The organism is Streptomyces sp. NBC_00250, assembly GCF_036192275.1.
Lineage (GTDB): Bacteria > Actinomycetota > Actinomycetes > Streptomycetales > Streptomycetaceae > Streptomyces.
This window is the reverse complement of the sequence record NZ_CP108088.1, coordinates 7,830,408-7,886,962: the sequence shown is the minus strand read 5'-3', so window position 1 is coordinate 7,886,962 and position 56,555 is coordinate 7,830,408. Positions and strand designations below refer to the sequence as shown.

General features: G+C 72.5%; 51 protein-coding genes and 4 pseudogenes (2 of these 55 cut by a window edge). 31 read left to right on the top strand and 24 right to left on the bottom strand.

Features of this window, described 5'->3' with window-relative positions:
• A protein-coding gene (locus OG259_RS35820; RefSeq protein WP_443052075.1) for a Trm112 family protein crosses the window boundary here: on the top strand, positions 1-42 show its final stretch. It extends 165 nt beyond the left edge of the window; only the last 42 of its 207 coding nucleotides appear in the window; the start codon falls outside the window, past its left edge; the stop codon is at positions 40-42.
• Between the two features lie 45 nt (positions 43-87).
• Here the strand turns inward: OG259_RS35820 and OG259_RS41850 are convergent.
• Positions 88-297, bottom strand: a pseudogene (locus OG259_RS41850) (SdrD B-like domain-containing protein); the annotation flags it as partial.
• Positions 298-1,573: 1,276 nt separating this feature from the next.
• On the opposite strand from OG259_RS41850, the pseudogene OG259_RS35815 reads away from it, so the two are divergent.
• The 5 genes and pseudogenes from OG259_RS35815 to OG259_RS35795 all read left to right on the top strand — a co-directional run.
• A pseudogene (locus tag OG259_RS35815) lies at positions 1,574-2,371 on the top strand (DNA cytosine methyltransferase); the annotation flags it as partial.
• Positions 2,371-3,003 carry a DnaB-like helicase N-terminal domain-containing protein gene (locus OG259_RS35810; RefSeq protein WP_328946018.1) on the top strand — a complete coding sequence of 211 codons (633 nt, stop codon included), beginning with the start codon at positions 2,371-2,373 and terminating at the stop codon, positions 3,001-3,003. The pseudogene OG259_RS35815 and the gene OG259_RS35810, both read left to right, overlap by 1 nt.
• A 5-nt stretch (positions 3,004-3,008) precedes the next feature.
• Positions 3,009-3,137, top strand: a pseudogene (locus OG259_RS35805) (DnaB-like helicase N-terminal domain-containing protein); the annotation flags it as partial.
• A 359-nt stretch (positions 3,138-3,496) separates the two neighbouring features.
• Positions 3,497-4,636 carry a DUF317 domain-containing protein gene (locus OG259_RS35800; RefSeq protein WP_328946017.1) on the top strand — a complete coding sequence of 380 codons (1,140 nt, stop codon included), beginning with the start codon at positions 3,497-3,499 and terminating at the stop codon, positions 4,634-4,636.
• Positions 4,637-4,817: 181 nt separating this feature from the next.
• Complete coding sequence (locus tag OG259_RS35795) at positions 4,818-5,363, top strand: GNAT family N-acetyltransferase (protein ID WP_328946016.1); 546 nt, start codon at positions 4,818-4,820, stop codon at positions 5,361-5,363.
• A gap of 39 nt (positions 5,364-5,402) precedes the next feature.
• On the opposite strand, the pseudogene OG259_RS35790 reads toward OG259_RS35795, so the two are convergent.
• The 4 genes and pseudogenes from OG259_RS35790 to OG259_RS35775 all read right to left on the bottom strand — a co-directional run.
• A pseudogene (locus OG259_RS35790) lies at positions 5,403-5,546 on the bottom strand (IS5-like element IS4811 family transposase); the annotation flags it as partial.
• Positions 5,547-5,633: 87 nt separating this feature from the next.
• A complete protein-coding gene (locus OG259_RS35785) occupies positions 5,634-6,095 on the bottom strand; it encodes an SUKH-4 family immunity protein (RefSeq protein WP_328946015.1) in 462 nt (153 codons plus the stop codon).
• Positions 6,096-6,107: 12 nt separating this feature from the next.
• Complete coding sequence (locus OG259_RS35780) at positions 6,108-7,385, bottom strand: TetR/AcrR family transcriptional regulator (protein ID WP_328946014.1); 1,278 nt, start codon at positions 7,383-7,385, stop codon at positions 6,108-6,110.
• Between the two features lie 48 nt (positions 7,386-7,433).
• Positions 7,434-8,528 carry an XdhC family protein gene (locus tag OG259_RS35775; protein WP_328946013.1) on the bottom strand — a complete coding sequence of 365 codons (1,095 nt, stop codon included), beginning with the start codon at positions 8,526-8,528 and terminating at the stop codon, positions 7,434-7,436.
• 141 nt (positions 8,529-8,669) lie between these two features.
• Between OG259_RS35775 and OG259_RS35770 the strand changes: the two genes are divergently transcribed.
• The 6 genes from OG259_RS35770 to OG259_RS35745 all read left to right on the top strand — a co-directional run bounded on the left by OG259_RS35770 (position 8,670) and on the right by OG259_RS35745 (position 16,123).
• Positions 8,670-9,539, top strand: a complete 870-nt coding sequence (locus OG259_RS35770; protein WP_328946012.1) for an FAD binding domain-containing protein — start codon at positions 8,670-8,672, stop codon at positions 9,537-9,539.
• Positions 9,539-10,075, top strand: coding sequence for a (2Fe-2S)-binding protein (locus OG259_RS35765; RefSeq protein WP_328946011.1), 537 nt, complete (start codon positions 9,539-9,541; stop codon positions 10,073-10,075). The genes OG259_RS35770 and OG259_RS35765 overlap by 1 nt, the downstream gene beginning before the upstream one ends.
• Positions 10,076-10,080: 5 nt before the next feature.
• A complete protein-coding gene (locus OG259_RS35760; RefSeq protein ID WP_328946010.1) occupies positions 10,081-12,468 on the top strand; it encodes a xanthine dehydrogenase family protein molybdopterin-binding subunit in 2,388 nt (795 codons plus the stop codon).
• A gap of 71 nt (positions 12,469-12,539) precedes the next feature.
• Positions 12,540-13,175, top strand: coding sequence for an SRPBCC family protein (locus OG259_RS35755; protein WP_328946009.1), 636 nt, complete (start codon positions 12,540-12,542; stop codon positions 13,173-13,175).
• Positions 13,176-13,256: 81 nt separating this feature from the next.
• Positions 13,257-14,057, top strand: a complete 801-nt coding sequence (locus tag OG259_RS35750) for a TrmB family transcriptional regulator (protein ID WP_328946008.1) — start codon at positions 13,257-13,259, stop codon at positions 14,055-14,057.
• Positions 14,058-14,755: 698 nt separating this feature from the next.
• Positions 14,756-16,123: an MFS transporter gene (locus OG259_RS35745; RefSeq protein WP_328946007.1), complete on the top strand. Its 1,368-nt coding sequence runs from the start codon at positions 14,756-14,758 to the stop codon at positions 16,121-16,123.
• A gap of 83 nt (positions 16,124-16,206) precedes the next feature.
• On the opposite strand, the gene OG259_RS35740 is transcribed toward OG259_RS35745, so the two are convergent.
• From OG259_RS35740 to OG259_RS35715, 6 genes are all read right to left on the bottom strand, one after another.
• Positions 16,207-18,105 (bottom strand): helix-turn-helix domain-containing protein, encoded by a 1,899-nt coding sequence (locus tag OG259_RS35740; RefSeq protein ID WP_328946006.1) that lies wholly within the window; start codon positions 18,103-18,105, stop codon positions 16,207-16,209.
• A gap of 77 nt (positions 18,106-18,182) precedes the next feature.
• Positions 18,183-19,058, bottom strand: a complete 876-nt coding sequence (locus OG259_RS35735; protein WP_328946005.1) for a 3-hydroxybutyrate dehydrogenase — start codon at positions 19,056-19,058, stop codon at positions 18,183-18,185.
• A 55-nt stretch (positions 19,059-19,113) separates the two neighbouring features.
• Positions 19,114-19,596, bottom strand: a complete 483-nt coding sequence (locus OG259_RS35730) for an NUDIX hydrolase (protein WP_266902379.1) — start codon at positions 19,594-19,596, stop codon at positions 19,114-19,116.
• A 135-nt stretch (positions 19,597-19,731) separates the two neighbouring features.
• Positions 19,732-21,465 (bottom strand): apolipoprotein N-acyltransferase, encoded by a 1,734-nt coding sequence (gene lnt, locus OG259_RS35725; protein ID WP_328946004.1) that lies wholly within the window; start codon positions 21,463-21,465, stop codon positions 19,732-19,734.
• Between the two features lie 113 nt (positions 21,466-21,578).
• Complete coding sequence (locus OG259_RS35720) at positions 21,579-22,151, bottom strand: hypothetical protein (RefSeq protein ID WP_328946003.1); 573 nt, start codon at positions 22,149-22,151, stop codon at positions 21,579-21,581.
• A 147-nt stretch (positions 22,152-22,298) separates the two neighbouring features.
• Complete coding sequence (locus tag OG259_RS35715; protein ID WP_328946002.1) at positions 22,299-23,093, bottom strand: glutamate racemase; 795 nt, start codon at positions 23,091-23,093, stop codon at positions 22,299-22,301.
• Between the two features lie 58 nt (positions 23,094-23,151).
• On the opposite strand from OG259_RS35715, the gene OG259_RS35710 reads away from it, so the two are divergent.
• The 5 genes from OG259_RS35710 to OG259_RS35690 all read left to right on the top strand — a co-directional run bounded on the left by OG259_RS35710 (position 23,152) and on the right by OG259_RS35690 (position 29,556).
• Positions 23,152-24,411 carry a glycosyltransferase gene (locus OG259_RS35710; RefSeq protein WP_328946001.1) on the top strand — a complete coding sequence of 420 codons (1,260 nt, stop codon included), beginning with the start codon at positions 23,152-23,154 and terminating at the stop codon, positions 24,409-24,411.
• 385 nt (positions 24,412-24,796) lie between these two features.
• A complete protein-coding gene (locus OG259_RS35705; protein WP_328946000.1) occupies positions 24,797-25,300 on the top strand; it encodes a DUF6643 family protein in 504 nt (167 codons plus the stop codon).
• Between the two features lie 55 nt (positions 25,301-25,355).
• Positions 25,356-26,180, top strand: a complete 825-nt coding sequence (locus OG259_RS35700) for an MOSC domain-containing protein (RefSeq protein WP_328945999.1) — start codon at positions 25,356-25,358, stop codon at positions 26,178-26,180.
• Between the two features lie 88 nt (positions 26,181-26,268).
• A complete protein-coding gene (locus tag OG259_RS35695) occupies positions 26,269-26,877 on the top strand; it encodes an Rv1733c family protein (RefSeq protein WP_328945998.1) in 609 nt (202 codons plus the stop codon).
• A 273-nt stretch (positions 26,878-27,150) separates the two neighbouring features.
• Positions 27,151-29,556, top strand: coding sequence for a right-handed parallel beta-helix repeat-containing protein (locus OG259_RS35690; RefSeq protein ID WP_266902395.1), 2,406 nt, complete (start codon positions 27,151-27,153; stop codon positions 29,554-29,556).
• Here the strand turns inward: OG259_RS35690 and OG259_RS35685 are convergent.
• Positions 29,526-31,976 carry a hypothetical protein gene (locus OG259_RS35685; protein ID WP_328945997.1) on the bottom strand — a complete coding sequence of 817 codons (2,451 nt, stop codon included), beginning with the start codon at positions 31,974-31,976 and terminating at the stop codon, positions 29,526-29,528. The genes OG259_RS35690 and OG259_RS35685 overlap by 31 nt on opposite strands.
• A gap of 134 nt (positions 31,977-32,110) precedes the next feature.
• Here OG259_RS35685 and OG259_RS35680 point away from each other — a divergent pair, with 134 nt between their 5' ends.
• The 3 genes from OG259_RS35680 (at position 32,111) to OG259_RS35670 (ending at position 34,020) form a co-directional block, all read left to right on the top strand.
• A complete protein-coding gene (locus tag OG259_RS35680; protein WP_328945996.1) occupies positions 32,111-32,938 on the top strand; it encodes a DeoR/GlpR family DNA-binding transcription regulator in 828 nt (275 codons plus the stop codon).
• On the top strand, positions 32,935-33,417 hold the full coding sequence (locus OG259_RS35675; protein WP_328945995.1) for an SRPBCC family protein: 483 nt from the start codon (positions 32,935-32,937) through the stop codon (positions 33,415-33,417). The genes OG259_RS35680 and OG259_RS35675 overlap by 4 nt, the downstream gene beginning before the upstream one ends.
• Before the next feature lie 102 nt (positions 33,418-33,519).
• On the top strand, positions 33,520-34,020 hold the full coding sequence (locus OG259_RS35670; protein WP_328945994.1) for an SRPBCC family protein: 501 nt from the start codon (positions 33,520-33,522) through the stop codon (positions 34,018-34,020).
• On the opposite strand, the gene OG259_RS35665 is transcribed toward OG259_RS35670, so the two are convergent.
• Positions 33,980-35,125, bottom strand: a complete 1,146-nt coding sequence (locus tag OG259_RS35665; RefSeq protein WP_328945993.1) for a PLP-dependent cysteine synthase family protein — start codon at positions 35,123-35,125, stop codon at positions 33,980-33,982. The genes OG259_RS35670 and OG259_RS35665 overlap by 41 nt on opposite strands.
• Positions 35,126-35,301: 176 nt before the next feature.
• Between OG259_RS35665 and OG259_RS35660 the strand changes: the two genes are divergently transcribed.
• Positions 35,302-35,628 (top strand): hypothetical protein, encoded by a 327-nt coding sequence (locus OG259_RS35660; RefSeq protein WP_328945992.1) that lies wholly within the window; start codon positions 35,302-35,304, stop codon positions 35,626-35,628.
• A 228-nt stretch (positions 35,629-35,856) separates the two neighbouring features.
• Entirely contained in the window at positions 35,857-36,471 is a 615-nt protein-coding gene (locus OG259_RS35655) for an ATP-binding protein (RefSeq protein ID WP_328945991.1), read from the top strand.
• Between the two features lie 28 nt (positions 36,472-36,499).
• On the opposite strand, the gene OG259_RS35650 is transcribed toward OG259_RS35655, so the two are convergent.
• From OG259_RS35650 to OG259_RS35640, 3 genes are read right to left on the bottom strand one after another with little or no spacing between them, the layout of a single operon-like run.
• Positions 36,500-39,076, bottom strand: coding sequence for an ABC transporter permease (locus OG259_RS35650; RefSeq protein ID WP_328945990.1), 2,577 nt, complete (start codon positions 39,074-39,076; stop codon positions 36,500-36,502).
• Positions 39,073-39,906 carry an ABC transporter ATP-binding protein gene (locus tag OG259_RS35645; RefSeq protein ID WP_328945989.1) on the bottom strand — a complete coding sequence of 278 codons (834 nt, stop codon included), beginning with the start codon at positions 39,904-39,906 and terminating at the stop codon, positions 39,073-39,075. Before OG259_RS35645 ends, OG259_RS35650 begins: the two co-directional genes overlap by 4 nt.
• Entirely contained in the window at positions 39,903-40,208 is a 306-nt protein-coding gene (locus OG259_RS35640; protein WP_328945988.1) for an SHOCT domain-containing protein, read from the bottom strand. Before OG259_RS35640 ends, OG259_RS35645 begins: the two co-directional genes overlap by 4 nt.
• Positions 40,209-40,351: 143 nt before the next feature.
• Here OG259_RS35640 and OG259_RS35635 point away from each other — a divergent pair, with 143 nt between their 5' ends.
• Positions 40,352-40,936: a TetR/AcrR family transcriptional regulator gene (locus OG259_RS35635; RefSeq protein ID WP_328945987.1), complete on the top strand. Its 585-nt coding sequence runs from the start codon at positions 40,352-40,354 to the stop codon at positions 40,934-40,936.
• A 34-nt stretch (positions 40,937-40,970) separates the two neighbouring features.
• On the top strand, positions 40,971-41,555 hold the full coding sequence (locus tag OG259_RS35630; protein WP_328945986.1) for a DUF4865 family protein: 585 nt from the start codon (positions 40,971-40,973) through the stop codon (positions 41,553-41,555).
• A gap of 63 nt (positions 41,556-41,618) precedes the next feature.
• Here OG259_RS35630 and OG259_RS35625 read toward each other — a convergent pair whose 3' ends face one another.
• Positions 41,619-42,389, bottom strand: coding sequence for a class I SAM-dependent methyltransferase (locus tag OG259_RS35625; protein WP_328945985.1), 771 nt, complete (start codon positions 42,387-42,389; stop codon positions 41,619-41,621).
• A gap of 246 nt (positions 42,390-42,635) precedes the next feature.
• Between OG259_RS35625 and OG259_RS35620 the strand changes: the two genes are divergently transcribed.
• Both OG259_RS35620 and OG259_RS35615 read left to right on the top strand, forming a co-directional pair.
• The gene (locus OG259_RS35620) at positions 42,636-43,289 is read left to right on the top strand and encodes a DUF4232 domain-containing protein (RefSeq protein ID WP_328945984.1); all 654 of its coding nucleotides are present in this window, start codon (positions 42,636-42,638) and stop codon (positions 43,287-43,289) included.
• A 10-nt stretch (positions 43,290-43,299) separates the two neighbouring features.
• Positions 43,300-43,767: an SRPBCC family protein gene (locus OG259_RS35615; RefSeq protein WP_328945983.1), complete on the top strand. Its 468-nt coding sequence runs from the start codon at positions 43,300-43,302 to the stop codon at positions 43,765-43,767.
• A 35-nt stretch (positions 43,768-43,802) separates the two neighbouring features.
• On the opposite strand, the gene OG259_RS35610 is transcribed toward OG259_RS35615, so the two are convergent.
• Complete coding sequence (locus OG259_RS35610; RefSeq protein WP_328945982.1) at positions 43,803-45,029, bottom strand: ROK family protein; 1,227 nt, start codon at positions 45,027-45,029, stop codon at positions 43,803-43,805.
• A gap of 181 nt (positions 45,030-45,210) precedes the next feature.
• Positions 45,211-45,444 carry a hypothetical protein gene (locus OG259_RS35605; protein ID WP_328945981.1) on the bottom strand — a complete coding sequence of 78 codons (234 nt, stop codon included), beginning with the start codon at positions 45,442-45,444 and terminating at the stop codon, positions 45,211-45,213.
• Positions 45,445-45,736: 292 nt separating this feature from the next.
• Here OG259_RS35605 and OG259_RS35600 point away from each other — a divergent pair, with 292 nt between their 5' ends.
• Positions 45,737-46,966 (top strand): MFS transporter, encoded by a 1,230-nt coding sequence (locus tag OG259_RS35600; RefSeq protein WP_328945980.1) that lies wholly within the window; start codon positions 45,737-45,739, stop codon positions 46,964-46,966.
• A 59-nt stretch (positions 46,967-47,025) separates the two neighbouring features.
• Positions 47,026-47,772 (top strand): maleylpyruvate isomerase family mycothiol-dependent enzyme, encoded by a 747-nt coding sequence (locus tag OG259_RS35595; protein WP_328947276.1) that lies wholly within the window; start codon positions 47,026-47,028, stop codon positions 47,770-47,772.
• An 18-nt stretch (positions 47,773-47,790) separates the two neighbouring features.
• Here the strand turns inward: OG259_RS35595 and OG259_RS35590 are convergent, their stop codons facing one another.
• Positions 47,791-48,189 carry a MarR family winged helix-turn-helix transcriptional regulator gene (locus tag OG259_RS35590; protein ID WP_328945979.1) on the bottom strand — a complete coding sequence of 133 codons (399 nt, stop codon included), beginning with the start codon at positions 48,187-48,189 and terminating at the stop codon, positions 47,791-47,793.
• Between the two features lie 87 nt (positions 48,190-48,276).
• On the opposite strand from OG259_RS35590, the gene OG259_RS35585 reads away from it, so the two are divergent.
• Positions 48,277-49,830 carry an MFS transporter gene (locus OG259_RS35585; RefSeq protein ID WP_328945978.1) on the top strand — a complete coding sequence of 518 codons (1,554 nt, stop codon included), beginning with the start codon at positions 48,277-48,279 and terminating at the stop codon, positions 49,828-49,830.
• A 159-nt stretch (positions 49,831-49,989) separates the two neighbouring features.
• Here OG259_RS35585 and OG259_RS35580 read toward each other — a convergent pair whose 3' ends face one another.
• From OG259_RS35580 to OG259_RS35565, 3 genes are all read right to left on the bottom strand, one after another.
• The gene (locus tag OG259_RS35580; RefSeq protein ID WP_328945977.1) at positions 49,990-50,655 is read right to left on the bottom strand and encodes a response regulator transcription factor; all 666 of its coding nucleotides are present in this window, start codon (positions 50,653-50,655) and stop codon (positions 49,990-49,992) included.
• Positions 50,652-51,869, bottom strand: coding sequence for a sensor histidine kinase (locus tag OG259_RS35575; protein ID WP_328945976.1), 1,218 nt, complete (start codon positions 51,867-51,869; stop codon positions 50,652-50,654). Before OG259_RS35575 ends, OG259_RS35580 begins: the two co-directional genes overlap by 4 nt.
• 329 nt (positions 51,870-52,198) lie before the next feature.
• On the bottom strand, positions 52,199-52,894 hold the full coding sequence (locus tag OG259_RS35565; protein ID WP_328945975.1) for a TetR/AcrR family transcriptional regulator: 696 nt from the start codon (positions 52,892-52,894) through the stop codon (positions 52,199-52,201).
• 198 nt (positions 52,895-53,092) lie between these two features.
• Here OG259_RS35565 and OG259_RS35560 point away from each other — a divergent pair, with 198 nt between their 5' ends.
• A complete protein-coding gene (locus tag OG259_RS35560) occupies positions 53,093-53,614 on the top strand; it encodes a nitroreductase family deazaflavin-dependent oxidoreductase (protein WP_443052074.1) in 522 nt (173 codons plus the stop codon).
• An 87-nt stretch (positions 53,615-53,701) separates the two neighbouring features.
• On the opposite strand, the gene OG259_RS35555 is transcribed toward OG259_RS35560, so the two are convergent.
• Entirely contained in the window at positions 53,702-55,285 is a 1,584-nt protein-coding gene (locus OG259_RS35555; protein WP_443052073.1) for a geranylgeranyl reductase family protein, read from the bottom strand.
• A gap of 164 nt (positions 55,286-55,449) precedes the next feature.
• On the opposite strand from OG259_RS35555, the gene OG259_RS35550 reads away from it, so the two are divergent.
• Positions 55,450-56,555 carry the 5' portion of a dipeptidase gene (locus OG259_RS35550; protein WP_328945974.1) on the top strand. The gene runs 259 nt beyond the window's last position, so only the first 1,106 of its 1,365 coding nucleotides appear in the window; its start codon is at positions 55,450-55,452; its stop codon lies off the right edge, out of view.

The following is a 56,555-nucleotide window of genomic DNA, read 5'->3' as shown; positions in this document are numbered from 1 at the left end:
GTCGCCGAGGAACCCGTCGTCGGGAGCGAACACGACGTATGAGTTCGGGCGGACGCCGTGCTCGGGGCCGAAGCAGTAGGCGCCGTCGACGCCGGTGCGGACGGTGGCCATCACGGTGCCGTCCTCGGCCAGGAGCTGGACGGTGACTCCGGGGATGCCGGGTTCGTCGTCGTCGACGCTCTGCGCGCCGCCCTTGTTGCGCTCGTACCGGACGCGGCTGCCGATCCGGACGGCCGGTTCGTCGCAGAGGACGGCCGTCCACGGGAACCAGCGGTTGGAGTTCGATACGGCAGCCATGGCTGCCGGCCGCACTCGACGACCCAGAACTACGGTGTCCCACCACATACGACTCTGACCTGCTGCTTCCTACGGTGTGGCGACACCGAAACGTCCCCGCACATGCCTGGAAGTGGTGCACATGGCCGCCGCAACAACCTCCCCGACCCCACCCGGTTCGCTCAAGCGCATCGTCGCCGCCAGCCTCATCGGCACCACCATCGAGTGGTACGACAACTCATCCGACCAGAGCTAGGACCTGTGGTTTTCCTGCTGCTACCCCTCCGAGGTCAGCACCGAACCAGCACCGGAGAATCTCGTGTCGGCAGGCAATCGAGGATGTACGCGTTCTGACTGGCGGCGGCCTTGAGCGGAAATCCCAGAGCCGGTCACTTACCGTAGCGCGCTGCCCCACTAACGAGCTCGTGCAGGTAGGCCGCGAGTCGTCGATGGTTGATCATGGTCGGATCGTGCGGAACGTGACTTGCTCAGTGATCATCAGCAACCGCCGAATCACAAGCCTGTCCACCGGAGGTAGCTGGCGCGGCTGCATCTGACAGTCGGACGCCACGGGCGCGCCGGCCCGACCTACACGCCGTTAGCGAGAACACCCGCTGGCCCGCCGACTTCAACCACACGGCCGCCGGAGTCGTCGACACCGATGACCCCGGCCCCGAGCCCTCGCCCCTACTCCAGCCCCCGGGGATGACGTGGCAGGCGCCGCCGCTGCGGTCCACTCCCTGACCAAGATGCGCTGCTCAAGACAGCGGCGACCGCGATCCGCCTGACGGCAGCGGCTGTGAACGGTGAGCTTGACCTCGCGCCCCGCCCCAACAGGTGAAGGAGTAGGTCGTTTCTCTTGGATCATCATGGTGACCAGACGAGGATGGCCGCGATATGAAGTCCGGCCAGGTAGACGGTGGCGGACCTCTCGTAAGCGGGTGGCGCGCTGACCTCTGGTGATGGCGGACGGACCGCGCTTGGGCAGGCAACTGACACCGTCGTGCGCCTGGGCTGGTCGAAGAGCTGATGGACCGCCTCGGTTGCCACTCGAGTGGAGACCGCACCGAACGACCGGATGGCTGGTCGGCTCGGCTGGACTCGTACGCTCGGGACCGTCCGGGGCCAACTCAACCTGGACACCTGCCGGGGCATGGGCAACGTCCCGGCTTCACGCGGTGGTGCGGCTGCGACGTCGCGAGCAGCTCCGGAAGCCCGCGTCGGCTTCGCTGCGGCACGACCAGGGGGAGCAGCCGTTGCGGCCGAATCGAGGCGCCAAGCCAGATGGAGCCGCCGGGGGGTCTCGGTCTGGACCGGCGTCCTCAACGCGGCCGACTACGGCGTTCCGCAGACGCGGAAGCGGGCGATCCTCCTCGCATCGCGCGTCCGAACCGCCGGGCCTCCGCCGCCGACGCACGCCCGCTTCGCTGAGCCCGAGAGCCTCTTCGGGCCGAGGCGCGCCCGGTGGGTGTCCATGGCAGAGGCCCTCGGCTGGGGCGCCACCGACCGCCCCGTGCCCACGGTCTGCGCCGGAGGCGGGCCCGGAGGCGGCCCCGAACCTTTCCCGTCCGGCGCCCGCAAGACGCTGACGGACGCCCGCGACCGCGGCACCTGGACGGAACCGCCGAAGGCTGCGGACATCGTCCTCAAGCCCCAGACCCGCGGGGCGGGTTGGACGGCCCGGCACGGAACGCGCGGGAACAGCCCCGCCTCCGGCCCCGCCCCAACGTGCACCAGCAAGGCTGCGCATTGGACCTGGGCCCTGCGCAGCAACAATCAGTCCAACGCGACCATCCGAGGTGTAGACGAGCCCGCTGGCACGCTGTTCTTCGGGCACCGGGCGAACGAGTGCATGTGGGTCGCCCGCCCAGCCCACGGGGAGGAGCAGGAGACCACGCCGCCGGCCCCCATCCGGATCACCGCCGCGGAGCCCGGCACCCTGCAGACCTTCCCCGACGACTACCCCTGGCAGGGCACCAAGGGCGCCAAGTCCTCCCAGATCGGCAACGCCGTCCCGCCGCGACTCGCCGCACACCTCCTCGCCCCGCACCTCGACCGCACCCTCACCGCCGACGACTTCACCCTGGCAGCCTGATGTCCCCAACCCCCGACCCCGGCACGGAGGATCCGTACGAGCCGACCGAGCGCCCTCCGCTCTACTACGCCGAGCAAGCGCTCCTGGGTGCCGTCCTCCTCCAGCCCCAACTGCTGCTGGCCCTGGAGGACCTCGACACCTCCGCCTTCGACAGCCCCGTCCACGCTGCCGTCTTCGCCGCGATGCACGACGTCCCCGCACCCGAGGAAGCAACCTCCGTCGGCGGGCTCGACTGGCTGAACACCGTCCTGGCCAAGGCCCGGACGCAGACACCGGGCCTGCCCCCTCGTACATGCACAATCTGGTCTCCGCCTGCCCCCAGCCCCAGCACGCCTCCGCGTACGCCGTCGTCATCCGCGCCGAGTACGCCCGGCGCACCATCCACCACCACGCCGAACAGCTCGCACGGGCCGCCACAGACACCACCGTGCCGGAACGCCCCCGGCACACCCTCACCGCCGCCGACGACCTCGCACGGCACCTCGATCAGCTCGCGGGACGTTTCCCCTCCCATGCCCGCCCGCTGCCCCGCACCCCGCACCCGCCGGCCCCCCGACCGGCAGAGGGAGACGAGGGGCGGGAGGCCGAACAGTGGCTGCTCGCAGGCGCGGTCTCCCGGCCAGAGCAGTTGAGCGAAATGCGCTGGCTGACCGCCGACGACTTCCTCGACCCGGTCCACGCCGGCCTGTGGCAATGCGTCACCGCACTGGCCCACCGCGGGCACCCCGTGGATCCGATCACGGTGCTGTGGGAGGCCCAGCAGCAGGGCCTCCTCGCCACCGCTGTCGCCCCCGCCGCCGTGATCGCCCTGCTCTCGGAGCCCGTCGGCTCCGCGAGGTACTGGGGCGAGCGACTCGTCGAACGGGCCCTCCTGGCACGAGCCCTCCACGCCGCCGGGCAGATCACCGCCTACGCCGCGGACCCCACCAACAGCGTGCACCAGCTCATCGCCGGCAGCCGCCGCGCGCTCGCCGACCTCCACACCGTCCGCAGCCGCTGGCAGCAGGCCACCCGCCCCATCGCGACATCCGCCCCGGCGTCACCGCAACCACCACCGGACCAACAGCCGACGCCGCACGCTCCCACCTCCACGAACTCGGCTGGCGCAGCACCAGCCCCACCACCATGGTGCTCGCCCGCGTCGACCGCGAAGAGCCCCACTACGCCAACCTCGCCGCCCGCCAGCTCCGGCGCTACGGCTTCACCGTCGACATCACGCCCGGCCTCCAGGACGAGATCGACACCAAGTGGGAATGGGCCAACTACCCGTTTCCCTGGTGCACCAGGGAGGAAGTCCGCGAGGTAAGCGCCGAAGCCCAGCGCATCCACGACGACATAGCCGAAGGCCGCTTCGTCGTCCACCTGCACGCCAACGACGGACAGAACACTGTTGCCGTCGGCAGCTACAGCACCGGGGTCCGGCGTCACGTGCACCTCCACGGCGAAGACCACGTCCGGCAGGTCAGCTCGACGTTCAAGGACAAGACGGAGGCCATCGCCGAGTTCCAGCGGCTGTACTCCGTCGCCGCCCACCCTGGCCCCGCCCCACTGACCGACCTCGAACGCACCGTCCGCCAAGTCCTCACCTGCGGGCAGCCGATTGCTTACACAGAAGCCGTGACGCCTGGGGCGGAGCCGCCGGCCGCAGGACCTGGCGAGCACGAAGCCTTCATCCAGACCCTCTTCGCAGATGAACCCCGGTGGGAGAGATACCGGCCGTTCGACGAGACGACGATCGCCGTCAACGAATCCCTGACCGCCCGGGCCGAGTTCGACCATGAGGCCCGACACCGTTCCGACGTGGCCTGGACGATCTCTGAGTACGACGGCCCGGTCGGCGAACGCATCTGGCACGCCACGATCACGGCGAGTACGCCCGTCCCCTTGATCGCAACGATCCTTCAGCACCTCGATTCACCTCCTGTCTGGTCCGGCGAGGGCCCCCACGAGATCCTGCGGGCCGCAGGATGGAGCCCAGCGAGCCACCCCGCCCACGCCGGCTGGACAGCGGGCAGCCGCTCGGTCACCTTCGGGCACACCCCACACTCCACCGCCGACCGTTGGACCCTCCACGGCGGCGACAACGTCGACCGTGCGGCGTGGATGATCAGGCTCTCCGCCGGTGTCGCCGAGGCCCTCCTGGCTGAACTCGTCTCCACCGCCACGACCCTCGTCGCCGCGCCCCCACCGACGACCGCCGCCCGAGTGATGCCCGTTGCTCGAATCTCAGCTGCCGTTCCGCAGCCGCACGCTCGGCGTAGGTAATCGTGCACTCAGCGATGCGCCGTAGATGCGACGGCGCGTCCCATGTGTCGGCGTACACGTGAACGTGCCCGGTCATGTACGGATGAACGTGCCCACTTCCTGAGTACTGAGTGAGTGTTTCGAACCTGAGCTCTGCGAGAAACGGAGTGACAGTGGCCCTGTGTTGGGCGAGACTCCGGCCATGCGTGATCACGTAGAGACTCCATCCGGGCTGCTGCTGCGTCGATGGGCCGCGCTGGATGCCCGCCCGGTGATGAGTGCGTTTGCAGACCCTTTGATGCGTGGGCAGTCCGAGGCGGCGATCGACTCGCAGGACGCTGCGGAACGGTGGATTTCGGTGTGGACGGAGCGATGGGACGCGGGGGCGGCCTTCGCCTTCGCCGTGGTTGACGGAGGAGGCGCCGTACTCGGAAACGTCGCCGTTGGTGCCGTCGATCGGCGTCATGCCACCGGCTGGGTTTCGTACTGGACGACGTCAACGGCCCGCGGGCGGGGTGTCGCCTCGCAGGCATGCAGGGCTCTGGCGCGGTGGGCTTTCTCTGACGCTGAGCTGTCCCGCCTCGAGCTGGGCCACCGGGTCAACAACCCCGCGTCGTGCCGGGTCGCTGCCGCCGCCGGCTTCGCGGTCGAGGGTCTTCAGCGGCAGAAGCTCGAATACGACGGCGTGCGCTATGACGTCGAACTCCACGCGAGGCTGGCAAGCGACAAAGAACCGTCATACCAATGAGGCGGGCACCTTGCGCGGCGGGTTCTGCCTCGGACCTCAGGTGGCCGCAGCCTTCTTCGTCCAGCCTGGGGGCAGGCCCTTCCTCGTGAGCCGCCTGGTCATGAGGGTGATGAGGGACCAGTTCAGGTGAGCCTCGGAATGCTGCGGGAGACGCTCGTAGTCTCTCGCGTTGCGGCGGGCGTGGTCCGCGCCCGGCGGCCCGTCGATGACTGCATCACTGCCACCGGCCTGAGTCTGGATGGCTGACCGCAACCGGGGACCAGTCCCGGATCACCCATCCCTGTCCGCATGGTCCCCCATCTCCACGTCGGCGCAGAAGGTCTCCCAAATCCCATCGCGCAAGAGAGCGGTCTCGTCGATGCCGGAGACTAGGTCGCGCAGCTCTTCCGCCACCTCGTATGTCTCCTCGTCGCCCTCGGCATGGAACGGGAAGCGTGCGATCACAGCCGCGATGCATCGGTTGAACGAAGCGAGGTCCCTGTTCACGTGACTGACCGCCGCTGACTCGATCTCGGGAGTGTGCACCACGTGACCGCTGGCCACGTCAATGGCGATACGTCCGAACAGGCCACTCATCGCGATGTCGATCAGCCCACGTTCACCGGACCCCGCGAAGTGCACCGGCTTGCTCAGTGGCCGGTACTCGTATCCGATCAACCCGCCTGGGATGCCCCTCTTCCCCAGATCGACAGCAACCTGGGTGGGCACCTCGGGCGGGACTTCAATGGCCATTGCCGGATGCCGTCACTGCTCCGGGACACCCGCCCCCAGCGTTCGCCCCAGGGCGCCGAGCAGCCCGGAGAGCCGGCGCCGGTCTGCCGAGCCCAGTCCGGCGAGCAGTTCCTGCTCCTGGGCCGACCGTACGGCGAAGATCCGCTCGGCCAGCGCGAGACCCTCCGGGGTGAGACACAGCCGGATGATCCGACGGTCGTCCGCGTCGCGCTCCCGCCGGATCAGCCCCGCTGCCTCCAGACGGTCCGCGTGCTGGGTGAGACCGCCCGCGCGGACCCTGCCGGCCGCCGCCACCTCGCCCGTCGTCCGACGGTAGGGCTCGCCCGCGTCGCGGAGGGCGGCGAGCACGTCATAGGCGGGCAGGCTGATGCCGTATTCGCGGACGGTCCTGCTGATCAGCTCCTGATGAACAGTGGCGCACTCGTTGAGCCGTGCGAGCACGGCTGCGGGTGAGCTGTCCGCCGCCAGGGCGGCGGGCTCCGGGCGAAGACGATCGGGGTGTACGGGCTCCGAGTGCGGCCGGGTGGCCTCGGGGCCCGTTGCGGGGCGGTCGACGCCGGGGCGCACGGACCCGTCCTGGCCGTCGGCCGTGCCGCCCGGCGCAGATGGGCGAGCGAGGTCGAGAGCGTTGCCGAATGCGGTGGTGAGGACGTCCGTCAACGCAGGAGCGAGCTCGTCGGTGGGGACGGAGGCCGCCGGTTCGTGGGCGAAGAGGTAGCGCTCCATGATCACGCCGAACAGGACGCTCCGAATGACGGCGGCGCGCACCTCCGCGTCGGCCGAGTCGCCCAGTAGGCGCGCGAGAGGTTCGCCGACCTGCTTCTCCAGGATCGTGCGCAGAAGCTCGGCGCTCGGCGGGTGGCTGACGGCCGAGCGGATCAATGCGGGCCAGGGATCATCGACCGGCAGGTGATCCCATCGGTCGAGGTAGGCGCGGGCCAGGGCCGCGGGCAGTTCGCCCGTGCTGCCCACTGCGGCGGACAGCACGTCTTCGGTGATGCCCGACCCGCCGGCCACCGCCTCACGGAACAGGCCGTCCTTGGTTCCGAAGTACGCCATCACCAGGCCGGGCGTCACTCCCGCCTCGGCCGCGATGGCGCGGACGCCGACGCCCTTGTAGCCGTGCGCGCCGAACAGGCGCCGCGCCGCGTCGAGGACCGCCTGGCGATTGCCCTCCGGGTCGTGGGAGCCGGGACGGCGCGGTGGCGGTTGCCCTGCTCCCCAGCCGGTTTCCGCTTCCGGCGTGGGGCTTGCGGTCGATCGTCGACGGCTCTTGTTCCTCGGATCCACGTGATCCAGATTAAACGAGTGTTCATAAAAACACTCGTTCAAAAACGGTCACACTTTGTGCACCGGGCCGGTTCGCAGGGCGAGCGGCAGCGTGGTGCCGCCGCGCAGTACCGCGACGATCTCGGCCAAGATCGACACAGCGGTCTCTTCCGGGCCCCGGCCACCGAGATCCAGCCCGATCGGCGAGCGCAGCCGTGCGAGTTCCGCGTCCGTCGTGCCCGCCGTACGCAGCCGCTCCAGTCGGTCCTCGTGCGTCCGGCGGCTGCCCATGGCTCCGACGTACCCGGCCATACTGCGCAGGGCGAGGGCGAGAACCGGCACGTCGAACCGTGCGTCATGGGTCAGCACGCACACCGCGGACGACGCGTCGACCAGGTGGTCATGGGCGCGGAACCAGCGGTCGGGTCGTTCGGTGACGACATCCTCGGCCCTCGGGAAGCGCTCGGCCACCGCGAAGGCCGGCCTGGCGTCGCAGACCGTCACGCGGTACCCGAGTGCGGCGCCCATGTCCGCCAGGGGCCGGGCGAACTCCACCGCGCCGAAGATCAGCAGGCGTGGCCGCGTGGCGAAGGACTGCACCAGGAGCTCACGCTCCGGCGCACAGGCGGATTCCTCGGTCGTGTCGTCCCCGCTGGTCACCAGCCCGCTGGCGCCGCGCCGGAGCATGCCCTCGGCGACCAGGGCCGCCGCCCGGTCCGTCCCGGGATCACCCAGGGAGCCGGTCGTCGTCCCGCCGCCGACGGCCAGGCAGCCACTGCCGTCGACGGGGGTGACCAGGGCCACCGGTACGCCGGCCGCGATGTCGGCGGCGAGCCGGCTGAGCGGTACATCCGCACCCACCTCGCGGACCAGTACCTCGATCGTTCCGCCGCAGGTCAGACCCACCGCGAAGGCGTCCTCGTCACCGACTCCCCAGCGTTCGAGCGTCGGGGCGGCTCCCGCGAGCACCTCCTCCGCGATCGCGCAGACGGCGGCTTCGACACAGCCGCCGGAGACGCTGCCGACGATGCGGCCCTCCTCGGACACGAGCATCGACGCACCCGGACCGTGCGGGGACGAGCCCCAGGTCCGCACGACGGTTGCCATGGCGAAGCGGGTTCCGGAGCGTTGCCAGGCGGCTGCCTGGTCGATGACGTGTCGCATGTCGCCTCCGCGGACCGTGAAATCTCTGGCAACCTCTTGCCAAGAAGAAACTTTAATGTAAATCATTTTAGGTACTAGATAGATCGACCCGTGTCGAATGCCACGGCGCGACGACGACACGAGAGGTCCGGTGGCAGCAGGTTGAAACCCACACCCTTCGACTACACCGCCCCCAGCACCGTCGGCGAGGCGGTCGCCCTCCTCGCCGACGAGGAGCGGGAGGCCAAGGTCATGGCGGGCGGCCAGTCCTTGATCCCCATGCTGAACATGCGTCTCGCCAGGCCCGAGCTGCTCGTGGACATCACCCGGATCCCCGAACTCGGCCGTCTCCACGTGGACGAGTCAGGCGACCTCCGCATCGGAGCCGCCGTACGGCAGGCCCACGCCGCCGCGGACCACGCGGTACGGGACGGATGGCCGCTGCTCGCCGCCGCGATCGGCCACATCGGGCACCCTCAGATCCGCAACCGCGGCACCGTCTGCGGCAGCCTCGCCCACCACGACCCGGCCGCGGAGCTGCCCACCGCGGCACTGGCCCTGGACGCCCGCTTCGTGATCACCGGTCCGCGGGGCACCCGTACGGTCGTCGCCGAGGACTTCTTCGTCGCCACCTTCTCCACGGCCGTCGAGGCGGACGAGCTCCTCACCGAGGTCGTCTTCCCGCGGCCCCCGGCACAGCGGGGCTGGGCATTCGAAGAACTGACCCGCAGACACGGCGACTTCGCCACCGTCGGCGTAGCCGCGGTCCTGGAACGGGACACCGCCACCGACACCTGCCGCGCCGCCCGCGTGGTCTTCTGCGGCGCCGGCCCCGTCCCCGTACGACTGCCCGCCGCGGAGGACGCGCTCGTGGGGAGCGACGTCGGAGAGCAGGCACTCGCCACAGCGGCCCACGCCGCACTCTCCCACCTCACCCCCTCCGACGACGTCCACGCCACCGCCGAGTACCGGCGCGAGGGCGCCGCCCGCCTCCTCGTCCGCGCCTGCACCACCGCCTGGGAGCGCTGCTGATGACCCCCTCCGTCCCCACCCCGCTCGGCGCGCGCACACCGCCGCTCGCCGAGCCCTCCGCCTGGCACGAGATCAGCCTCACCGTCAACGGACGGCCGGTCACCGCCCAGGTCGAATCGAGGCTGCTGCTCAGCGACTTCCTGCGCGACCGGCTCGGCCTCACCGGTACCCATGTCGGCTGCGAACACGGAGTCTGCGGGGCCTGCACCGTTCTCGTCGACGACGAGCCGGTGCGCACCTGCCTGACCCTGGCTGTGCAATGCGCCGGTGCCGAGCTCCGCACCGTAGAGGGCCTCGCCCCCGCCGACGCCCCGCTCACCCCCGTGCAGCGAGCCTTCCACGAGTGCCACGGCATGCAGTGCGGCTTCTGCACGCCCGGATTCGTCATGACGGCGACCGCCCTGGTCGAGCAGCACGAGCGCCCCGACGAGGAACAGGTCGCCGACGCGCTCAGCGGACACCTGTGCCGGTGCACCGGCTACCGCAACATCCGCCGTGCCGTGTGCCAGGCACTCGACGAGCGATTCGGGGAGTGACCCGCATGTCCCACGATTCCGACCGGGCCCGGTCCGGAGACGGCGGCTGGATCGGCCGTTCCGTCCCACGCGTCGAGGACGACCGGCTGCTGCGCGGCAACGGCCGCTACGTCGACGACATCGCCCTCCCCGGCGCCGTCGAGGCCGCCTTCCTGCGCAGCCCGCACGCCCACGCCCGCATCGAGTCGATCGACGTGACCACGGCCCTGGCCGCACCCGGCGTCGTCGCCGTGTGGACCGGCGACGACGTGGCGGACCTGCCCGCGATGCTGAACAAGGAAGAACTGCGCACCCCGCCGGGCCTCGCCGAACTCCTGGACCCGCTGGTCCGGATGACTCCCATGCCCCTGCTCGCCCGCGACAAAGTCCTCTACGTCGGCCAGCCCGTCGCCGTCGTCCTCGCCGAGAACCGTTACCTCGCCGAGGACGCCCTGGAACTCGTCGAGGTGCGGTACGCCCCGCTGCCGGTGCACGTCGACCCCGAACATGCCCTGACCGAGGGCGCGACCCGATTGCACGAAGACCTGCCGGACAACACCGCGGTCGCCGTCGCCACCCGCGTCGGTGACCCGGAGGAGGCGTTCGCCGGCGCGCACGCCGTGGTCAGCGAGCAGTTCGAGGCTCACCGGTACGTCGCCTCGCCGATCGAGACCCGTGCGATCTCGGCCCAGGTCGATCCGTACAGCGGCCGGCTGACCGTCTGGTCGGGCACCCAGACCCCGCACCGGCTGAGGGACGCCATCGCCCACACCCTCGGCCTGGAACCCGCCACGGTCCACGTCATCGCGGCCGACGTCGGTGGGGGCTTCGGCCAGAAGGGCATCCTCTACGTCGAGGAACTCCTCATCCCGCACGCCGCCCGTCACCTCGGCCGCCCCGTGCTGTGGCGCGAGGACCGCAACGAGAACCTGACCGCCTCCTCGCACGCCCGCGAACAGATCCACCGCATCGAACTCGCCGCGGACGCCGAGGGCCGCCTCATCGCCGTACGCGACCGCATCACCGTCAACTTCGGCGCGTACAACATGACCGGGCTTGTCGTGCCGTACAACTCGCTGTGCCACCTCCTGGGCCCCTACCGCGTCCCGAACGTGCACATCGACGTCGTCGGCGTGCTCACCAACACCACCTTCGCCACGCCCTACCGGGGAGCCGGACGTCCCGAGACGGTCTTCGCCATGGAACGAGCCATGGACCGACTGGCCGCGGAACTGGGCATCGAGCCCGAGGAGCTGAGGGCACGCAATCTCGTGCGGCCCGACGAGATGCCGTACGCGACCGGCCTGGTGGACCGCTCGGGCAGACCGCAGACCTACGACTCCGGGGACTTCCCCGAACTCCTGCGCCGCGCCGTCGCGAAGGCCGACGTCGACCAGGTACGCGCCCGACAACGCGAAGGCGCCCGCGACGGCAAGCACGTCGGCATCGGATTCGCCATGTACATAGAGGCCACCGGCCTCGGACCGTTCGAGACCGCGCGCATCGACATCGCCCCCAGCGGCCGGGTGCGGCTCGCCATCGGCGCCCCTTCCCAGGGGCAGGGACACCGCACCTCCATGGCGCAGATCGCCGCCGATGCCATCGGAGTGCCCCTCGATGTCATCGACGTGGTCGGCGGCGACACCGAAGCCACCCCGTTCGGCGTGGGTACCATCGCCAGCCGCGCCCTGGTCAACGCCGGAAACGCCACCCACCGGGCAGGCCGGCTCGTCCGCGAGAAGATCGTCGAAGCGGCAGCCCGCCGCCTCGGTGTCTCGGAAGGCCGCCTCGACCTGAGCGACGGCATCGTGCGGGCCAAGGAACCGGGCGGCCCCTCCATCAGCCTGGCGGAACTGGCCGGGAAGGCACCGCTGCCCGGCACCCCCGAACCCACCGACGGCCGGCACGGCACCGAGATCAGCGAGACCGTGCACTTCCGCCCACCGGGTTTCGCGGTCGCGAGCGGAGCGCACGCGGCCGTCGTCGAAGTCGACGAACACACGGGGGAGATCGAGATCCTGCACTACGTCGTCGTCCACGACGCGGGCAACATCGTCAACCCGATGATCGCGGAAGGACAGGTCACCGGCGGCATCGCGCAGGGGATCGGCGGAGCGCTGTACGAGGAGATGGTCTACGGCCCCGACGGTCAGCCCCGCACCGGCACCTACATGGACTATCTGGTGCCCACGTCCTCGGAGATCCCCGACCTCGACATGGACGAGATCTTCACCCCGAGCCCCATGAACGACCTCGGCGTCAAGGGACTCGGCGAAGGCGGCGCGATCGCCCCCCAGGCGGTGCTCGCCGGGGCCGTCGAGGACGCGCTGCGCCCCTTCGGCGTGGTCGTACGACGCGGCCCCCTCTCGCCCAGCCGGGTGCGCGCACTGATCCGTACGGCAGCCGGCACCTGAGTCCGCCCCACACCTGAACAGGCTCCGCATCCACGGCCGTCCCCGGCCGGTCGCCTCCTGATTGGACAACCATGCAGCTCGATCACTCCTTCACCGTCCCAGCCCACCTCGACGACGCCTGGAAGCTCTTCCAGGACCTCGACCGGGTCGCGCCCTGTATGCCCGGCGCCGTGCTGGACACCCTCGACGGCGACTCCTTCACCGGCCGCGTCAAGGTCAAGGTCGGCGCGGTGCAGATGAGTTACCGCGGCGAGGGTACCGTCACCCGCGACGACGCCGCCCGCTCGATGCTCCTCGACCTCAGCGGGAGCGAGACCCGCGGCGCGGGCACCGCGTCGGCCACGGTCACCGCGACGCTGACCGTCGACCCGGCCGGCACCCTGGTGCGCGTACGCACGGACCTCGACATCACCGGCCGGCCGGCACAGTTCGGCCGGGGCATCATGACCGAGGTCGGCGACCGCATAGTCCGGCAGTTCGCCACCCGACTCGAGGAACTTCTGCGGGACGCCGGGCCCGCCGCGTCCGAGATGTCCACGACGGGCGCGGCGGAAACCCTCCAGGGCCGGCGCGCGACCGAACCGGAAGCCATCGACCTCGGTGCGGCGGCGCTGCCCGTGCTGCTCAGGAAGGCTGCTGCACCCACGGCGGCCGTACTGTTCGCAGTGGTGGTGATCCAGGCGCTGAGGCGGCGCTCCCGCAGGTGATGTCCTACGGTGCGCCCCCGGCCCGAACCACGATCCCGGAGCAGCCGTTGGCGGGCAGGAATGGGCGAGGAAAGGACATGCATGCTGGAGGCGCTGGGCCTGAGCACGGCCGAGTCTCAGGTCTACCAACTGCTGGTGGGGCGTGGCCGAAGCCGAGTCGACCGGGTGGGGCAGCTCCTCGGGCTGAGCGGCGATGATCTCGACGAGGCCCTGAGAGGACTTGCGAACAAGGGCCTCGTCACCATCACCGACGACCGGCCCACACACGTAATACCCGCCCCGCCGGACATTGCCGGGGAAACGCTCCTGCTGTTGCGGATGAACGAACTCCAGTCCGTCAGAGGTGTGCTGAGACAGCTCACCAAGGAATACCGCACCACTGCAGGACCTGCCTCGCTGGAGGAGATCGCCGAGATCGTGCCGGAGGAGACACTGGCGCAGCGATACGAGCAGATCCAGCGTCGCGCGCGCCAGGAGGTGCTGCGTTTCGACACGGCGCCCTATCTGGTGGACGAGGACGTCAACGCGGCCGAGCTCGAGCAGCTGACCGCAGGCATTCGTTACCGTACGGTGTACGACCGCGCCGCGCTCGAGGAGGACGGCACACAGGGGGAGATGCGCCTGTACGCGGATGCCGGCGAGCAGGCACGTGTACTCGGCAGGCTCCCCGTCAAACTCGTCATCGCCGACAGATCCGTCGCCCTCGTGGCACTGAGAACCGACGGCCGCAGACCGCCGGGTGCCGTGGTCCAGATCCATCAGGGGCCCCTGCTCGACGCCCTGATCGCACTCTTCGAACTTGCATGGACGTCGGCACTCCCTCTGGACCCGCGGCTCGCCGAAACACCCGGCAGAAACGAACTCTCAGTGTCAGCCGCCTGATACGGGACGGATACGCCGACACCGAGTCCGCCGAACTCCCGGCCATCGTCGACTTCCAGGGCACTCCGGACGCCGCGGCGCTGCGAACGAAGTCCGAGGACCTGCCGGGCAGCGAGAGCATGCGCGTCATGCCCCGGCTCGGGCTGTCCTCGGTCCACGTCCACAAGCAGTACGCGCAGGACTTCTGGAAGTCCGTCACTCCGAAGGCCGGCACCGAGCCGCCCGACTCGACATCACCACCACGGCACCAGTCCATACCTGGCTGCGAACGCTACGTCGGCCCAACGCCGAGCCCTACGCCGTACTCGGCGGCATCCAGCCCGCCAAAGCCGTGCACTACCTCCGCACCGACGCACCCAACGAGGCATCGACCGCTTGGCCGCCGTCCTGCTCCACTCCCTCGACACCCTCGGCCGCGAAACTTGCTGCAGATGTCGGAGTTCAACGCTGCGTAGTCAGCACCAAACCAGCACGGGAGTCAGCACCGCACCACCAAAACGTGCCCGATCAGTGCAACCCGGACAGCCCCTCTCCCGGCCCCTCTCGGGCCTTCGGCAGGGTCGCAAGAGCAGGCCATGGAGGCCGGGCGCACACGGCACACCCGAACTATGGTGTCCCACCACATACGACCCTGACCTGCTGCTTCCTACGGTGTGGCGACACCGAAACGTCCCCGCACATGCCTGGAAGTGGTGCACATGGCCGCCGCAACAACCTCCCCGACCCCACCCGGTTCGCTCAAGCGCATCGTCGCCGCCAGCCTCATCGGCACCACCATCGAGTGGTACGACTTCTTCCTGTACGGGTCCGCCGCCGCGCTCGTGTTCAACAAGCTGTTCTTTCCCGAGTCCGATCCGCTCGTCGGGACCCTGCTGTCCTTCCTGACGTACGCGGTCGGGTTCGCAGCCCGGCCCCTCGGGGCGCTGGTGTTCGGGCACTACGGCGACCGGCTGGGGCGGAAGAAGCTGCTGGTGCTCAGCCTGCTGCTGATGGGTGGGGCCACCTTCGCCATCGGGTTGCTGCCGACGCACGCGACCGTCGGGTCCGCCGCCCCGGTGCTGCTGACCGTGCTGCGGCTCGTGCAGGGGTTCGCGCTGGGTGGTGAGTGGGGCGGGGCCGTCCTGCTCGTGTCCGAGCACGGGGACGCCAAGCGGCGCGGGTTCTGGGCCTCGTGGCCGCAGACCGGCGCGCCGGCCGGGCAGTTGCTCGCGACCGGTGTGCTGTCGGCGCTGACCGCGCTGCTCTCCGAGGCCTCCTTCGCCTCCTGGGGCTGGCGGGTTCCCTTCCTGCTCTCCGGTGTGCTCGTGATCGTCGGCCTCTGGATCCGGCTCTCGGTCGACGAGTCTCCTGTCTTCAAGGCGGCCCTCGCCGCCGCCGAGGAGCGCAAGGCGGTCGCCGGGCAGGTCGAGAAGATGCCGCTGGTCGCCGTGTTGCGTCACCACTGGCGGGACGTCCTGATCGCGATGGGCGCGCGCATGGCGGAGAACATCTCGTACTACGTGATCACCGCGTTCATCCTCGTGTACGCGACCACCCAGGTCGGCCTCTCCAAGCAGACCGCCCTGAACGCCGTCCTCATCGGTTCCGCCGTCCACTTCGCGGTGATCCCGCTCTGGGGCGCGCTGTCCGACCGGCTCGGCCGCCGTCCCGTGTACCTGATCGGCGCGATCGGTGTCGGTGCCTGGATGTTCCCGTTCTTCACGCTCATCGACCGGGGCACCTTCGGCAGCCTGCTCCTCGCGGTCACCGTCGGTCTGGTCCTGCACGGAGCGATGTACGCGCCGCAGGCCGCGTTCTTCTCCGAGATGTTCGCGACCCGGATGCGCTACTCCGGCGCCTCCATCGGCGCCCAGTTCTCCTCCGTGGCCGCCGGCGCGCCCGCCCCGCTGATCGCGACGGCGCTCCTCGCCGACTTCGGCAACTCGACCCCGATCGCGCTGTACGTGATCGCCGCCGCGCTGCTCACCGTCGTCGCCATCGCCTGCGCCAAGGAGACCCGCGACCGGGACCTCGGCGATATCGAGGAGCGGACCGCCGCCGACGCCAAGGTCGGCGTCGACGCCTGAGACGTCTGAGAGGCCTGAGGCGTACTTCAGCGTTGGACGGCCCGGTGCCCCGCTCGTCGACGAGCGGGGCACCGGGCCGTCCTCTACTTTCCCGTGACCGTGACCGCGTCCGAGAGTGCGTGCAGGCGCAGTGCCAGCTGGATCTCCAGGGCCCGGGACGGGGACTGCCAGTCCGGGCCGAGGAGTCGGCCGACGCGTTCCAGGCGCTGGGCCACCGTGTTGACGTGGACGTGGAGGTCGTCCTTGGTCCGGGCCGGGCTCATCCCGCTCGCGAAGTACGCGTCCAGGGTGCGGACCAGGTCCGTGCCCCTGCGCCGGTCGTACGCGACGACCTGGCCCACCGTGCGTTCGACGAAGCCGTGGATGTCGCGGCTGTCGGCGAGCAGCAGCCCGAGGAAGCCGAGGTCCTCGGCGGCGGCGCCCTGGCCCGAGCGGTGCAGGAGCCGGAGCGCGTCGAGGCAGCGGCGGGCCTCCTCGTACGCGACGGCCACCTGGTCCGGGTGGTCCAGGGGCGCGCGTACGGGAGCGGAGGCGCCGACGGTGACCGGTTCGCGCAGGGTGCCGCCCAGGCTTCTCGCGGTCTGCCGGGCGAGGTCGGCGGCGCTCTCGCCGGGGCCGAGCGGCAGGAGAAGGACCGTTCCGCCGTCGCGGGCCGAGGCGAGTCCGTGGCGGGTGGCGGCCAGGTGGGTGGCGGCCGACCACAGGCGCTGCCGGTCGGCGCTCTCGCGGCCGCCCGCATCGGGATCGGCCGTGCCGCCGGCCCGGTCGATCCGGGCGGCGAGCACCACGTGCGGGGCTTCGCTGTCGGTACGGAGCCGGGCCGCGCGCTCCCGGAGCAGCCGGCGGTCCCGGTCCGGGGCGTCGAGGAGGTCGTCGAGGAGTTCGCCCCGTACCCGCTGCTCGGCCTCGCCCGCCGATCGGCGGGCGAGCAGGAGCAGCGAGGTGACCAGCGCGGCACGCTCCAGGGTGCGCTGGTCGACCGGGTCGAGGTCCGGCTGGCCGTGCAGCACGAGGGCGCCCAGGGTCTCGCCGCCGGCGGAGACGGTTGCGACCCAGTCGTCGCCCTCGCGGACCGCGTGGCCCCCGGCGCGGCGGGCGGCTCCCGCGCCTTCCTCGGTGAACTCGACCGTTCCGCCGAGGACTTCGGAGACGGCATCGGCCACGTCGTGGACGCCGCCGCCGTGTAGGACCAGCTCGGACAGCCGGTCGTGGACCTCCGAGGCGCGCTCGATGACCCCGCTGTGCTCGCGGATGATGTCGTTGGCACGCTCCAGCTCCGCGAGGGCCGAGCGGGTCTCGGCCAGGAGGTTGGCCGTGTCGATGGCGACGGCGGCGTGCGCGGCGAACGAGCCGAGCAGCGCGACCTGTTCGCGCTCGAAGACCCTCGCCCTGCGGTCGGCGGCGAACAGGACGCCGATGACCTGGCTGCCGAGGCTGAGCGGGACGCCGAGGATGGCGACGAGGCCCTCGTCCCGTACGGCCGTGTCGATGGTCCGGGTGTGCTGGAAGCGCGCGTCGTCGAAGTAGTCGTCGGTGACGTACGGGCGGGCCGTCTGGGCGACGAGACCGCCGAGCCCCTCGCCCATGCCCAGTCTGAGCTGCTGGAAGCGGGCGGAGACCGAACCCTCGGTGACCCGCATGTACGTGTCTCCGGCGGCCGGGTCGTTGAGGCTGAGATAGGCGCACTCGGTGCCGAGGAGCGAACGGGCGCGCTGGACGATGGCGCGCAGCACGGCGTCGAGGTCGCGGAGTCCCGCGAGGTCGTGGGCGGTGGCGAAGAGCGCGGACAGTTCCGCCTCGCGCCGCCGCCGTCCCTCCAGCTCGGCCCGGACCCGCAGGGCGAGCTGCTTGGCCTCTTCGAGTTCGGCCAGCGCCTCGGGGCCCGCGCCGCTCGCACGGGCGAGCAGCACGGGCCGGTCGTAGGCCTCCGTCGCGGCTCCCCGGGAGAGGAGTTCGAGATAGGAGACGTGTTCGTGGGACATGGACACAGGGATACCTGCCGAACGTGTGGTCGCACCACCCCTGTGGACAACCTTCACAGGGACATCAGGGGCAACCTTCAGTGGGCGGTCCAGCCGCCGTCGAGGGTGAGGGAGGTACCGGTGATGAACGAGGCCTGGGCGGTGCAGAGGTAGAGGACGGCCTCGGCGACCTCGTCCGGTTCGATGAGCCGCTTGAGCGCCGAGTCCTTCAGGAGGACCTCGGAGAGGACACGCTCCGGGGGGATGCCGTGGGCCGCGGCCTGGTCGGCGATCTGCCGTTCGACGAGCGGGGTGCGCACATAGCCGGGGTTGACGCAGTTGGAGGTGACCCCGTGCGGGGCGCCTTCCAGGGCGGCGGTCTTGGAGAGGCCCTCCAGGCCGTGCTTGGCGGCCACGTACGCGGACTTGAAGGCCGAGGCGCGCAGCCCGTGGACGGAGGAGATGTTGACGATCCGGCCCCAGCCCTGGGCGTACATGTGCGGCAGGGCACCCCGGATGAGGCGGAACGGCGCTTCCAGCATCACGGTGAGAACGGTGTGGAAGACGTCCGGCGGGAACTCGTGGAGGGGGCGGACGAGCTGGAGTCCGGCGTTGTTGACCAGGATGTCGGCGCCGTCGGCGGCGGCCTCGGCGGCGTCCAGATCGGTGAGGTCGAGCAGCCGGGGTTCGAGGCTCCCGGGGAGCGCGGCGGCCTCCTCGGCCAGGGTCTCCAGGCCCTCGGCCGCACGGTCGACGGCTCTGACCCGGGCCCCCGAGGCGGCGAGCCGCAGCGCGCAGGCGCGCCCGATGCCGCCGGCCGCGCCGGTGACGACCGCGGTGCGGCCGGTGAGGTCGAGGACGACGGCATGGGGCCGGGGTGCGGCGGAGACCGAGCCGGGACCGGACGCGGAGTCCGGACCCGCTGCGGAATCGAGATCCGTTGCGGCACCGGGGACGGTGATGGGGGCGCTCATGCTCCGCACCCTATGAAGGGCCCACTCCCCCACCGATGTGCTCCGGTCCCATAGTTCAGCTGGTTTCTGTGGTGCGGAACCATGTGGGTTCGTCGGCCAGCGCCTTCTCGATCCGCAGATACGAGAAACGCTTCATCTCCGGCAGGTCGTCCACGTCGAACCAGCCGACCTCGGTCGACTCGTCGTCGTTCACCCGTGCCTCACCGCCCACCGCGCGGCAGCGGAAGGAGACGTCCAGGAACTGGCACTGGTCGCCGTTGGGGTAGACGACGGGCTTGCGGAGGGTCTCGACGAGCACGATCCGCTCGACCTCGCACCGCACGGCGGTCTCCTCGAAGACCTCGCGCACCGCGCAGTCGGCGGGCTGCTCGCCGGGCTCGACGATGCCCCCGATGACCGCCCAGCGTCCGTTGTCGGCGCGTCGGCCGAGCAGCACCCGGCCCCGGTCGTCGAACACGACGGCGCTCACCCCGGGTAGGAAGAGGAGCTGGTGGCCGGCAGTCTCGCGCAGGGCCCGGATGAAGTCAGGGGTAGCCATGCCCCGACCCTAGATCATCTACGGATCGGGTCGCGGGCCCTCTTTCCCGGGCCCGGTTCCGCTCCACTCGGACCGCGTGCGCCCGGCCCGGACTCCGCTTCACTCCGACCGCGTGCGCCCGGCCCGGGTTCCGCTTCACTCCGACCGCGTGCGCCCGGCCCGTACCGAACGGAAGGCCGACCAGCCGAGACCGGCCGCCGCGAGCGCCACGAGCAGGGCCTCCGGCAGGGTGCCCATCCGGGTCGCCGGGGTCAGCGAGGAGCGCAGCGGCACCTTCTCGACCAGGACGTCCGGGGTGAACATCTTCGTCTCCGCGACGATCTCGCCGTCGGGGCGGATGATGGCGCTGACCCCGCTGGTGACGGGCACGACGACCGACCGGCTGTGCTCGACGGCCCGTACCCGGGACATCGCGAGCTGCTGGTAGGTCATCTCGCTGCGCCCGAAGGTGGCGTTGTTGCTGGGTACGGAGATGAGCTGGGCGCCATGCGTGACGGTGTCCCGCACGGCCCAGTCGAAGGCCGCCTCGTAGCAGGTGGCGAGGCCCACCTTCGTACCGGCCAGGTCGAAGACGCCGATCTTCGTGCCGGCGCCGAAGTCGCGGCTCACACGGTCGACGTTGCTGTTGAAGATGCGGACGAAGGACCGCATCGGGATGTACTCGCCGAAGGGCTGGACGTGCCGCTTGTCGTACGTGGCGACGGGGCCGCGGTCCGGGTCCCACTCGATGAGGGTGTTGCGGAGCTTGCCGGTCTCGGGCGCGATGACCGCGCCGACCACGGTCGGTACGCCGATCTTCCGGACGGCGCCCTCGATGACGTCGGCCGCGTCGGCGTTCGCGTACGGGTCGATGTCCGAGGAGTTCTCGGGCCAGAGGACGAAGTCGGGCTGGGGCGCGCGGCCGGCCTTCACGTCCTCGGCGAGTTCGCGGGTGCGGGCGGCGTGGTTGTCGAGGACGGCCCGGCGCTGGGCGTTGAAGTCGAAGCCGAGGCGGGGCACGTTGCCCTGCACGGCGGCAACGGTGGCGGTGCCGTCCTCGGCCGAGTCGTCGACGAGCGGCAGCGCCGCGAGGGCGCCGGTGACCGGGACGAGCACGGCGAGCGCGGCGGCGACGAGCGGGCCGCGCGGGAGGGTCCTGGCGCCGGTGCGGGTACCGGAGGCACTGTCCGCACCAGTGGCGGTGTCCGCGACGGTGGCGGCGTCCGTACCAGGGGTGGCGTCCGTACCAGGGGTGGCGTCCGTGTCGGATGCCGTGCCCGTGCCCGGGGCCCGGCGGGCCTGGATCTGGCGGTACGTCTCGTACAGGCCGAAGCCGCAGAGGGCGACGGCGAAGCCGAGCACCGGGGTGCCGCCCACGGCGGCGAGTGGCAGGAAGATCCCGTCGGCCTGACCGAAGGCGATCTTGCCCCAGGGGAAGCCGCCGAACGGCACGCGCGCGCGTGCCCCCTCCGCGAGGATCCACACGGCGGCGGCGAAGACCGGCCACAGCGGAAGCCGGGAGACCGCCGCGATGCCGAGGCCGGCGACGGCGACGAAGAGCGCCTCGACCGCGGCGAGGGCGAGCCAGGGGCCCGCGCCGACCTCCTCGCCGGTCCAGACGAGGAGGGGCATCAGGAAGCCGAGCCCGGCGAGGTACCCGAGGCCGAACCCGGCGCGGAGCCGACGGCCCCGCAGGGTCCAGCCGAGCAACGCGAAGGCCGGCAGGGCGAGCCACCACAGGGGGCGTGGCGGGAAGCTCAGGTAGAGCAGGAACCCGGACAGCAGAGCCGCCCCGGGCCGTACGAACCGCCGCAGCCGGGACAGCCGGGAGCCCGGCGTGGGTGCGGTGTCGGCTCCGGACGCGTCGACGGGGGTGATGGTGGCGCTCACCTTGCGGAGTCTACGGGTCGTTCCTGTCGACCGAGGGGAGCGGGCGGGCCGAACGCCGGGCCGGGTGACCCGCCCCGGGTCCCGGGCTCACGCCGGTCCCCGCGCATCCGGAGTCAGACGGGGCGGCCGGTCGGCGCGGGCGGTGTCGGCGGGGCCATGTCGCGGAGGTGGTCGCGGATGACGCGGACCGCGGACTCGGCGTCGTCGACGGTGACCGTGAACGTCCGTCCGTCGCCCAGCCGCAGGATCAGGCCCTCGCCCCGCCGCACGACCACGGCCGTGCCCTTCTCGGGGCGCCATCGGTAACCCCAGCCGCCCCAGTGGCGCGGGGTGACGCTCGGTTCGAAGTCGGCGCCGACGACGAGGGAGAGGGGGATACGGCGGCGCGGCACGCCCATGTGGCCGCAGCGGACCTCCATGGCGCGGTCGTCGACCTTCACGGCCACATGGACGAAGGCGAGGGTGCCGAAGAGGACGAGCAGTCCGGCGGCGACGCAGCCGATCACGGCCATCAGGAGGGGTGCGATGCCCGAGGTCCAGGCCGATGCGACGGCGAGGGTGATGCCGAGGGCGACGCAGGCGGCACCGGCGGCGGCCGCGAGCCACTGAAAGCGGTTGGTGGCGCGGCCGGTCCACACGGCGGGCGTCGGCTCGTCGGCGTACTGATTCCGGGCATGCTCCCTCATATCGGGAAGAGTACCCAGGATCGTCAGGAACAGCGCGACGGGACGAAGTCGTCCGCGCACGGTCGGTGAGGGGCAGCCGCGGCGAGCGGCCGGAGACGTCCACGCGCGGTCGGTGAGGGGCCGGCGGGCAGCCGGTGGGCGTCCGGCTCAGTGCGCGGGCGCGACCGCCCCGAGGAGCCGGCCTTCGGCGTACCCCAGGGCCGTGGCGGGGAGCCGTCCGGGACGACCGCTGAGCAGGACGGAGAGGCTGCCGGTGGGGGCCGCGTCGGGGGTGGGTTCCGCGCCGACGCGGCGCAGCGCCTGAGCGGCGACGGCGTCGGCGGAGCCGTGGAAGACGAGCGGGGGCAGTCCGGCGCCGCGGCGGTCCTGGAGCGCGGCGAGGATGCGCTCCTCGACCAGTTCGTAGTGGGTGCAGCCGAGGACGACGGTGCGGACGTCCCGGGGGGTGAGCTCGGCCGCCGCGGCGACGGCCCGGTCCACGGCCTCGGGGTCGGCGTGCTCCACGGCGTCGGCGAGTCCGGGGCAGGGCACCTCGGTGACCTCGGCGCCGTCGGCGAAGTCGCGGATGAGTCCGCGCTGGTAGGCGCTGCCGGTGGTGGCCGGGGTGGCCCAGATGGCGACCTTGCCGCCGCCCGCGGCGGCGGGCTTGATCGCGGGCACGGTGCCGATGACGGCGATGTCCGGTTCGAGGGCGGCGCGGATGGCGGGCAGAGCGTGCACGGTGGCCGTGTTGCAAGCCACGATCAGTGCCTGCGGGCGGTGCTCGGCGGCGGCGAGGGCGACGGCGACGGCGCGCTCCGTGAGGTCCTCGGGGGTACGCGGTCCCCAGGGCATGCCGTCGGGGTCGTTCGAGAGGAGGAGATCGGCGTCCGGCCGGAGTCGCCGCACCGCGGCCGCTGCCGGGAGGAGGCCGATGCCGGAGTCCATGAGCGCGATCTTCACCCGGTCACCCTAGCCGATGAGCATTCTGTCCCCCGCGATCTGGGGCAGACTGCCGCGAATGAGCACCCTCACCTGGTTCGCGCTCGTCTCCCTGGCCGTCTGGGTCTGGCTGCTGCTGGGCCAGGGCTTCTTCTGGCGCACGGACCAGCGGCTGCCACCGACCTCCCGCGACGTCGAGCCCCGCACACCCACGGAGCGGGAACGCCGGCCCCTCACACCCACGGAGCCGGAACGCCGACCGCCCACGCACACCGAGTCGGAGCCGTGGCCTCGCGTGGCCGTCGTCGTGCCGGCGCGGGACGAGGCCGGGGTGCTGCCGCTGAGCCTGCCGTCGCTCCTCGCGCAGGACTATCCGGGCGTCGCCGAGGTGATCCTGGTGGACGACGGGAGTACGGATGGCACGGGGAAGCTCGCCGCCGAGCTCGCCGCCCGCCACGGAGGGCTGCCGCTGACCGTGGTGTCGCCTGGCGAGCCCGAGCCGGGCTGGACGGGCAAGCTGTGGGCGCTGCGGCACGGCATGGCGCTGGCACGCACGCGCGGACCGGGTTTTCTGCTCCTGACGGACGCGGACATCGCCCATGAGCCGGACAGTCTCCGCCTCCTGGTGTCGGCGGCGACGACCAACGGGCTGGACATGGTGTCGCAGATGGCCCGGCTCCGGGTGGTGAGCTTCTGGGAGCGCCTGGTCGTGCCCGCGTTCGTCTACTTCTTCGCGCAGCTCTATCCCTTCCGCTGGATCAACCGGGCGCGGCCGCTCGCGACGGCCGCCGCGGGTGGCTGTGTGCTGCTGCGGACGGAGACGGCGGTGGCGGCGGACGTGCCGGAGGCGATCCGGCAGGCGGTGATCGACGACGTTTCGCTGGCGCGGGCGGTGCGGCGGGCCGGTGGCCGGATCTGGCTGGGGCTCGCGGAGCGGGTCGACAGCGTGCGCCCGTATCCGGGACTCGGCGAGCTGTGGCGGATGGTCGCGCGGAGCGCGTACGCGCAGTTGCGGCACAACCCGCTGCTGCTCGCGGGGACGGTGGCGGGGCTCGTGCTCGTCTATCTGGTGCCGCCGGTGGCCCTGGTGGCGGGTGTGTCGGGCGGGGACGGGGTGGCGGCTTGGGCGGGTGGTGCGGCCTGGGCGGTGATGGCGGGGACGTACGTGCCGATGCTCCGCTACTACCGGCAGCCGCTGTGGCTCGCTCCGCTGCTGCCGTTCACCGCGTTCCTCTATCTCCTGATGACGGTGGACTCGGCGGTGCGGCACTACCGGGGTGTCGGTGCGGCGTGGAAGGGCCGGACGTACGCGCGCCCGGAGGCTGCACCGGACCGGTGACCGTTCGGTCACTTCGGGTGGGCGGGGCGTCTTCTTAACGGAAATGGTTTTTCCGACACGGGGAGTAGCGCCGTCAATTCGGCGTGTACACATCGCCCCGGGCGGCTGCGGATTGACGCTTAATCATGCCCATGATCACTTCCCCCACCCCTTCTCGGCACCTTTTCTTTATGCGTTCTTCATGCCCGGGGCCCCGAGGTCGGTCCGGGGCGTCCGACCCGCCGGTAACCCCCTCCGAACTCGGCTTTTACGCGATCTTGAGACTCAACGGCGCCCGTTTTTGTCACGTTCGCTCGGATTGGGGATCCGCTTCTTCACGAAGCCCGTCAAACAACCCTCTAATCGGTCTCCCCAACCAGCACATCGTGGGCTTAACTTATGTGCCATGACCTCCCCCCGCTCCACCTATGGAGGCGGTTACCACACCGCGCCGTCCTTCCCGGACACCCCGATCTACGACTCCCTGGTCGCGGAGCGGGGCACGCCTCAGATCGCCCCGATCCGAGTGCCCGCCGCCTACGACACCGGCAGCAGCTTCCAGGCCTCCGGCAGCAGCTTCCCCTCAAGCGGTTCCTACCTGCCGGCGCTCCCCGCGGCACTGCCCGCCCTTCCGGTGGCGCCCTCCCCGCAGCCCTCCTACGGCAACGGCTACGGATACCCGCAGCCCACGCCGCAGATGGCCCCCGTGCCCCTGCAGCACGCCCCCGCCCCGTACATCCCGCAGCAGCAGGTGGCCCCGCGCGGCTACCAGGGCGGTCAGTACGCGCAGCCGCCCCGCCCCGCGCCCGCGGGGTACGAGGCGATGCGTCCGGCGGCCCCCCGGCCCGCTCCCGCGCCGATGCAGTACGACGACCCGTACAACCGTCCCTACCAGGGCGGGGGTTACTGACCGGCTTTCGCACTCCGGACGACGTCGGTTCCGGAGCGGCTGGCAGGATGACCGTATGCCGACTCCTGTGCTCCGCTCCGTCCACGTCCATCCGGTGAAGGCCATGCGCGCGCTGGCCCCCACGGAGGCCGAGGTCCAGCCCTGGGGGCTGGCCGGGGACCGCCGCTGGGCCGTCGTCGACGCGTCGGACAAGGTCGTGACCCAACGCCGTCACCCCCGGATGGCGTTGGCCACGGCGGAGCCGCTGCCGGACGGCGGGATCACCCTGTCCGCGTCCGGCCACCCGCCGCTGACCATCGAGGTGCCGCACCCCTCGTCCACGGTCACGGTGGAGATCTTCGACAAGCCGGTGGAGGCGGTGCCGGCCGGCCCCGAGGCGGCCGGCTGGCTCTCGGCGTACCTGGAGGGCGAGTTCCGGCTGGTCCACATGGACGCGCCCGAGCACCGGCGTCCGGTCGACCCGGAGTACGCGCTGCCGGGCGAGACGGTGAGCTTCGCGGACGGCTATCCGCTGCTCGTCGCCACCACGTCCTCGCTGGACGCCCTCAACTCGCTGATCGCCCAGGGGGACCATGCCCACGAGGGTCCCCTGCCGATGAACCGGTTCCGGCCGAACCTGGTGGTCGAGGGGACCACCCCCTGGGCGGAGGACGGCTGGACGCGGCTCGCCGTCGGAGAGGTCACCTTCCGGGTCGCCCGGCCGTGCGGACGCTGTGTCGTCACCACCACGAACCAGTTCACCGCCGAGCGCGGCAAGGAACCACTGCGGACCCTCGCCCGGCACCGCAAGAGCGACGGCCGGGTCATCTTCGGCCAGAACCTCGTCCCCGAGCACACCGGTACGGTCCGGGTCGGCGACGAGGTGAAGATCCTCGACTGACGCGTCACACTTCCCGGCCCGACAGGCGCGGAACCCTCCCCCGGGGCACACTCGTTGAAGGAGCGTTGAGCAACGAGGGGGTTCCGACGTGCGCGCAGCCATCGGACTCTGGCGCTGGCGGCACAATCCCCTGCGCCGGACCACCGATCTCGTGGAGGCCTGGGTCGCGTTCGCGGCGGTCGCGGTGCTCTGTGTCGTGGTGCCCCTGACCGGCTGGGCGGCCGGCGCCTCCGCCCACGGCTCGCTCCAGCGCGCGGTCCGCACCCAGCAGGAGCAGCGCGTGCCGACGACGGCCCGGGTCCTGCGGCCCGCCGACCGGCCCGCGAGCGGACCCCGGGCCGCGGAGGCGGCCGGTGAGGAGCGGCTGCGCCGTTCCGTCGTGGCCCAGTGGACCGCGCCCGACGGTTCGGCCCGTACGGGAACGGTGACGACGGCCCGGCGGACCGCCGCTCCGGGCGCCACCTTCCCGATCTGGACCGACCGGTACGGGCATCCGGTGGCGCCGCCGATGCAGGCGGACACGGCCCGCGCGCACGCGGCCGTCGCCGGTCTGACGGCCGCCCTCCTCGCGGGCCTCATGGTGGAGATCGTCCGCCGCCTCGCCGTACGCCGCTTGGTGTTGCTGCGGTACGCGCGCCTCGACCGCGCGTGGGCGGCGACGGGCCCCGACTGGGGCCGGACCGGTACCGGCAGCTGAGCCGAAGGCCGAAGGCAGCGGTCGAACCCGGCGGCTGGACCGGCAGTGGAACCGGCGCCGGTTCCAGGGGCCCCGCCGATGCCGGCGCGCGACCGAGCCCGACCGACCTCGACCACCCGCGACCGTCCCCTGACCGCGCGTGACACGAGCCCGGTACCCGCTCCACCGCACGTACCGGTGCGGGCCCACGACCCGTCAACCCCGTGCCCCCGCGCGCGCTACGGTGGGGCATCGGATCAGCGGCGAGGCATCAGGCGGGGGCAGGACACACCCATGGCACAGGGCACGGTCCAGGTGACGCACACCGGCACATCGCGGTGGCGGCGCCGCACGGGTGAGTACCCCTCGCTTGCCGCCGCCCTGGAGGCCGCCGGGGACGGGGACGTGCTCACCATCGCTCCCGGCACCTACCGGGAGAACCTCGTGGTGCGGCGGGCCGTCACCCTGCGCGGCCCCGAGGGCGCGATCGGCTCGGTGCGGATCGCACCGCCGGACGGGGTGCCGCTGACGCTGCGCGCCTCCGTCACCGTCCAGGACCTCCACATCGAGGGGCAGGACGTCGCCGCGCCGGCGCTGCTCGTCGAGGACGGCACCCCCGAACTGCTCGACCTGCGGATCATGACCCGCTCGGCGGCCGGGATAGAGGTGCGGGGCGCGGCCCGGCCGACGGTCCGCCGCTGCACCGTCGACAATCCCGCCGGGGTCGGCATCGCCGTCCTCGACGGCGCGGGCGGGGTGTTCGAGGAGTGCGAGGTGGTCTCCGCCGGGCAGGCGGGCATCTCGGTGCGGGGCGGGGCGCATCCGCGGCTGGAGCGCTGCCGGGTGCACCACGCCTCCGGCGCCGGGATCGCCGTGACCGGTGAGGGCAGCGGCCTGGAGGGCGTCGGCTGCGAGGTGTACGAGATCAAGGGCGCCGGGCTCCAGATCGCGGCCCGTGCCACCGCCCATCTCACCGACTCCTCGGTGCACCGCACTTCGGGGGACGGCATCACGCTCGACACCGACGCGGTGCTCACGCTCTCGGACTGCGACATCCACGACGTCCCGGAGAACGCCGTCGACCTGCGCTCTCGTTCGGTCCTGACCCTGACCCGGTCGACCGTCCGCCGCTTCGGCCGCAACGGTCTGTCGGTGTGGGACCCGGGGACCCGGGTGGACGCCAACCAGTGCGAGATCCACGACAGTACGGGCGACTACCCGGCGGTGTGGGTGAGCGACGGGGCGACCGCCGTCCTCGACGCCTGCCGGGTGCACGACGTACCGGACGCGCTCTTCGTCCTCGACCGCGGTTCGCGGGTGGACGTCGTCGACAGCGATCTGTCGCAGGTGCGGAACACGGCGGTGTCGGTGAGCGACGGGGCGACCGCCCAGCTCGACGACTGCCGGATCCGGGAGGCCTCCACGGGCGCCTGGTTCCGGGACCACGGCAGCGGCGGCACCCTCGGCGGCTGCACGATCGACTCCGTCCAGACCGGGGTCATCGTCACCAAGGGCGCCGATCCCACGATCGACCGGTGCACGGTCACCTCGCCCGCCGAGGCCGGGTTCTACGTGTCGGCGGAGGGCCGCGGCTCCTTCACCGGCTGCCGGGTGACGGGCAGCGGCGGATACGGGTTCCACGTCACCGACGGCTGCCGGACCACCCTGCGCAAGTGCCGTACGGAGCGGTGCGCGCGCGGCGGTTACGAATTCCCCGAGGAGGGCGCGAGCGCCGAGGACTGCACCAGTGACGAGAGCGCCGTCCGCTCCTCCGTGCCCGACGGCGGGACGGTCCTGACGGCCACCCAGTCGGCGGGGCTGCTCGGGACGGTACCCGCGCCGCGTACCCCGGCGGCCGTGCCGGTCCCGGCCGCCCCGGAACCCGACGCACGCTCCTCGCAGGACGTGCTCGGCGAACTGGACGCCCTGGTGGGTCTGGAGAGCGTCAAGGTGGAGGTGCGCACCCTCACCAACATGATCGAGGTGGGGCGCAGGCGTCAGGAGGCGGGGCTGAAGGCCGCCTCGGTCCGGCGCCATCTGGTCTTCACGGGCAACCCGGGCACGGGAAAGACGACGGTCGCCCGGCTGTACGGGGAGATCCTGGCCTCCCTCGGAGTGCTCGAACGCGGGCATCTGGTGGAGGTCTCCCGGGTGGACCTGGTCGGCGAGCACATCGGCTCGACGGCGATCCGTACCCAGGAGGCCTTCGACCGGGCGCGCGGCGGGGTCCTGTTCGTCGACGAGGCGTACGCCCTGTCGCCGGAGGACTCGGGCCGGGACTTCGGCCGTGAGGCGATCGACACGCTGGTGAAGCTGATGGAGGACCACCGGGACGCGGTGGTGGTCATCGTCGCGGGCTACACGGCGGAGATGGAGCGCTTCCTCACGGTCAACCCCGGCGTGGCGTCCCGTTTCTCACGGACCATCACCTTCGGCGACTACGATCCGGAGGAACTGCTCCGGATCGTGGGGCAGCAGGCGGACGAGCACGAGTACCGGCTCGCCCCGGGCACGGACGAGGCGCTTCTCGTGTACTTCACGAAGCTGCCCAAGGGCCCGGCCTTCGGCAACGGGCGTACGGCGCGGCAGACGTTCGAGTCGATGGTGGAGCGGCACGCGGGCCGGGTCGCCGAGCTCGCCGAGGCGAGCACGGACGACCTGACGCTGCTCTACCCGGAGGATCTGCCCGAACTCCCCTGATCCGCAGTGGAGTTCGGATCTCGCTGGTGGGGTACGGCGGGTGGGAGCCGGTCCAGGAGGGCGCCGCGCCGGTGGGCGAACGCCGGGTCGGCCTGGTAGTCGGAGTGGCCCAGGATCGGTTCGGGCAGCGGGTGTGCGCGGGTGCGGCCGTAGGCGACCGGGTCGAGCAGGACCGATCCGTCGACGGCCGGCCTGCCGTCCTCGGCGGGGACCCGGACGGGACCGCCGATCGGGTCGGTGGCGCGGTACAGATTGCTCCAGCAGTGGACCGTACGGTTCAGGGCGCGCAGCGCCTCCGGACCGAAGTAGGCCGGGAACCAGCGTCCATAGAGCCGCTCCAGGGGTGAGCCGTACGTCAGGAGCGCGACCCGGCCACGGGTGACGGGCTGCAGCTGCCAGACGGCGGCCGCGGCGAGGACGCTGCCCTGCGAGTGTCCCGAGATGACGAGCCGGCCGCCGGTGCTCCGGGTCCAGGAGCTCATCCGCCAGGTCAGGTCGGGCACCGCCCGTTCGGCGTAGCAGGGCGGGGCGAAGGGGTGGGCGGCGCGGGGCCAGAAGGTGCCGACGTCCCAGAGGATGCCGATGGTGCGGCGGGCGTGGGCGTCCCGGTAGGCGCGGCGACCCCAGGTGACGAAGAGCAGGAAGCCGAAGCCGATCATCCAGGATCCGATGGCCTGGGTGGCGGTGGCCAGGGACGCGAGGGCGGGGTGGGCTCCGTCGAAGGCGCGCCCCGGGACGTTTCCGCTGGCCCAGGCACCGGCGACGGAACCCGCGCCGAGGAGCAGGGTGGCTCCGGAGACGACGCCGACGAGGACGGGCGCGGAGTCGGTGAGCGACGCCCGTGCCCGGCCGGCCGCGATCTGTCCGGTGCGGACGGGGTCGCGTTCGTCGGCGGCGTCGTAGTCGGCCTCGACCTCGCTGCGCAGCCGCCTGCCGGCCAGCACGGTCCGTACGGCGAGGAGGGCGGCGGGCACGAGCAGCAGCAGGAGCAGCACGGGGATGACGGACGCCTGCCAGCTGAGCAGCACGGGCGGGCCGATCCGGGGACCGCCGTCGCCCATGCCGGGGGTGGCGGGCCCGTCGAGCCAGTCGGCGACCCGCTGGGCGACGCCGCCGGACATGACTCCGGCGAGGGCGCAGGCGAGCATGGCGACGGCGGGGCCGCCGAGTCCGCGCAGCGCGGTACGCGGGTCCCTGCGCGGCCGCTGGAGGAGCAGGGCGACCACGCCGAGCGCGACGACGAGGCCGCCCTGGACGAGGGTGAGGCCGCCGAAGGCGACATTGCCGGGCAGGGACCCGTCGGAGACCCAGCCGGGGCGGGACCACCCGGCGTACAGGGCGGTGAGCACGAGCAGGACGAGGGAGACGCCGGGCAGCCAGGAGACGAGGGCGCGTTCGACGCGCAGGTCGAGGCGGCGCTCGCTGCGGCCGCGACGGCAGACGACCCAGACGACGAGCACGGCGAGGGCGGCGACGGCGGCCTGGAGGACGCGGCCGAGGACGGCTCCGGCGCCCGGGGCCGTGGCGTCGTGCCGGGCGGTGGCCGTGGCGAGGGCGGCGGCGACGGTGAGGAGACCGGCCGCGGTGTGGGCGGCCCTGAGACGGGCGACGAGCCGGCGCCCGTACCAGAAGCCGGGGCGGCCGAGGGCGGGTCGCAGCTCGGCGGGTCCGGGACCGGGGCCGGGACCGCCCTCGCCCTGGTCCGCGCTCTCCGTGTCGGCGCCCGGGTCGGTCACGGGTTCCGCGGCCCCCGAGTCGGTGGACGGCTCGGCCACGGGATCGTCGTAACCGGTGGGCGGGCGCTGCGCCTCGTACGCGCTCCACGTCCGGTTCGACAGGTACCAGAGGAGGCCGACGAGCAGGGCGGGCACCAGGGCGGCGAGCGCGAGCCGTCGGCCGGGCGCCGACCACCAGCCGCCGCGCCCTTCGGAGAGGAAGCCGAGCCAGGAGTACGCGTCGGTGCAGGCGGTGCTGGCGGCGCACTGCCAGGCCGTCAGATCGAGGGCGACCTCGCAGGCCGCGGCGGTGAGCAGCACGGTGAGGGTGAGGGCGACGAGCCGCACCAGGACCCCGTAGAGCCGGACCAGACCCGGGCGGCCCTGGGCGGGCGGGCGCATCCAGTGCGCCAGGTTGGCGACCATGAAGGGCAGGAGCAGCAGCCACAGGGCGCGGGCGCCGTCGCCCGAGGTCAGGTTGGACCAGCAGTACGCCTCCGGGACCGGGCGGGCCGCGTACCGCTCGGGGTGGTCCTCGGCGTCGACGTCCTCGGCGCGCCGGTGCATGGCGGCGGTCCGGTCGCCGGTGATCCGTACGGTCCTGGGGTCGTCGAGCATGTCCTGGGGGGTGGCTCCGCCGACTCCGTGGACGAGGAGTTCGAGCGCCGCGCCCCCGCTCTCCGGGGCGGGTGTGGCAGGGGACACTGAGGCGACTTCCTCTCAGGGTGGGAAGATGCGACGTCGGCACCAGGATCGCGGACAGTGGTGCGCCCGCGCACCGTTCCTCACCGAATCCGACACCCATCCCCTTGTCTCCTGCGGAAGGACCGGCCCCGGCGGTGACTGACAACCAGAACCTCCTCGCGGAGCAGCGGCGTGCCCTGATCCTCGATGAGGTACGGCGGCGCGGCGGTGTACGGGTCAATGAGCTGACCCGGCGCCTCAGCGTCTCGGACATGACGATCCGTCGCGACCTGGACGCGCTGGCCCGGCAGGGCATGCTCGCGAAGGTGCACGGCGGGGCCGTTCCGGTCGTCGAGGCGAGTACCCACGAGCCGGGCTTCGAGGCCAAGTCGGTGCTCGAACCCAGCGCCAAGGACGAGATCGCGCGGGCGGCGGCGGCCCTGGTCGCGCCGGGCAGCGCGATCGCCCTGTCCGGCGGTACGACGACGTACGCCCTGGCCCGGCACCTGCTCGACGTACCGGACCTGACGGTGGTGACGAACTCCGTCCGGGTCGCGGACGTGTTCCACGAGGCCCAGCTGACGGGCAGCGGCGGCGAGACGCGGCGCGGGGCGGCGACGGTCGTCCTGACGGGCGGGATGCGCACGCCCTCCGACGCCCTTGTGGGGCCGGTGGCGGACCGGGCGGTCCGCTCGCTCCACTTCGACCTGCTGTTCCTCGGGGTGCACGGCATCTCGGTGGAGGCGGGACTCTCGACGCCGAATCTGGCGGAGGGGGAGACGAACGGGTGCCTGATGCGTTCGGCGCGCCGGGTCGTGGTGGTCGCCGATCACACCAAGTGGGGGACGGTGGGCCTGAGTTCGTTCGCCGAACTGGACGAGGTGGACACCTGGGTGACGGACCCCGGCCTGCCCGAGGGCGTACGGGCCGAGGTGGCGGAGCATCTGCCGGGACTCGTGGTGGCGGGCGAGGAGCAGGCGTGAGCCACTTCCGGGTCGAGCGGACCGTGCCGTCGCCTCCGGAGGAGGTGTGGCGGCGGCTGACGGACTGGCCGGCGCACGGCCGCCAGGTGCCGCTGACCCGGACGAGGGTGCTGACCCCGGGGCCGAACCGGGCCGGGACCCGGTTCACGGCCCGTACCGGCATCGGCCGGCTGTCGTTCGACGACCCGATGGAGGTCGTGCACTGGGAACCCCCTGCGCAGGGCAGGACCGGGGCGTGCAGGCTGGAGAAGTCGGGGCGGGTGGTGCGCGGGTGGGCGCTCGTCGAGGTGTCGGGCGCGGGTGACGGCAGCCGGGTGGTGTGGACGGAGGAGCTGTCCGTACGCGGAGTGCCCCGGGTCTTCGATCCGGCGCTTGCGCGGGCGGGACGGTTCCTCTTCGGCCGGGCGGTGGACGGGCTGCTGCGGGAGGGCCGACGAGCCGCACCGGGAGACGGTGGCCCCCGGTCTCCCGGGCGGTGAGGGTCACGGCGCGGCCCTTCGGAGCCTTCCGTCGCCCCCTGTGCTGTTGACAGCATGTCAGCTAAGGTCGCACTTCCGTTCGCGACCCGGGAGGTACGGTCCATGGCACGCCGACTCAGGCCGGTGGAGCTCGACTTCACCGCGTCCGCACCCGTCCGTCTGGTGTTCACCACGACCCTGACGGCCCCGCCGGCCGCCGTCTTCCGGTCGCTCGCGGTGGAGGTGGGCAGCTGGCCGCACTGGTTCACCGCCGTCACCTCCGCCGTCCCGACGGGCGACGGGGCGGGCCGGACCGTCCGGCTGCGCGGCGGGGTCCACTTCGAGGAGACGATCCTGGCCGCCGAGCCGGAGGTCCGCTACGCCTACCGGGTGGACCTGACGAACGCGCCCGGCGTCACCGCCATGGCGGAGGAGTGGCACCTCTCCCCCGCCGGGACCGGCACCCGACTGCGCTGGACGATGGCCCTCGACGGCGCCGCCCCGGTCCGGCTCGGGCTGCGCCTCGCGGGGCCGGGCGTGGGGCTGTCCTTCCGGGACGCCGCGCGCCGTCTCGACCGGCGGCTCACTCCGGCCAGACCCCCGTCGCCAGGAACCGCTCGATAGCGGCGCTGTAGGGGGCGATGTCGAGGCCCTGGGCGGCCAGCCAGTCGTCGGAGTAGTACTTGTCGAGGTAGCGCTCGCCCGGGTCGCACATCAGGGTGACGACGCTGCCGGTGCGCTCGTGGGCGACCATCTCGGCGATGATCTTGAAGGCGCTCCACAGGCCGGTGCCGGTGGAGCCGCCCGCCTTGCGGCCGATCGCGGTCTCCAGCGCGCGGACGGCGGCGACGCTCGCCGCGTCGGGCACCTTCATCATGCGGTCGACGGCCCCGGGCACGAAGCTCGGCTCCATCCGGGGGCGGCCGATGCCCTCGATCCGCGAACCGCAGTCGGAGGTGGCGTGCGGGTCGTGGTGCGTCCAGCCGTCGAAGAAACAGGAGTTCTCGGGGTCGGCGACACAGATGCGGGTGTCGTGCTGCATGTAGTGGACGTAGCGGGCGATGGTCGCCGAGGTGCCGCCGGTGCCCGCGGTCGCCACGATCCAGGCGGGCTCGGGGTAGCGCTCCAACTTCAGCTGCTGGTACATCGATTCGGCGATGTTGTTGTTGCCCCGCCAGTCGGTGGCCCGCTCCGCGTACGTGAACTGGTCCATGTAGTGACCGCCGGTGCGCTCGGCGAGCGCGGCGGCCTCCTCGTACATCGTGCGCGAGTCGTCGACGAAGTGGCACCGCCCGCCGTGGAACTCGATCAGCCGGCACTTCTCGGGACTGGTCGTGCGGGGCATCACGGCGATGAAGGGAACGCCGATGAGCTTCGCGAAGTACGCCTCGGACACGGCGGTCGAGCCGCTGGAGGCCTCGATGACGGGCTTGCCCGGCCGCACCCAGCCGTTGCAGAGGCCGTACAGGAAGAGGGAGCGGGCCAGGCGGTGCTTGAGGCTGCCGGTGGGGTGGGTGGACTCGTCCTTGAGGTAGAGGTCGATGCCCCACTTCTCGGGGAGCGGGAAGCGCAGCAGGTGCGTGTCGGCCGAGCGGTTGGCGTCGGCCTGGACCTTGCGGACGGCCTCCTTGAGCCAGGTCCGGTACGCCGGGTCGCTGCGGTCGACGTCGACGGTCACCGCCGCGCCGCCCGCCGTCACACTCGCCGCACTGTTGTCCGTGGTGCTCATCCGCGCCTCTCCTCGGTCACTTCCCTGGGGGTGCCCCGCTGCCGACAATACCCCTCCCACCTGGGCAAACGTTTCCTTTGACTGTCCATAGGGATGACTTGCGGAAGGGGCACTGGTGCGGTCGCCGACGGCCCGGCACACTGGGAACGGCAACCGGGTGAAAGGGGCGGATCGGCATGTCGGAACCCGAGTTCAGCGCCAGGGGCGTGAGGATCGCCCGCTGGCCGCGTTCACTGACACGCGCCGGCGAGGTGCGGATCGAGGACGGGCGGCTCGCCCTCCTCACGAGTTACGGCAGCGAGATCGACAGCGCGCCGGTGGGAGCGGTCCGGGCGGGACGCCCGTGGTTCGCGAAGTCCGACGAGGCGGTGGCCACCGTGAACGGCACGCGCTACCGGCTGACCCTCCACAAGGACGGCGACAGCAAGAGCGACGGCCCCGGCGCGTCGGAGGAGTCGGGACGGTTCCTGGCGGCGCTGAAGCGGGCGGCCGGGCGGCGCTGAAGCGGCCGGCCCGACGGCGCCGAGGTGGGCTGCCGGGCGGTGCCGAGGCGACTCCTCGGCGTGTCGCAGGTCGCCGTGAGTTGCGGGACGCACACCACTGGTTCACGCTGGAACCACCTCACCGAGGGTTGACCGGTGGTGACAGCGCGCTCAGGTCGCCACCCTGCTGTACCGCATGTGAGATCCGAATCTTCGTCTTCTTCCGGACTACTTCGGGGAGTCGCAGCCGTGATCAGCGAGCCGAGCAGGTATTACGCGGTGGAGCTTCAGGCCCTGCCGTCGCGGATCGGACAGGTCCGCAGGATTGTCTCCGCGCATCTCCGTCATTGGCATCTCGACGGTCTGATCGACCATGCCGTGCTCGGTGTCACCGAGCTTCTGACGAACGTCCACCGGCACGCGCAGCCGGACAAGCGGTGCACCGTCGAGATCGAGCTGTTCCTCGACCGGCTCACGGTCTCCGTCCGGGACCACGACCCCCGCATACCCAAGGCCGGCTGCCCGGACCCGCTCGACGCGTACGACGAGCTGGCCACGTCCGGCCGCGGCCTCGCCATCGTCGGCGCGGTCAGCGAGAGTTGGGGTGTGCGCCCCTGTGGGGCGGACGGGAAGGTGGTGTGGTTCACCCTCTCGACGCCGCCGCCCGCCGCCCCGGCCGACACGCGTTCCTACGCCGTGTACGACTCCGCGGCCGAAGGCCCCTTCCTGGGGTACGCGCCGTTCCCCGGCGTTCCGCTGAGTTCCCCGGCCGAGCCCGCCCCGGCCCCGGCCCACGAACCCGTCCTCGCGCCGGCCCCCGCCGTGGCCACGGCCCGCCGGGTGCCGGCGGGCCGTACGGGCTGACGGAGGGCCGGCAGGGCGGCCCCGCCCCTCACTCCGTGGCGATCGCCCGGAGGATCTCCAGGCGGGCCGCCCGGCGCGCGGGGCGCAGGGCCGCCACGGCGCCCGCGACGAGCCCGACCAGGGCCACGGTCGCCAGCTGCACCGCCGGCACGGCGAAGGTGAAGGCGCTGTCGCCCGATCCCTCCGAGGCGCGGACGAGCACCCAGCCGAGGAAGCCGCCGAGGACGAGTCCGCCGAGCGTGCCGAACGCGGCCACCAGGACCGACTCCCACCGGACCATGGCGCGCAGTTGGGCCCGGGTCTGGCCGACGGCCCGCAACAGGCCCAGCTCACGGGTCCGTTCGTGTACGGACAGGGTGAGCGTGTTCGTGATGCCGAGCAGCGCGATCAGGACGGCGAGGGCGAGGAGCGCGTACACGAGGGTGAGCATCATGTCGATGCCGCCCGCAGAGGCTTCCGCGTACTCGTCCCGGGTCTGGACCTCGGGCTGTCCGTAGCGGTCCGCGACCTCGGTCACGGCCGCCTTCCCCTGTGCGGTGGTGACTCCGTCCGCGAAGGAGACGGCGACGAGGATGTCGGAGTCCTGGGTACGGTGCGGGGCCCAGGCGTCCCGGGTGACGAGGTAGTCGCCGGCGAGGTCGGCGCGTTCGTAGACCGCCCGGACGGTGAAGGTGTGCCGGGTGCCGTCCGTGAACGTCAGCTGGGCCGTCCGGCCGGGCGCGAGGCCCGAGGAGGCCGCCTCGTCGGCGGCGACGGCGAGCCCGTCCGTACCGAGGCCGGTGAGGGAGCCCCGCACCTCTCCCAGGTCGAGGGTGCGGGAGAGCGCGACCGGGTCGGTGACGGTCAGGGCACGGCCCCGGCCGTCCACTTCCGCCACCCCGCGCCCCAGGCCCACGGCGGTGTCGACCTCGGGAAGCGCTCCGACGGCCGGCGCGAGGCGCGGGCTGAGCCCCGCGCCGCCCGCGCCGAACGTGGCCCCGCTGATGGCCACGTCGCCCGCGAAGGAGCGGTCGACCGTGCTGTCCATGGTCGCCTTGAGGGAGGCGCCGAAGACCGTGAAGAGGGTGACCACGGCGACGCCGATCATCAGGGCGGTGGCGGTCGCGGCCGTACGTCCCGGACTGCGCAGGGCGTTGCGGCGCGCGAGGCCGCGGTTGGCGCCGCGCAGGGGGCCGGCCAGTACCCGGACGGCGCCGGAGGCGGCGACCGGCCCGAGGACCACGAACGCGGCGACGGCGAGGGCGGCGCCGGTCGCGGCGAGCCACAGCGAGGGAGTGCCGAGCACTCCGGCGAGTACCGTGCCGACCGCGACGGCGAGCAGGGCGGAGCCGGTCACCACGCGCGCGCGTGAGGTGCCGGAATCGTCGACCTGTGTCTCGCGGAGCGCGGCGAGCGGGGCCGTGCGTCCGGCCCGTACGGCGGGAAGGAGCGCCGAACCGGCGCAGACCGCGAGCCCGACCGCGAGCGGCAGCCCGAGGGACGTGCCGGACACGACCAGGTCGCCCTCGGGGAAGGGGAAGCCGACGGCGGGGAAGAGGGCCTGGAGTCCGGCCGCCACGCCGATCCCGGCCAGCAGCCCGGCGAGGGAGGCGAGCAGGCCCACGGTCAGCGCTTCGGCGAGGGTGCCGGTGACGACCTGGCGCCGGGCGGCGCCGATCGCGCGGAGCAGGGCGTTCTCGCGGGTCCGCTGGGCGACGAGCACGGCGAAGGTGTTGTGGATGGTGAAGACGGAGACGAGCACCGCGACCCCGCTGAACACCAGCAGGAAGGTGGTGAAGAGGCTGAGGAAGCGGCCGGAGACCATCTCGGTATTCTCCTCGGCGGCGCGCTGCCCGGTGATCGCCTCGACCTCGTCGGGGAGGGCGGGGGCGAGGGCGGCGACCAGCTCCTCCTGGGAGACTCCGGGCCCTGCCCGTACGGCGATGCTCGTCGCCTCGCCGGGGCGTGCCGTCAGATACCGCTCGGCGTCGGCGCGGGTCAGACCGGTCCAGGTGACCTGGCCCATGCCGTCCGCGCCGCCGAAGGTGGCGAGACCGACGACGGTGACGCGCACCGGGTCGGGGGTGCGCAGGACCGTGGTGTCGCCCAGGGCGAGGCCCGCGGCCTTCGCGGCGCCCCGGTTGACGACGGCTTCGCCGGGGGCGCTCGGGGCACGGCCTTCCGCGAGCTTGTACGGGTTGAGGGCCGGGTCGTCGATCCAGTTCCCGGCGAGGGTGGGCGGTCCCTTGCCGCCGACGGGGGTGCCGTCGGCGGCGAGGAGCTGGCCGGCGCCCTCGATCCGGGGCGCGGCGGCGGCGACCCCGGGCACCTGCGCGAGCCGGTCGGCGAGGTCCGCGTCGACGGGGCCGCGGGTGCCCTGGGCGCCCCCGGAGGCCGTCACGGTGACGGCGCTGCGGACGACGGCGTCGGTGCCCCGGGTGGCGCCGGTGAACATCGAGTCGAAGCTCGCGCGCAGGGTGTCGCCCATGACGAGGGTGCCGGTGAGGAAGGCGACCCCGAGGAGGACGGCGACGAAGGTGCCGAGGAAACGGCGGCGGTGCGCGCGGAGGGAGGAGCGGGCGAGGCGGAGGGAGGCGGGTGTTCGCTTGGTTCCGGTGGCTCTCATGGCGTTACTCCCCCGGTGGTGAGGGCCCCGGTCGTGTGGGCCCCGGTGGCGTGGGCCGCCGCTCCCGGTGATGTCTCGAACGCCTTCATGCGGTCCAGGACGCGGTCGGCCGTGGGAGCCGTCATCCGGTCGACGAGCCGACCGTCGGCGAGGAAGATCACCTCGTCGGCGTGGGCGGCGGCGACGGGGTCGTGGGTGACCATGACGACCGTACGGCCGGTCTCGCGCACCGTACGGCCGAGCAGGCGCAGGACCTCCTCGCCGGAACGCGAGTCGAGGTTGCCGGTGGGTTCGTCGGCGAAGACGACGTCGGGGTCACCGGCGAAGGCACGGGCCACGGCCACCCGCTGCTGCTGTCCGCCGGAGAGCTCGCTCGGCCGGTGGTGCAGGCGGTCGCGCAGTCCGACGGTGTCGACGAGCCGGTCGAAGCGCTCCCGGTCGACGGTGCGGCCCGCGAGGTCCAGCGGGAGGGTGATGTTCTCGGCGACGGTGAGGGTCGGCAGCAGGTTGAAGGCCTGGAAGACGAAGCCGATCCGGTCGCGGCGCAGCAGCGTCAGACGACGGTCGTCGAGCGTGGACAGGTCGGTGTCCCCGAGGAGGGCGGCGCCGGAGGTGAGGGTGTCCAGCCCGGCGGCGCAGTGCATGAGGGTGGACTTTCCGGAGCCCGAGGGACCCATGACGGCGGTGAAGCGGCCGACCGGGAAGTCGACGCTCACGCCGTCCAGGGCCCGGACCTCGGTGTCGCCGCGCCCGTAGACCTTGACGGCGTCGACGACGCGGACGGCGGTGGGGGCGGGGGCGGCCTGGGGCAGCGTTCCGGTGGTGGTCATGCCCGGCGCCCCTTGGAGTCGGTGCGGCGGCCGAACTGCTCTTCGAGGACGGTCAGCCGGCGCCAGTACTCGTCCTCGTCGATCTCCCCGGCGGCGAACCGGTGGCCGAGCAGGGCGATGGGCGAGCTGTCGTCGGGGCCGGTGTCGCGGCCCGGGCCGGCGAAGCGGCCGAAGCCGCCCTCGCGTCCGCGGCGCCATCCGGCGCGGCGGGCGACGGTGACGAGCCCGAAGATCACGACCGCCCAGACGAGGGGGAAGAGAAGGACCCACGGGCCGGGGCCCGCGTGGGCGAGTGTGTTCATGAGGGTTCAGCTCCTCGGTTGTCGGTGGTTCGAGACTCCCTCCGGAGGGGTGCCGGGCGCGTCGTACGGGCAGCGGCATCGCGCGTACGACGGCGGGAGTACGTGGCGCTTCCGGCCCTCCTTCCGCCTCTGTACCTACTGGTATGTACAGTGGGTTCATGAGCACCTCCGAGCGACTGATCGAGGCGACCCGCGAGCTGCTGTGGGAGCGCGGTTACGTGGGGACCAGCCCCAAGGCGATCCAGCAGGCGGCCGGGGCGGGCCAGGGCAGCATGTACCACCACTTCTCGGGCAAGCCCGATCTCGCACTCGCCGCGATCCGGCGTACGGCCGAGGAGCTGGGAGCGGCGGCCGAGGCCGTCCTGAGCGGCGAGGGCACGGCGTACGCCCGTATCGAGGCCTATCTGCTGCGGGAGCGGGACGTCCTGCGGGGCTGCCCGGTGGGGCGACTGACGATGGATCCCGACGTGATCGCCGATCCGGTGCTCCGCGCACCGATCGACGAGGTGCTCGGCAGGCTGCGGGCCCGGCTCGCCGAGGTCGTCCAGGAGGGTCTGGACAGCGGCGAGTTGAGCGGCCCCCTCGACGCGGACGACATCGCGGCGACGGTCGTGGCGACCGTGCAGGGCGGATATGTGCTGGCCCGGGCGACGGGGTCGAGGGCGCCCTTCGACAGCGCCGTGCGGGGACTGTCGAGCCTGCTCACCCCTCGTACCGCCGCCGGCTGAACAGACCTTCCACGAGGGGCGATCGGAGCCTTCTGTGCACGCGATGCAGTACGAGATCAACCTGCCCGCCGACTACGACATGGGAATCATCCGCGAACGGGTGGCGACGAAGGGCCGTCTTCTCGACGCCTTCCCCGGGCTCGGCCTGAAGGCCTACCTGGTGAGGGAACGGGGGGAATCGTCGCCGGTGAACCAGTACGCGCCGTTCTATCTGTGGGCCACCCCCGAGGGCATGAACTCCTTCCTCTGGGGCCCGGGTTTCCAGGGCATCGTGAACGACTTCGGCCGGCCCGTGGTGCAGCACTGGACGGGCCTGTCGTACGAGGAGGGCCCCGCGTCCGGTGCGACGCCGGGCACTGCGACGCGCCGCAGGAGCCCACTCGGGGAGGCGGGCGCGCCCGGAGAGGCCGTGGCGGACGCCGTGGCCCGGCACGCGCGCGAGGCGCGGCGGGGCGGGGTGGTGGCCTCCGCCCTGGCCATCGATCCGCGCCACTGGGAACTGCTCGCCTTCACCCTGTGGGCCGACGCGGAAGCGCCCGCCGACGAGGGCGAGCGCTTCCGGGTCCTGCATCTGTCCGCGCCGGGGCGGGGGCAGTTGGGGCCGGGGCGGCAATGGTGAGCCCGGGCCCGGGACGTGGCCGACCAGGCGGCAATGGTGCGCCCGGGCCCGGGACGTGGTCGATCAGGCGACGGCGACGAGCGTCAGGTAGGCCATGCCGAGGACGCGGCGGTAGCCGTTCACCCAGGTCGAGCGCTGCCGGTCGACGCGCTCCCGGGTCTCCGCGGCAAGCGGGTGGTCGGGGTGGGCGGCCAGCCAGACCTCGGTGTCGTACCGGTAGCCCGACTCGAACTCCTCCCACTCCTCCGCGGTCGCCGTCTCGATCCACGCGGGCCGGAATCCGGCCTCGATCGCGAGGTCGACGAGGACGCCGAGGGACGTGTGCTCGTCCGCGGTCGCGCCGGGCCACATGCCGGCCAGCTCCTCGTCCGTGGGAGTGCGATCCCAGAAGCACTCCCCGAGCACGACGTGTCCCCCGGGCCTGACAAGACGGCGGAGTTCACGCAGGGCGACGGAGAGGTCGTGCGGCTGCTCGGGGTCGAGGAGGGCCTGGCTCGACCCGTGGCAGAGGACCACGTCGACGGGTCCCCGGTCCGTACCGAGCGCGGACTCCTCGAAGTACTCGACACGGTCGGCGAGACCACGGGTCTCGGCGAGGGTCCGGCCACGGGCCAGGTCCTCGGCGTTGATGTCGATCCCCGCGCCCTTGGCCGCCGGGGCGGCCTCCAGCACACGGAGCAGCAACTCGCCCCAGCCGCAGCCGATGTCGAGCACATCGGCGGGCTCGATGGCGGCGAGCCGCTCGACCATGCGCGCGGCACGGGCCTCGGAGAGGGGACTGTGGAAGGTGAGGCTGCCGAGGCGCGGAGGAAGTTCATGATCAGAAATGGTCATGAGGCGGAACGGTACGTCGTCCGACCGGCGCCGGCCAGGGGTTTCCGGCCGATGAGGGGTGCGTCGGGGGGGGGGGCGTCCCGCCGACTCCGTGGTGATTTCGGCAAGACGCCGTCACCAAGCCGTGAAGTTTCTTCGGGACTCTGGAGTTCGGACCGACCGAGCTCGGCCCGGGTCAGGTCAGGTCAGGTCTGATCAGTTCGTTCAGTACCGCGCTGTGCGCGCTTCTCATCGGGGGACACCGTCATGAGCACCGTCCGCAGATCCGCCGTCGTTCTCGTCGCCCTCTCCGCACTCGCGCTGACCGCCTGCGGGCCCGGCGAGGACGGGGCGGCAGGTGATCCCGAAGCGCCGTCGGCGACTCCGTCGAAGTCCGTGACGCCGACGGACGCGCCGACCGCCGCACCGCCGAAGGCGCCCACGGGCGCGCCCACGAAGCCGCCGGCCCCCTCGAAGCCTGCGACGCCGTCGGTCGACCCCGACTACGACGTGTTCCCGTGCAGCACCTTCGACGTGACCTTCACCGCGACCCTGGCGGAGCCCACGACCAGCAGCTACCTGCTGAAGATCACCAACAAGGGCGGCAAGCCCTGCCGGGCCCTGGGACACCCGGTCGTCACCTTCGGCGCCCTCGACGGGCAGGCCGTCGAGCGGGGGCCGGCCCCCGGGATCGAGGACGCGATCCGGCTCGCGCCGGGACAGTCGGCGTACGCGGGACTCATGGGCGGCCTCAAGGACGGCAAGGGCACGACCGTCGACTCGATCGCGCTGACGATGAGCACCGACTCCGACCTGGAGCAGAAGCCGCTGAAGGTCTCGACCCCCGGCCTGTACGTCTCGCCCGACAAGAACTCGGTGACCGCGTGGATGACGAACGCGGAGGACGCCCTCAGCCTCTAACCTAGGAGGGGTGCACACCACGCGCGTGTCCCGACATGTCGACGCCCCGCCCTCGGCCGTCTACCGGGCCCTCGTCGACCCGGAGGCCGTGGCGCGCTGGCGGGTGCCGGACGGGATGACCTGCGAGGTGCACGAATTCGACGCGCGCGAAGGGGGAACGTTCCGCGTCTCGCTCACGTACGACACGGCCGACGGCACCGGCAGGTCCGGGGCTCGCACGGACACGTACCACGGGCGCTTCGTGGAGCTGCTCCCCGACGAACGCGTGGTCGAAATCTCCGAGTTCGAGACCCCGGACCCCGCGCTGCGGGGCCCCATGACCCTCACCACGACGCTGATCGCGCTGGAGGGCGGCACGGACGTCGTCCTCGTTCACGAGGGGGTGCCCGACGCCGTGCCCGCCGCCGACAACGAGGCGGGCGCCCGGACGGCGCTTGAGCGGTTGGCCGCGTTCGTCGAAGGTCGCCCGGAGTCGTAGCCCCGCTCGTACGGGAGCGGGGGCCGGGTCCGGGTTCAGACCGGCTCGCGGCTCAGTGCCGCCAGTGGGTCATCCAGGACCGGCTGCCACGCCAGCTCGGCGGCGCCGACGAGGCTGTTGTGGTCCAGGGTGCAGGGGAGGATCGGCACTCCCCCGCTGCGGCCCCACAGGCTTCGGTCGGCGACGACCGCGCGGAGCCGCTCCGGGTCCGCGTCGAGGAGCTCGCGGTGCAGGCCTCCGAGGATGATCCGGTCCGGGTTGAGGATGTTCACCAGGCCCGCGAGGCCGAGCCCCAGACGGTCGATCAGCTCCCCGACGGCCACGCGTACGCCCGGGTCGTCGGGGCTCGTGCGCAGCAGGTCGCGGGCCTGCTGGAGCAGGGACAGCTCGGGGCCGGGGGCGCGGCCCGCGGCCGTCAGAAAGGCCAGCGGGTCGGTCTCGACGTCCAGGCAGCCGCGGCTGCCGCAATGGCAGGCCCGCCCCTCCGGGTTCACCGTGAGGTGGCCGACCTCCAGGGCGAGGCCCGCGCTGCCGGTGTGCAGGCGGCCGTCCAGGACGAGCGCGCCGCCGACGCCCCGGTGGCCGGTGGCCACGCAGAGCAGGTCGCGGGCGCCGCGCCCCGCGCCGTGGCGGTGCTCGGCGAGGGCGGCGAGGTTCACGTCGTTGCCGGTGAAGGCGGGGCCTTCGATGCCTGCGGCCCGTACCTGTTCGGCGAAGATCTCGCGGACCTGCGCCCCGGCGGGCCAGGCGAGGTGCAGCGGGTTCAGCGCCGTGCCTTCGGGCTCGGCCACGGCCGAGGGGGCGGCGAGGCCCGCGCCGACGCAGCGGCGGCCGCTGTCCCTGAGCAGCGCGGCTCCGGCCTCGACCACCTCGCCGAGGACCTGGGCCGGGTCGGCGGAGACGGTGACGCAGCCGGGGACGGTGGCCACGATGGTGCCGCCGAGACCGACGAGGGCGGCGCGGAATCCGTCGGCGTGGACCTGGGCGGCGAGGGCTACGGGGCCCTTCTCGTCGACGGCGAGACGGTGGGAGGGCCGGCCCTGGGAGCCTGCGGCGGCGCCGGGGTTGGAGTCCACGCGGATGAGGCCGAGGGCCTCCAGTTCCGCGGCGACGGCGCCGGCGGTGGCGCGGGTGACGCCGAGTTCGGCGGTGAGGACGGCCCTGGTGGGCGCCCTGCCGGTGTGCACCAGCTCCAGTGCGGGGCCGAGCGCGTTGCGCCCCCTGTCCAGACGTGTCCGGGTCGTCGTCGCCTTGCCGTTCATGGGGGCGAGTCTCCCATGATCGGGGGGTCAGGTGTCCCCCTGGGCCGGTGGGGGGTGGGGGTGGGCCGTGGGGGTCTGTCCGCCGAGTGGCGGGCGTTCCCCGTCGGTCCGGACGTGGGGGGACTGACCCGCCTGCGGGCTCGGGCGAGGGCTGTGTCCTCGCCCGAGCCGGTGCGCCAGGTCAGTGCGCGCCGAGGAACGCGCCCTCCGGGCCCTTCTCCCAACCCTCCTCGTGACACGAGCCGGTGAAGATCGTTCCGTAGACGGCCGGGACGCCGGCCACCGAGCAGTGCGAGCTGAAGCCCGCGCCACCGGCGGAGAAGTACCCCGCCCCGAATCCGTCGTCGGCGAGCGCGGAACCGGCGCCGCCCAGCAGGATGCCCACGGCCAGGACAGACGCGGCGAGAGAACGCATGACTACTCCTCAAGATCTCGGAATGACGTGCCAGAAGGTGCTCGTCAGCCGGTCAAACGCCTCCGGAAATGGCGAGACACGGCGTCTCACTCCAATGCCGGGCGGGCGGATCCAGCGCAGAAACGATGCTTTCCAGTGGCCCGTTGGGGAGTTCTGACCTGGGCTTTGTCACCCGGACAGCGTCACGGGAGTGCGTGTCACGCTTCGGGACCTTGTCGATGATCAAGGGCTGCCCTCGGGTTCGCCCGCCGCTCACTTGATTGCGGCCGGGGGATCCCCCTATCCTGAGTTTGTGCCGCTACTAAACAAAGTACGGACGGCCGTTCCGGGGGGCTCCGGCGGAGACACCGCCACCCACCCCCTGTCCCGCCTCCGCGTCGCCCTGACCCTCTTCTTCGCCCTCGACGGTTTCCTGTTCGCCGGCTGGGTCGTCCGGATCCCCGCCGTCAAGCAGCAGACCGGTGCCTCGGCCGGTGACCTCGGCCTCGCCCTTCTCGGGGTGTCCGCCGGCGCCGTCATCACCATGACGCTGACCGGGCGGCTCTGCCGCCGCTACGGCTCCCACGCGGTCACCGTCGCCACCGCCGTCCTCCTGTCGCTGTCGGTCGCCCTGCCCGCGCTCACCCGGTCGCCGCTCGCTCTGGGGCTCGTACTGCTCGTGTTCGGCGCCGCGTACGGCGGGATCAACGTCGCCATGAACAGCGCCGCAGTGGATCTCGTGACCGCGCTCCGGCGCCCGGTGATGCCCAGCTTCCACGCCGCGTTCAGCCTCGGCGGCATGATCGGGGCGGGGCTCGGCGGGCTGCTCGCCGGGGGCCTCTCCCCGACCGCCCATCTGCTGGGTCTTACCGGGGTCGGCCTCGTGCTCACCGCCGTCGCCGGGCCCGTACTCCTGCGTCACCCCTCCCCCGCCCCGCCGCCCGAATCCCTGCCGCCCGCGGCCGGTGCGGAGGGCGGGCGGTCCGGCGGATCGCGGCGCATCGTGCTCGTCTTCGGTGTGATCGCGCTGTGCACGGCGTACGGCGAAGGGGCACTCGCCGACTGGGGCGCCCTCCACCTGGAGCAGGACCTCGGCGCACACCCGGGGGTGGCCGCCGCCGGGTACTCCGTGTTCGCGCTGACCATGACCGCCGGGCGTCTCTCCGGTACGGCCCTGCTCGAACGCCTCGGCCAGACCCGGACCCTGGTCCTCGGTGGCGCCACGGCCGCCGCCGGGATGCTGCTCGGCGCGCTCGCGCCGAGCGTCTGGGCCACGCTGCTCGGCTTCGCGATCACCGGTCTCGGCCTGGCCAACATCTTCCCCGTCGCCGTGGCGCGCGCCGGTGCGGTCGCCGGTCCCGGCGGGGTGGCGACCGCGTCCACGCTCGGTTACGGGGGCATGCTGCTCGGCCCGCCGTCCATCGGGTTCCTCGCCGACTGGTTCTCCCTTCCAGTGGCCCTCACGACGGTCGCCGTGCTCGCCGCCGGCGCCGCCGCCATGGGCTACTGGGCGCGGAACGCCGGAGCCTCTCGGGTGAGTTGAGCTCGCGACGCGTCCACGGCTGCGAGAATTCGCTCATGGACGCTTCGAACGGGGGAACGTTGAAGATCGCGGAGTACATCGACGCCATGGAGACCGCCGGCCGGGCCCTTGCGGTGGCGGCGGCCGAAGCCGGACCGGACGCGGAGGTGGCGACCTGTCCCGGGTGGCGGGTCCGGGACCTCCTCCGGCACACCTCGATGGTGCACCGCTGGGCCACGGATCTCGTGGTCGAGGCGCGCACCGCGTACCAGCCGGACGGTGGCGAGACCACACTCGACGGCGAGGAGCTGCTGGCCCATTTCCGCGAGGGCCACGCGGCTCTCGTCGCCGCCCTGCGGGCGGCGCCGGAGTCCCTGGAGTGCTGGACCTTCCTGCCCGCACCCTCGCCGCTCACCTTCTGGGCGCGGCGGCAGGCGCACGAGACCACCGTCCATCGAGCGGACGCCGAGTCGGCGCTCGCGGCAGGACCGGGGCCGGTGGAGCCGTCGGTCGCCGTCGACGGCATCGACGAGCTGCTGTTCCAGTTCCACGGCCGGGACCGCAGCCGGGTGCGGACGGCCGAGCCCCGGACGCTGCGGGTGCGGGCGACCGACACGGACGACGTGTGGACCGTACGGCTTTCGGCGACGGAGCCGCCCCGGACCGAGCGGGGCGACGGCGCGACGGGGGCGGTGGACGCCGAACTCGTCGGGCCCGCCGACCGGCTGTACCTCGCCCTGTGGAACCGGCTGCCCTTCGACGCCGTGACGTTCACGGGCGACGAGGAGATCGCGCGGGTGTGGCGCGAGACCTCCGGGGTCACCTGATCCTGAACCCCGGACGGCTCAGGCCGCCCCGTCCAGCATCCGGGTGAGTACGTCGCGCTGGAGCGGTCGCACCTCGGTATGGCGGGCCAGACCCTTGTCGGTCAGCTTCACCTGGACGCCCCGCCGGTCCTCGGCGCACATCCCCCGCAGGACCAGGCCGTCCTTCTCCAGGCGTGCGATCAGCCGGGAGAGGGCGCTCTGGCTGAGATGGACGCGCCCGGCCAGCTCCTGGACACGCCAGGAGGCCGGGCCGTCCTCCGCCGCACCCTCGGCGAGGACGTCGAGGACCTCGAAGTCGCTGGCACCGAGTCCGTACGGATGGAGCGCCCGGTCGAGCTCACAGGTCGTACGGGCGTGCAGGGCGAGGACGTCACGCCACTCGTCCACGAGCGCGCGTTCGGACTTGTTCGCTGCCATGGCCGCACGTTAGCAGAAACGACCCCTTTTGTTGCATGGGAATTAAATGCACTCGCATTCAATGCATGTGCATGTACTGTCCTGCCCATGACCTCTCCGCTCACCGACGCGCCCACCGGCGTGTCCGACTCCGTGCAGGAACGCTGGAGTCCGCGCCTCTGGGGCACCCTGCTCGTGCTCTGCGCCGCGATGTTCCTCGACGCCCTCGACGTCTCCATGGTCGGCGTCGCCCTGCCCTCCATCGCCACCGACCTCGGTCTCTCCACCGCCACCCTCCAGTGGATCGTGAGCGGCTACATCCTCGGCTACGGAGGCCTGCTCCTCCTCGGCGGCCGCGCGGCCGATCTGCTCGGCCGGCGGCGGGTCTTCCTCATCGCACTCGCCGTCTTCGCGCTCGCCTCCCTCCTCGGCGGGCTCGTCGACTCCGGGCCGCTGCTGATCGCCAGCCGGTTCATCAAGGGGCTGAGCGCCGCCTTCACCGCCCCCGCCGGTCTGTCGATCATCACGACGACCTTCAAGGAGGGCCCGCAGCGCAACCGGGCCCTGTCCATCTACACCACCTGCGCCGCCACCGGCTTCTCCATGGGCCTGGTCCTGTCCGGTCTCCTCACCGAGCTGAGCTGGCGCTGGACGATGCTGCTCCCCGCCCCCGTCGCCCTCATCGCCCTCGTCTTCGCCCTGCGCCTCATCCCGCACAGCGCCCGCGAGAACTCCTCCGGCGGCTACGACCTGCCGGGCGCCGTCACCGGCACGGCCGCGATGCTGCTGCTCGTCTTCACCGTCGTCCAGGCCCCCGAGACGGGCTGGACCTCCGTACGCACCCTGCTGTCCTTCGCGGTGGCCGCCGCGCTGCTCGTCGCCTTCGTCCTGATCGAGCGGCGCAGCGCGAGTCCCCTCGTACGACTCGGAGTGCTGCGCTCCGGCTCACAGGTGCGGGCCCAGCTCGGCGCGGCGGCGTTCTTCGGCTCGTACGTCGCCTTCCAGTTCATCGTCACCCAGTACATGCAGTCACTGCTGCACTGGTCCGCGCTCCAGACGGCCCTCGCCTTCCTCCCCGCCGGTGTGCTCGTGGCGCTCTCCTCCACGAAGATCGGCGGCCTCGTGGACCGCTTCGGCACACCCCGGGTGATCGCCGTCGGCTTCACCCTGCTCGTCGTCGCGTACGCGCTGTTCCTGCGGATCTCCCTCACCCCGCAGTACGCCGCCGTCGTCCTGCCCTCGATGCTGCTGCTCGGCGCGGCCTGCGCGCTGGTGTTCCCCTCGCTCAACATCCAGGCCACCAACGGGGTCGACGACGACGAGCAGGGCATGGTGTCCGGGCTGCTCAACACCTCGATCCAGGTCGGCGGCGCGCTGTTCCTCGCCGTCGTCACCGCCGTGATCACGGCGGACGGCGGCGGGGCGAACGCATCCCCGCAGGCGGTCCTGGACAGTTTCCGTCCGGGTCTGGCCGTGGTCACGGTCATCGCTCTGGCCGGGCTGCTCGTCACACTGCCGGGACTCCGGACGAAGCGGGAGCAGGGCGGCGAGCCGTCGATCGTCGTCGCCCGCTCCACGCCGTCGGGAGCGAGCACCACGGCCGCCGCCGAGAGCGGTACGGCCATCGAGAGCGCCCCGGCGAAGGTCGCGGCCCGCGACTAGGAGGCGCCTTCCTCGCGGATCTCGCCGGGCGCGTACCGCCCGGCGAGATCCGCATGCGCGCCCGCCGTCGCCGCGCCCGCCGTTGCCACGCCCGCCCCACCGGCGGCCGTCCGCGAGCGGAACCGGCGAGGCGCGGACTCTCCGGACGTCTCCCGGGGATCAGCCGAGCCAGCCTGGGCGTACGAGTCCCGACTCGTAGGCCAGGACGACGAGTTGGGCCCGGTCCCGGGCGCCGAGCTTCACCATGGCGCGGCTGACGTGGGTCTTGGCGGTGAGTGGGCTGACGACCAGTCTGCGGGCGATCTCCTCGTTCGACAGGCCGATGCCGACCAGTGCCATCACCTCCCGCTCCCGCTCGGTCAGCGCGCCGAGGGCCGCCGTGGCTCCCGGGGCCTTGGAGCGGGCCGCGAACTCCTCGATCAGCCGGCGGGTGACGCCCGGGGAGAGCAGCGCGTCGCCGTGGACGACGGCACGCACCGCCCGTAGCAGTTCCTCCGGCTCGGTGTCCTTGACCAGGAAGCCGGAGGCGCCGGCACGGATCGCCTCGAAGACGTACTCGTCGAGTTCGAAGGTGGTCAGCATGACGACCCGGATCTCGGCGAGGTCCGGGTCGTCCGTGATGCGGCGGGTGGCCTCAAGACCGTCGAGCCCGGGCATCCGGATGTCCATGAGGACGACGTCGGGGCGCAGGGCGCGCACCCGTTCCACCGCCTCGCCGCCGTCTGCGGCCTCGCCCGCCACCTCGATGTCCGGCTGGGCGTCGAGCAGCGCGCGGAACCCCGCCCGGACCAGCGACTGGTCGTCGGCGAGCAGCACTCTGATCACGGGGTCTCCTGCGGTGACGGGGGCTCCTCCTGGCGGAGCCGGAGTACGGCGTGGACGCGGAAGCCGCCGTCCGGGCGGGCGCCCGCCTCGATGGTGCCACCGAGGGCCGCGGCCCGCTCCCGCATGCCGGCGAGACCGTTGCCGCTGCCGCCCGCCTCGGTGCCCGTGGCGGGACCGTCGTCGTCGACCGTCAGGTCCAGGCGCCCCGAGCCGTACCCGACGCGTACCCGCGCCGTACGCGAACCGGAGTGGCGCACCACGTTGGTGAGCGCCTCCTGCACGATCCGGAAGGCGGCGAGGTCGGCGCCGGGCGGCAGGTCGGCCCTCGGGCCGGTCGTCGCGACCGTGACGGTGAGGCCCGCGGCGGCGGCCTGTTCGACGAGCTCGGGGAGCCGGTCGAGACCCGGGGCGGGGGCGCGGGGCGCGTCGCCGCGGGTACGGAGGGTGTCGAGGACCTGCCTGACCTCGCCGAGCGCCTCCTTGCTGGCCGCCTTGATGGTGGTCAGCGCGGTGCGGGCCTGCTCGGGGTCCGAGTCCAGGAGCGCGAGGCCGACCCCGGCCTGCACGTTGATCACGGAGATCGAGTGGGCGAGCACGTCGTGGAGTTCCCGGGCGATGCGGAGCCGTTCCTCGTCGGCGCGGCGCCGCTCGGCGGCAGCGCGGTCGGCACGGAGCTGCGCCCGCTGCTCGCGGCGCACCCGGACCGTTTCCGAGACGGCCAGTACGGCGAAGGCGAACGCGGCGGCGGGAAGCTCCTGCCCCCAGGGCGCGGGCCCGTCGCCCGCCGGGGGCAGCCAGCGGTAGAGCCAGTGCGAGAGCAGCAGATGGCCCGCCCACAGCAGGCCGAGGGCCCACGCGGCGGCGGTCCGGTGACCGTGCACGACGGCCGCGAAGCAGGCGACGGCGACCATGACGAAGACCGGGCCGTACGGGTATCCCGCCACGAGATAGCCGAGGGTGACGGCAGCGACGCCGAACACCACCGGCACCGGCCACCGGTGACGGAACAACAGCGGAGCCGCCCCGAGGAGCAGCAGGGCCCGCCCGAGTGCGTCGAGTGCCTCCCGGTCCGGCTGGTTCCTCGCGGCGAACCCGGTCCCCGCCATGACGACCACGGCGATCAGGACCGTGGACCGCCAGGGCAGGCCCCCGCCGCTGTCCCCGCGCTGCCACCGGCCCCACGAGCCGCGCCCGGCCGTCCACTCCTGTTCCATGCCCGCCACGCTAGCCGTGGGCGTCCCGCGAAGACGTCAGCCCGACGGGGTGGTCGCCCCTACTCCCGCCGGAGTAGACGGGATCATCGGCGGCCCGTGGTGGTGCAGCGGGCCTCGGGCGCACCGGCGGCCTTTTCGAGGGTGTCGGCGTCGGCCTTGACCACGTAGACCTCCCAGGGTTCCCTGCCGGGACCCCGACGCCGAGGTGGTCGAGGCGGGTGTCCGCGCCCGGCTCGCCCTCCACTCGAAGGCCGTCGAACGCCGCAGCCCCGTCGTGGACTGACGCACCCCGGGCCGCATTGCTCCGTGGGCCCGCTGCCGCGCGACTCTCAGCCGCGCGGCAGCAGGCCCACGTCCTGGCCGAGGCGGCGGGCCGCCGTCGCGAAGAAGGTGTCGCGGTCCTCCACGATGTTGTGGAAGTGGCCGAAGACCTCGAACGAGACGAGGCCGAAGAGCTGCGACCAGGCGGCGACCAGCGCGACCGCGAGCGCCGGCGGGAGGTCCGGGGCGATGTCGGCGGCCATACGGGCGGCTTCGGGGCTCAGCGCCTCCGGGAGCGGGGGCAGGGCGACACCCTCCCCGGTGTGCGCGCTGCGCGCGGTCTCGATGAGGACGAGGCCGACGCGGGAGGCGGGGACGATGGTGTCCTGGGGTGCCGTGTAGCCGGGCACCGGGGAGCCGTAGATCAGGGCGTACTCGTGCGGGTGGGCGACGGCCCAGGTGCGGACCGCTCGGCAGACGGCGGTCCAGCGGTCCAGGGGGCGCTGCCGGGCGGTCTCGGCGGCGGCCTGTTCGGCGGCGGCGCCGATGGCGTCGTAGGCGTCGACGATCAGTGCGGTGAGCAGGTCGTCACGGCTCGGGAAGTAGCGGTAGAGCGCGGAGGACACCATGCCCAGCTCGCGGGCCACGGCCCGGAGGGACAGCTTGGCGGCACCTTCGGCGGCGAGCTGGGTGCGGGCCTCGTCCTTGATGGCGGCGGTGATCTCGATGCGGGCGCGGGCGCGGGCTCCTCGAACGGTCGTCATGGAGAGCAGTGTGCCATTTTCGGAGCGCCGATACGAAACGAGAGCACCGCTCTTGCTTGTGAGCGGCGATCCGTGCACACTGATGTCAAGCGAGAGCAGTGCTCACACTTTGGTCTCGTGGTCAGCAGTCGCCGCACCCCCGTCGATTCCGCAGATCCTCAGATCAGCGGATTCCGCAGACTTCGCAGGAGGAACCCCATGTCCGACCGGTCCACCACCGACTCCGCCGGCTCGAACGACTCCACCGGCTCCCCCGCCGCCCACGTCATGAAGCCGGGCTGGCTCACGATCAACGTCCTCAACCGCACGGTCGCCTGGATGACCCGGCGCGGCTTCAGCGTCTGGGGATCCCGCGTGCTCGCCGTCCGCGGCCGCAAGAGCGGTGAGTGGCGACGTACCCCCGTCAACCTCCTGACACTGGACGGCGACCGGTACCTGGTCGCTCCCCGCGGGCACGTCCAGTGGACCCACAACATGCGGGCCGCCGGCGGCGGCCGGCTGATCCTCGGCAAGCACGTACAGGACTTCACCGCCGTCGAGGTGGCCGACGACGACAAGCCCGCCCTGCTGCGCGCCTACCTCAAGCGCTGGAAGGCCGAGGTCGGCGTCTTCTTCGGCGGCGTCGGCCCCGACTCCTCCGACGAGGAGCTGCGCGCCATCGCCCCGAAGCACCCCGTCTTCCGCATCACGCCGACGGGCCCCACCACTCCCGCCGCGTGAACCGGCCGGAGCGGCGGAGCCCGTCCACCACTCTTCGTCAGGCAGCCTTGCCGAACAGCTGCGTCAGACCACTTGTCAGACCATTTGTCAGACCACTTCCGGAGCTTCCGGACTCGCGGAAGCCTCAGGACTCGCGGAAGCCGCCGTGCCCGCCGACAACTCCGGGCTGTCGGAGGCCTCCGGCGCCGATCGCTCCCGCTGGCCGACCCCCCGGCCCGCCGGGCCGACTCCGGTCGAGGTGTCCATGCGCTTGTCGAGGATTTCAAGGGCCCGCCGGGCCATGCCGTTCGAGCGGACCATGCCGCCGAGCGTCGCCGAGCCCCGAGTGATGTCCGCGAACGCGTTCCACGCCGGCCGCAGCCCCGTGAGCGTCGCGTGCAGCAGACCCGGCCGCCGCTCGAAGACGGCGAGCATCCGCCGACCGACGGCCATCTCGACACCGAGGCCGGCCTTGATGGCGAAGGCGTAGTTCAGGGCCTGACGCCGGGCGTCGACCGCGTCGTTGGCCTCGGCGACCCGTACCGCCCACTCGCCGGCGAGCCGGCCCGAGCGGAGCGCGTACGAGATGCCCTCTCGCGTCCACGGCTCCAGGAGCCCCGCCGCGTCACCACAGACGAGGACCCGGCCGCGGGAGAGCGGCGAGTCGTCGGTGCGGCAGCGCGTCAGATGACCGGAGGAGATCGTGGGCTCGAAGCCGGAGAGGCCGAGCCGGGCGACGAAGTCCTCCATGTACCGCTTGGTGGCGGCGCCCTCGCCGCGCGCCGAGATGACGCCGACGGTCAGTGTGTCGCCCTTCGGGAAGACCCATCCGTAACTGCCGGGCATCGGGCCCCAGTCGATGAGGACACGGCCCTTCCAGTCCTCGGCCACGGACGGCGGCACGGGGATCTCCGCCTCAAGGCCCAGGTCGACCTGACCGAGCTTCACCCCCACATGAGCGCCTATCCGGCTGGCGCTGCCGTCGGCACCGATGACCGCGCGCGCGAGCACGGTCTCCCCGTCGGCGAGGACCACGGCGACGGTCCGCCGGTCCGGGACCGCCGGGCCGTGCTGCTCCACGCGGGTCACCGTGGCCCCGGTCCGCAGTTCGGCACCGGCCTTCTGAGCGTGCTCGACGAGCTGCGCGTCGAACTCGGGGCGGTTGATGAGCCCGAACAGCATCTTCCGCGAGCGGCGGGTCCGGGCGAAGCGTCCGTCCAGGGAGAAGGTGACGGCGTGCACCCGGTCCTGGAGGGGCAGTTCGAAGCCGGGCGGCAGGCAGTCGCGGGAGGGGCCGATGATGCCGCCGCCGCAGGTCTTGTACCGGGGCAGCTCGGACTTCTCCAGGAGCAGCACCCGACGTCCCGCGACGGCCGCCGCGTAGGCCGCGGACGCGCCTGCCGGTCCCGCGCCGACGACCACGACGTCCCAGACCTCGGCCGCCTCGGGCTCACCTGCCGCCGCGCCGTCGAGGTCCGCCTCGACCACGGCGTCCGCCTCGACTTCGAGGTCCGGCGCCGCTCCGTCGGACGTGACGTGCGCGAGGGCCGCGTCCGTGACGTCGTCCGCGGCCCCGTTCTCGACCGCGTCCGTGACCTCGTCCGTCGCCGCCTCCGCACCGATGCCCTCAGGAGTCGCGCCTTCGGGCGCGGTGTTCTCCGGACCGGCGTTCTCCGCTTGCTCGCTGCTCACGATGTGCTTCTGCTCCTGATCCGACCGGTGGTCTGCTCCTGACGCATCCTACGGCGCGGTAGCCAGAGGCCCGCGCCGTAGGATCGGCGGTGCGTTCGCCGTACCACGACATACGCCGAACGCCGTCCTACAGTCGTAACGTCGCACCCATCAGGAGCGTGCCCATGACCTCGAATCCGATCGCCGAGACCGTCCGGTCCCTGATGCCCCGAGCCAAGGCCGAGCTCACGGAGCTGGTGGCCTTCGAGTCGGTGGCGGACGAGGCCGTGGCCCCGCGCAGCGAGTGCGAGGGCGCCGCCAACTGGGTCGCGGACGCCCTGCGCGCCGAGGACTTCCAGGACGTGGCGCTGCTCGACACCCCGGACGGTTCGCAGGCGGTGTACGGCGTCCTGCCCGGCCCGGCCGGCGCGCCGACCGTCCTTCTCTACGCCCACTACGACGTCCAGCCGAAGCTGGACGAGTCCGCCTGGCTCACCCCGCCGTTCGAGCTGACGGAGCGGAACGGGCGCTGGTACGGGCGTGGCGCCGCCGACTGCAAGGGTGGCTTCATCCTGCACCTGCTCGCGCTGCGCGCCCTGAAGGCGAACGGCGGCGTTCCCGTGACGGTCAAGGTGATCGTCGAGGGTTCGGAGGAGCAGGGCACCGGCGGTCTCGAGCGCTACGCCGAGCAGCACCCCGAGCTGCTCCTCTCCGACGCGATCGTCATCGGCGACGCGGGCAACTTCCGGGTGGGGCTGCCGACGGTGACCGCGACCCTGCGCGGCATGACGATGATCCGGGTGGGGATCGACACCCTGGAGGGCAATCTGCACTCCGGCCAGTTCGGCGGTGCCGCGCCGGACGCGCTGGCGGCGCTGATCCGCGTACTGGACTCGCTGCGCGGCCCGGACGGTTCGACCGTCATCGACGGGCTGCCGGGCGACCAGGTGTGGGAGGGGCTGCAGTACCCGGAGGAGGACTTCCGCCAGGACGCCAAGGTCCTGGCCGGGGTCGCGCTGCCCGGCTCCGGAACGGTCGCCGACCGGATCTGGGCGCGTCCGGCCGTCACCGTCATCGGCATCGACTGTCACCCGGTGGCCGGAGCGACCCCGTCGATCCCCTCGTCGGCCCGTGCCCAGCTCAGCCTGCGGGTGCCGCCGGGCCTGGACTCGGCCGAAGTGACGAAGCTGCTCTTCGCGCACATCGAGAAGCACACGCCGTGGAACGCCCGGGTCTCCCTCGAACAGGTCGGCCAGGGCCAGCCGTTCCAGGCGGACACGTCGAGCCCGGC

Coding starts and splice junctions, on each gene's coding strand:
- OG259_RS35560 (WP_443052074.1), top strand. CDS start 53,093: ATGTCCGACCGGTCCACCACCGACTCCGCCGGCTCGAACGACTCCACC.
- OG259_RS35745 (WP_328946007.1), top strand. CDS start 14,756: ATGGCCGCCGCAACAACCTCCCCGACCCCACCCGGTTCGCTCAAGCGC.
- OG259_RS35785 (WP_328946015.1), bottom strand. CDS start 6,095: ATGGCCATTGAAGTCCCGCCCGAGGTGCCCACCCAGGTTGCTGTCGAT.
- OG259_RS35575 (WP_328945976.1), bottom strand. CDS start 51,869: ATGGAACAGGAGTGGACGGCCGGGCGCGGCTCGTGGGGCCGGTGGCAG.
- OG259_RS35610 (WP_328945982.1), bottom strand. CDS start 45,029: ATGAACGGCAAGGCGACGACGACCCGGACACGTCTGGACAGGGGGCGC.
- OG259_RS35690 (WP_266902395.1), top strand. CDS start 27,151: ATGGCACAGGGCACGGTCCAGGTGACGCACACCGGCACATCGCGGTGG.
- OG259_RS35795 (WP_328946016.1), top strand. CDS start 4,818: ATGCGTGATCACGTAGAGACTCCATCCGGGCTGCTGCTGCGTCGATGG.
- OG259_RS35650 (WP_328945990.1), bottom strand. CDS start 39,076: ATGAGAGCCACCGGAACCAAGCGAACACCCGCCTCCCTCCGCCTCGCC.
- OG259_RS35800 (WP_328946017.1), top strand. CDS start 3,497: ATGGTGCTCGCCCGCGTCGACCGCGAAGAGCCCCACTACGCCAACCTC.
- OG259_RS35660 (WP_328945992.1), top strand. CDS start 35,302: ATGTCGGAACCCGAGTTCAGCGCCAGGGGCGTGAGGATCGCCCGCTGG.
- OG259_RS35585 (WP_328945978.1), top strand. CDS start 48,277: ATGACCTCTCCGCTCACCGACGCGCCCACCGGCGTGTCCGACTCCGTG.
- OG259_RS35620 (WP_328945984.1), top strand. CDS start 42,636: ATGAGCACCGTCCGCAGATCCGCCGTCGTTCTCGTCGCCCTCTCCGCA.
- OG259_RS35670 (WP_328945994.1), top strand. CDS start 33,520: ATGGCACGCCGACTCAGGCCGGTGGAGCTCGACTTCACCGCGTCCGCA.
- OG259_RS35735 (WP_328946005.1), bottom strand. CDS start 19,058: ATGAGCGCCCCCATCACCGTCCCCGGTGCCGCAACGGATCTCGATTCC.
- OG259_RS35760 (WP_328946010.1), top strand. CDS start 10,081: ATGTCCCACGATTCCGACCGGGCCCGGTCCGGAGACGGCGGCTGGATC.
- OG259_RS35635 (WP_328945987.1), top strand. CDS start 40,352: ATGTACAGTGGGTTCATGAGCACCTCCGAGCGACTGATCGAGGCGACC.
- OG259_RS35740 (WP_328946006.1), bottom strand. CDS start 18,105: ATGTCCCACGAACACGTCTCCTATCTCGAACTCCTCTCCCGGGGAGCC.
- OG259_RS35810 (WP_328946018.1), top strand. CDS start 2,371: ATGTCCCCAACCCCCGACCCCGGCACGGAGGATCCGTACGAGCCGACC.
- OG259_RS35710 (WP_328946001.1), top strand. CDS start 23,152: ATGAGCACCCTCACCTGGTTCGCGCTCGTCTCCCTGGCCGTCTGGGTC.
- OG259_RS35625 (WP_328945985.1), bottom strand. CDS start 42,389: ATGACCATTTCTGATCATGAACTTCCTCCGCGCCTCGGCAGCCTCACC.
- OG259_RS35645 (WP_328945989.1), bottom strand. CDS start 39,906: ATGACCACCACCGGAACGCTGCCCCAGGCCGCCCCCGCCCCCACCGCC.
- OG259_RS35755 (WP_328946009.1), top strand. CDS start 12,540: ATGCAGCTCGATCACTCCTTCACCGTCCCAGCCCACCTCGACGACGCC.
- OG259_RS35700 (WP_328945999.1), top strand. CDS start 25,356: ATGCCGACTCCTGTGCTCCGCTCCGTCCACGTCCATCCGGTGAAGGCC.
- OG259_RS35605 (WP_328945981.1), bottom strand. CDS start 45,444: ATGCGTTCTCTCGCCGCGTCTGTCCTGGCCGTGGGCATCCTGCTGGGC.
- OG259_RS35640 (WP_328945988.1), bottom strand. CDS start 40,208: ATGAACACACTCGCCCACGCGGGCCCCGGCCCGTGGGTCCTTCTCTTC.
- OG259_RS35750 (WP_328946008.1), top strand. CDS start 13,257: ATGCTGGAGGCGCTGGGCCTGAGCACGGCCGAGTCTCAGGTCTACCAA.
- OG259_RS35720 (WP_328946003.1), bottom strand. CDS start 22,151: ATGAGGGAGCATGCCCGGAATCAGTACGCCGACGAGCCGACGCCCGCC.
- OG259_RS35665 (WP_328945993.1), bottom strand. CDS start 35,125: ATGAGCACCACGGACAACAGTGCGGCGAGTGTGACGGCGGGCGGCGCG.
- OG259_RS35765 (WP_328946011.1), top strand. CDS start 9,539: ATGACCCCCTCCGTCCCCACCCCGCTCGGCGCGCGCACACCGCCGCTC.
- OG259_RS35590 (WP_328945979.1), bottom strand. CDS start 48,189: ATGGCAGCGAACAAGTCCGAACGCGCGCTCGTGGACGAGTGGCGTGAC.
- OG259_RS35775 (WP_328946013.1), bottom strand. CDS start 8,528: ATGCGACACGTCATCGACCAGGCAGCCGCCTGGCAACGCTCCGGAACC.
- OG259_RS35730 (WP_266902379.1), bottom strand. CDS start 19,596: ATGGCTACCCCTGACTTCATCCGGGCCCTGCGCGAGACTGCCGGCCAC.
- OG259_RS35565 (WP_328945975.1), bottom strand. CDS start 52,894: ATGACGACCGTTCGAGGAGCCCGCGCCCGCGCCCGCATCGAGATCACC.
- OG259_RS35705 (WP_328946000.1), top strand. CDS start 24,797: ATGACCTCCCCCCGCTCCACCTATGGAGGCGGTTACCACACCGCGCCG.